This window comes from Prescottella equi, from assembly GCF_020171745.1.
Classification (GTDB): Bacteria; Actinomycetota; Actinomycetes; order Mycobacteriales; family Mycobacteriaceae; genus Prescottella; species Prescottella equi_A.
In genome coordinates this window covers 1-57,671 of the sequence record NZ_JAIVAH010000033.1, presented here as the reverse complement: position 1 = coordinate 57,671, position 57,671 = coordinate 1, and the positions used below count along the sequence as shown (strand labels likewise).

The following is a 57,671-nucleotide window of genomic DNA, read 5'->3' as shown; positions in this document are numbered from 1 at the left end:
TCGAACGATTCACCCCGATCGTCGAATCGGCGCAGCCCGCGCAGGTCGACGTCGAGCAGGTCACCCGCTCCGGGCTGTGGTCACCCGGCCCGATCCGGGAGACGCCACCCGCCTGACCAGCCTGTGAAGTAACTGAGAGCCGGTGACCTCGTTCGGATAACGAAAGCATCTCGCCTACGATCGATCACCGTGCCCGACGTTGTGACAGTTCCCGCGCCCGGACCCGAAGCCGGCGACGTACCGCCGGCTTCCCGACCCCGAAAAGCGGACCTCCGCAACGCTCGGCTGATCGCAATGGTCACCGGCCTGATCGGCCTGCTGCTGGCGCTCGCGACACCGTTCCTGCCGGTCACCCAGACCGCGGCGAGCGTGTCGTGGCCCGAGAACGGCGTCGCCGCCAACGTGGAGGCGCCGCTGATGTCGCAGGTGCCGACGTCGCTGTCCGCGACGATCCCCTGCCGGGCCGTCGCCGAGATGCCCGACGCCGGCGGCATCCTGCTCGCCACCGCGCCGCCCCAGGGCGAGGACGCGCCCGTCAACGCGATGTTCGTGCGCGTGTCCAGCGAGTCCGTCGACGTCCTCAACCGGAACGTCGTCATCGCCACCGCGTCGCGCGACGACGTCGAATCCGGCTGCACCGAGATCTCGATCGCATCCGACGTGAACGGCACCACCGCCGAGTTCGTCGGCCTCACCGACGACGACGGCAAGCCCCTCGTCGGCGAGATGATGTTCGACTACCGGCCGCAGGTCGTCGGTATCTTCACCGACCTCGCCGGCAAGACCGTCCCCGGTCTGCAGTTCTCGATGGACATCGACTCCCGGTTCTCGTCGAGCCCGACGCCGGTCAAGCTGATCGCGATGATCGGCGCGATCCTCGCCACCCTGATCTCGCTGGTCGCGCTGCACCGCCTCGACGGCGCGGACGGCCGCCGGGCCCGCCGCTTCCTGCCGGCCCGCTGGTGGAAGGTCACCGCGGTCGACGGCGTCGTCGTCGGCACCCTCGTCGGCTGGCACTTCTTCGGCGCCAACACCGCCGACGACGGCTACCTGCTCACGATGGCCCGCGCGTCCGAGCACTCGGGCTACATGGCCAACTACTTCCGCTGGTTCGGCGTCCCCGAGGCGCCGTTCGGCTGGTACTACGACGTCCTCGCCCTCATGGCGAAGATCTCCACCGCGAGCCCGTGGATGCGCCTGCCCGCGCTACTCGCCGCGATCCTGTGCTGGATGGTCATCAGCCGCGAGGTGCTGCCGCGCCTGGGCCGCGCGGTGCGCCACAACCGGGTCGCCCTGTGGACCGGTGGACTGGTCTTCCTCGCGTTCTGGCTGCCCTACAACAACGGCCTGCGCCCCGAACCGATCGTCGCCGTCGGCGCGCTGCTGACGTGGTGCTCGATCGAACGCGCCATCGCGACCCGACGTCTGCTGCCCGCCGCGATCGCCGCCCTCATCGGCGCGTTCACGCTCGCCGCCGCCCCGACCGGTCTGATGTGTATCGCCGCCCTGCTGGCCGGCCTGCGCCCCATCACCCGGCTCATCGTCCGGCGCCGCCGCGAGGTCGGCACCTTCTCGCAGCTGCTGCCGCTCGCCGCGGCGGGCACGCTGGTGCTGGTCGCCGTGTTCGCCGACCAGACGTGGGCGGCCGTCATGGAGGCCACCCGCGTCCGCACCATCATCGGCCCGAACCTCGAGTGGTTCCAGGACTACCAGCGCTACTACTTCCTGTTCGTCCAGACCACCGACGGCTCGCTGGCCCGCCGCTTCGCCTTCCTGACGATGCTGCTGTGCCTGTTCACGGTGCTGTTCGTGTTCCTGCGCCGCAAGCGGATCCCCGGCGTCGCGGCCGGACCGTCGTGGCGTCTGATGGGCATCGTCTTCGGAACGATGTTCTTCATGATGTTCAACCCCACGAAGTGGACCCACCACTTCGGGGCCTATGCGGGCATCGCCGGCTCCCTGGCCGCGCTGACCGCCGTCGTCGTGTCCGCGAGCGCGCTGCGCTCCCGCCGCAACCGCACGATGTTCCTCGCCGGACTGCTGTTCGTGCTGGCGCTGTCGTTCTCCGGCATCAACGGCTACTGGTACGTCTCCAGCTACGGCGTGCCGTGGTTCGACAAGACCGTCCAGATGAGCGGCCGCGAATCCAGCACCCTGTTCCTGGCGCTGTTCGGCCTGTCCGTCGCGCTCGTCGCCTGGCAGTACCTGCGTGAGGGCTATGCGCCGCCACCGGAGAAGCCCGGCACCGCCAAGGGCCGACGGATCCGCAAGTTCGCGGCCGCACCGCTCACCGTCATCGCCGGCGCCATGGTGCTGTTCGAGGTCCTGTCGATGCTCAAGGGCGCCGTGTCGCAGTACCCGGCGTACTCGCTGGGCCGCTCCAACGTCGAGGCACTCGCCGGCAGGTCGTGCGGTCTCGCCGACGACGTGCTCGTCGAATCGAACCCCAACGCGGGCGCCCTCACCCCGATCGCCGACCCCGCCAACCCGCTCGCCGACCCGAACGACCCCCTCGGCGGCAGCAAGCCCGTCGGCTTCACCCCCAACGGTGTGCCCGACGACCTGACCGCCGACTTCGTCGAGGTCAAGGCCGGCATGGGCAACACCGACAGCCAGAGCATCGGGCCCAGCTTCGAGACCGGCTCCGGCTCCGGCACCACCGGCGGCGTCGGCGCGCTCGGCATCAACGGCAGCACCGTCAAACTGCCGTTCGGGCTCGACCCGGCCCGCACCCCCGTCCTCGGCAGCTACCAGGACGGCATCCAGCAGTCGGCCTCGGTCGTCTCCAGCTGGTACCAGCTGCCCGAACGCAGCGACGACGCGCCGCTCATCGTGCTGTCGGCCGCCGGCCGCATCTTCTCCGTCGACCAGATCAGCGGACAGACCAACTACGGCCAGGCCCTCGTCGTCGAATACGGCAAGCGGCAGGCCGACGGCACCGTCGACATCCAGGGCACCTACGTGCCCCGCGACATCGGCCCCGCCCCGTCGTGGCGGAACCTGCGCGTCCCGCTCGACGAACTGCCCGCCGACACCGACGTCGTGCGGATCAGCGCCAGCGACCCGAACCTCACCGGCGACCAGTGGCTCGCCTTCACGCCGCCGCGCGTGCCGAAGCTCGAGTCGCTCGGTACCGTCGTCGGCACCCAGCAGCCCGTCCTGCTGGACTGGGCCGTCGGACTGCAGTTCCCGTGCCAGCGCCCGTTCGACCACCTCAACGGCGTCGCCGAGATGCCCGAGTACCGGATCCTGCCGGACCGGCCCCTCGCGGTCAGCTCCACCGACACCTGGCAGTCCCTCGAGAACGGCGGCCCGCTCGGCTGGACCGAGATGCTCGCCAGCGCCACCGCCATCCCGACCTACCTGAACCACGACTGGGGCCGGGACTGGGGCTCGCTCGAACGGTACGACCGGCACTACCCCAATGCCCAGCCCGTCACCGTCGAGACCCAGCAGGTCACCCGCTCCGGCCTCTGGTCGCCGGGCACCATGAGGGTGTACGAGCCGTAAACCCGTTTGGCCTGTTTGGCCGAATGTCACATGCGTTCAGTTGGACTGAACGCATGTGACATTCGGCCGTTCGGGGGGTTGTGGATAACCGTCGCGGCTATCCACAGATCCGGGTGAGCCCGTCGAAACCCGCTCCAGGGCGGCGAGCATGACGGGATGAGACGCGGAGCATGGGCAGACGATCCGGCCGGGCTGTTCGAGCTGGGCACCAACGGGATCGTGCGCACCCAGGCGCTGCTCGACGCCGGCGTCGCGCGCGGGACGATCTCCGGGCGGTGCCGGCAGGGTGGACCGTGGCAGCGGGTGCTGCCCGGAGTCGTTGCGCTGCAAAACGCTCCGCTCAGCACGCTGCAGCGCAATACGGCTGCCCTCGTCTACGGCGGCCCATCGGCAGTCCTGTCCGGTCATGCAGCGCTGGGAATCCACGGCTACGACCACTCTGCGAGTAAAGGCGACGTGCTCCTTCTCGTCCCGTCGACCAAACACCGCAGGGATTTCTCGTTCGTCACCGTCGAGCGGACATGGCGCATGCCCACACCCATCCCGAAGGGCTCACTGCGAATCGCACCGATCTCCCGGAGTCTGCTCGACGCGGCCCGGCGTACGTCGCGACCCGACTCGTGCCGCGCACTGCTGGTCGGGGCAGTTCAACGCGGCGACGTCGAGGTCGCCGACCTCGCCGAGGAACTCGACAACGGCAGCTGTCGCGGCAGCGCCCTACCGCGCCGTGTCGTGCGTGAACTGTCGGACGACGCACACTCCGTCGCCGAGGTCGAGGCGCAGAAGCTGTATGCGACAACGGCATTACCGCGGATGCGCCACAACAAGGACATCGTCGCCGCGGACGGGGAATGGATCGCTCGCCCGGACGGGTGGATCGACGACGTCGCGGTCGCCTGGGAAATCGACTCCTTGAAGCACCACTTCACCGCCCAGGCGCACGAGGCGACACTCCTACGCCGCGCGAGGATGCAGCGCCACGGAATCATCGTGGTAGCCACCCTGCCGAAGCAGATCCGACGCGACCCTCGGACAGTGATCGCCGACCTCGTCAGTGCGTACGAGCAGGGCCTCGAACGTGAACGGCCGAATGTCACATGCGTTCAGTTGGACTGAACGCATGTGACATTCGGCCACACGAGAGGATCAGAACGGGAGCAGATGATGCTTGCGCGGGTTCTTGAACACCTTCTTGCCGCGGAGCAGCTGCAGCGCCTTGCGGATCTCGAGGCGGGTGGCCGAGGGCTCGATGACGGCGTCGACGTAGCCGCGCTCGGCCGCGATGTACGGCGTGGCGACGAACTCGTTGTAGAAGTTGATCAGCTGCGCGCGGACCGCGGGGGCGTTGTCACCGGCGGCCTCGAGCTGCTTGCGGCCGATGATGTTGACGGCACCCTCGGCACCCATCACCGCGATGCGGGCCGTGGGCCACGCCAGGTTCACGTCGGCGCCGAGCTGCTTGGAGCCCATCACCGCGTAGCCGCCGCCGTACGACTTGCGCACCACGACAGTCACCTTCGGCACGCTCGCCTCGACATACGAGAACAGGAAGCGGCCGCCACGCTTGATGACGCCGATCTTCTCCTGCTCGACACCGACCAGGAAGCCGGGGGTGTCGACGACGAACACAAGCGGAATGTCGTACGCGTTGCAGACCCGCACGAAGTGCGCGGCCTTGTCCGACGCCGCCGCGTCCAGCGCGCCCGACAGATGCATCGGCTGGTTCGCGACCACGCCGACCGGACGGCCGTCGACGCGGGCGTATCCGGTGATGATGTTCTGCGCCGACTCCGCCCGGACCTCGAGGAACTCACCGTCGTCGAAGATCTTGATCAGGATGTCGTGCATGTCGTAGCCGGCGTTGTCGGCGTCGGGCATGAACGAGTCGAGCGACAGGTCGTCCTCGGTGGTCTCCGGCTCGAGACCCGGATTGATGATCGGAGGCTGCTCGGTGCAGCTCGACGGCATGTAGCTCAGGTACTGGCGCGCGTACTCGAACGCGGCCTTCTCGTCGGCCGCGACGTGGTGCACGTTGCCGTACTGCGCCTGGTTTCGGGCGCCGCCCAGCTCGTCGAGGCTGACGTCCTCGCCGGTCACGGACTTGATGACGTCCGGTCCGGTGACGAACATGTACGACTCTTCGGTCGCGATCACGATGTCGGTGTTGATCGGCGCGTAGACGGCACCGCCGGCGCACTTGCCCAGAATGATCGAGATCTGCGGGCACATGCCCGACAGCGGCTCCTGGCGGCGGCCCATCTCGGCGTACCACGCGAGCGACGTCACGGCGTCCTGGATGCGGGCGCCGGCGGACTCGTTGATGCCGACGACCGGGCAACCGATCTTGATGGCGAAGTCCCCGATGGCCGCGACCTTGCGGCCGAAGATCTCACCGGCTGCACCGCCGAAGACGGTCTGGTCGTGCGCGAAAACCGCGACCGGACGGCCGTCGACCAGGCCGTGGCCGGTGACGACGCCGTCGCCGTACGGGTTGGACTCGTCGCCGGGCTGGCGGGCCAGCTGGCCCATCTCGACGAACGTGCCCGGGTCGAGCAGCATGTCGATCCGCTCACGCGGCGTCGGCAGGCCCTTCTCCGCGCGCCGCGCGATCGCCTTCGGGTTACCCGGGGCCTTCGACCGCTCGAGCTTTTCGTGCAGTTCCGCAAGCTTTTCCGCGGTGGTGGTGCTCACTCAGTTGCTCCGCTTCTCGATCTCGGTCAGCTTGTTCGACAGGTCCGCGCCGACCTTGGAGATGTAGGGCTCGTCGACGATCTGGATGTGGTCGCCACCGATGTAGACGACCTCCAGGTTCTTCGCCACCTCACCCCAGCCGCCGTCGGGCTGACGGGTCGCGAACGCGGGCTCGAGCTCGATCGCCCCGTCGTGGTAGCTGTCCGCCATGTACAGCACGACATCGCCGTCGTACTGCTGCGGGTCCGCCGTCTGGATGGCGCGGTTGTCGAGCCACGACGTGCGCTGGTGCTCGATGATGCCGCCGGGGATCTTCGCGCCGCTGAGCTTGAGCAGGTCCATCAGGATCCCGATCTGCTCCTCGTCGCTGCCCGCCGCCGCGAGCCGATCGAACGGCAACGGGGCGTCGACGCCGTACGTCTCCTTCGCGAAGGCGGCGTACCGCTGCCAGCGGGCCCGGATCTCCTCGGGGGTGTCCTCGACGTGCTCGCCCGCCATGACGGTGTCGATCAGGCCGACGATGCGGACGTCGGCACCCTGCTCGCGCAGCTGGCGGGCCACCGCGTAGGCGAGCACGCCGCCGAGCGACCAGCCGGCCAGCACGTACGGGCCGTCGCCCTGGATCTCGCGCAGCAGCGGCACGTATGCCGCGGCGCGCTCGTCGATCGGGCCCTCGACCCGCTCGAGACCGAACATCGGCGTGTGCGCGGGCAGACGCTTGAGCAGCGGCTCGTACGCCACCGTCGAGCCACCCGCCGGATGGAACACGAACACCGGCACCGCATCCGAGCCCTCGGCCCGCGGCCGCAGCGTGCGGACCAGGCCGTCGATCTTCAGGCCGTCCTCGAGATGCTGACGCACCGTCTCGGCGAGCTGCTCGATCGTCTCGGCGTCGAGCACGTCGTCGACGGTGATCTCGCCGCCGGACCGCTCGGTCAGCCGCGTCGCCAGCTTCTCGGCGGACTCGTCGTCCAGGATCGGCAGCGTGCCGAAGATGCCCGGCGCCGACTTGCCCGTCACGACCGCCCACGACGCGAACGTCAGACGCTCCGCCGCGTCACGCGGGGGGACGCCGACCTCGTCGGACTCGGCCGGAGCCTTCTCCTCGGACTCGACGACCGGAGCCGCAACCTCCGAAACGGCATCGCCGGCATCCTTCTCCGACTGCTGCTGCGCGGCCATGGCCGCGACCTCCTCGCGGTTCTCCACCGCGTAGCGCAGGTACTTCGCGACGTCGTGCAGGCTCGCGTCCTTCACCGCCGCCAGCTGCAGCTGCGGGATGTCGAACTCGTACTCGACGCGGTTCTTGATCCGCACCGCCATCAGCGAGTCCAGACCCAGCTCGATCAGCGGGATCTCGCCCGGCAGATCCTCCGGCGCGTAGCCCATCGACTCCGCGACGACGATCGTCAGGCGGTCCTCGAGCGACTGCGAGCTCTCCGGATCCCAACGGTCACCGAAGGTCTCGGCGGACTCGGTCGAAACCTCGTCGGACGCCGCGGGCTTGGCGGCGACGGCCGCGACGACCGGCTCCGGCAGCGCCTCACCGGACGACACGACGGCGTCGTACACCAGCGAGAACGCGTTGCCGGTCTTGGCGTGCACCTGCACCGACGCACCACCGAGATGCGGGACGAGCGTCGTGGTCAGGGTCCCGGCCGACGGCACCTCACCGTGCGCGACAGCGCCGGTCAGCGCGACGTCCGCGAACAGCTGCGACGCGGCCGCGGTGACGAGTGCGCCGAGGTCGGTGACGGCGGACGCCTGCACCTCCCACGCGTGACGGCCGTCGGGCAGCGCGACGTGCGCACCCGGAACCCGGGTGTTGCCCGCCGACGACACGCGTGCGTCGATCCAGTGCCGCTTGCGCAGGAACGCGGTGCGCGGCAGGTCGGCGAAGTCGCCGGACGGCAGCAACGACGGCAGGTCGACGGCGTGCCCGTGGACGTACAGCTGCGCGAGGGCGGTCAGCACGCCGAGCGGCTCGTCCTCCTTGCGCTTGAGCGTCTGGATCAGCTGGGTGTCGGCGATGCCCGCGGCCCACGCGGTCGCGGCCACCGACATCAGCGTCACCGGGTTCGGCGCCAGCTCCACGAACGTGGTGTGTCCGGCGTCGACCGCGGCCTTGACGGCATTGGTGAAGTACACGCTGTGGCGTAGGCCCTTGGTCCAGTACTCGACCGGATGGATCGGGGCGTGGCCCGCCGGGTAGAACGCGTCCTGATCGACGGACGAGTACTGCCCGACCTTCAGCTTGTGCGGCTCGATGCCGGCCAGTTCGGCCGCCAGCTCACCGAGCAGCGGATCGACCTGCGACGTGTGACTCGCGCCCTTGGTCTGCAGGACGCGGGCCAGCTTCTCCTCGGACTCGGCGCGCGCGACGATCGCGTTCACCTCGGGCTCGGGGCCACCGATCACGGTGTGGGTGGGGGCCGCGTAGACGCACACCTCGAGGTTCGGGAAGTCCGGCAGGACCTTCTCGATCTCCTCGGAGCTGTACTCGACGAGCGCCATCAGACGGATGGCGTCGCCCTCGAGCAGACCCTCGGCCTCGCCCATCAGGCGCGAGCGCGAGCAGATGACGCGGACGGCATCCTCGAGCGACAGGCCGCCCGACACGTACGCGGCGGCGGCCTCACCCATCGAGTGCCCGACCAGCGCCGACGGCTCGGCGCCGTGGTGGCGCAACATCTTCGCGAGCGCGACCTGGATCGTGAAGATACCGACCTGCGAGGTCTCGACGTCGTAGTCGAGCGAGTCGTCGAGGAACTTCTCCTTCATGGAGTAGCCGGCCTCGTCCTCGATCAGCGCGTCGACCTCGTCGACGGCCGCGCGGAACACCGAGTTCTCGATGTACAGCTGCTTGGCCATCTTGCGGTGCTGCGAGCCGTAGCCCGAGAACACCCAGACCGGGCCCTTCGCGGCGGGCGCGTCGGCGGTCAGCACGCCCGGGGCGGGCTTGCCGGCGGCGACGGCGCGCAGACCGGTGACGGCCTCGGCACGGTTCTTCGCGATCACGACGGCGCGGGAGCGGCCGTGGTTGCGCTTGGCGAGGGTGCGCGCGACGTCGGCGAGCGGCGTCCGGCTGCCCTCCTCGGTCTCGAGCCAGTTGGCCAGATCCTCGGCGGCGCGGCGACGGCGCGACGGCATCGACGCCGACACCGCGAGCAGGACCGCGGTCTCCGCGACCTCGACGGCGTCCGACGCCTCGTCGAGCCCGACCGACGCCGCGGCCTCGGCGAGCATCCGCTCGGCCTCGGCCTCGATGGTGGTGTTCTCGTGGTCCAGATCGGCCACGGCGTCTTCGGACACCGTCTGCGCCGGAGCCTTGACGTACTCCCGGACCACGACGTGCGCGTTGGTGCCACCGAAACCGAAGCCGGACACACCCGCGACGGCCTGACCCGTGTAGCGCGGCCACGCCGTCGCCTCCGGGACGACCTGCAGGTGCGCCTTGTCGAACTGGATGTACGGGTTGGGGCCCGCGTAGTTGAGCGACGCCGGGATGACGTCCTCCTGCAGCGCGAGCACGACCTTGATCAGGCCCGCGGCGCCCGCGGCGGCCTCGAGGTGGCCGAAGTTGGTCTTGGCGGAACCGAGCAGCGCCGGCTTGTCGTCGTCCCGGCCGCGGCCGACGACGCGTCCGAGCGCGTCCGCCTCGATCGGGTCGCCGAGGATCGTGCCGGTGCCGTGCGCCTCGATGTAGTCGACGCCGGACGGCGCGATGCCCGCGTCGCGGTAGGCGTGGCGCAGGCAGTCGGCCTGCGCGTCCGGGTTGGGCGCGAGCAGTCCGTTGGAGCGGCCATCCTGGTTGACGGCGGAACCGGCGACGACCGCGAGGATCGTGTCGCCGTCCCGCTCGGCGTCCTCGAGACGCTTGAGGACGACGATGCCGCCACCCTCGGCGCGGACGATGCCGCTCGCATCGGACGAGAAGGCCTTGATCTTGCCGTCCTCGGTGAGGACACCGCCCTCGTCGAACCCGAGGGTCGCGGGCGGCGCGAGCAGCATGTTCACACCGCCGGCCAGCGCGATCTCGGACTCACCCGAACGCAGGCTGCGCACCGCCTGGTGCACCGCCACGAGCGACGACGAGCACGCCGTGTCGAGCGCGATGGACGGGCCGCGGAAGTCGTAGAAGTACGAGACGCGGTTCGCGACGATCGCGGTCGACGTGCCGGTCAGCGCATACGGATGCGCCGACGCCGGGTCGCTCACCGCGAGCAGCTGGTAGTCGTTGGCCGACGAGCCGAGGAACACACCGACCTCGCGGCCCTTGAGCGCGCTCGCCGGAATGTGCGCGTGCTCGAGCGCCTCCCACGTCAGCTCCAGCGCCAGTCGCTGCTGCGGGTCCACGTTCTGGACCTCGAGCGGCGACATCGCGAAGAACTCGGCGTCGAAACCCTGCACGTCGTCGAGGTAGCCACCCTTGGTGGCGGCCTTCTCGACGGCGGCCGCGACGTACGGATCGGCGGTGAACTCCGCCCAGCGGCCCTCGGGCAGGTCGGTGACCGCGTCGCGGCCCTCGATCAGCAGCTTCCACATTTCCTGCGGGGTGTGCCCGGCGCCCGGGAACCGCGACGCCAGACCGACGATCGCGATGTCGTGCGACTGCCCGGCCGGGACGCCGCCGCGGTAGTACGCGGCGTCGTCGCCGTCTCCGGGCAGCTCCGGCTCACCCTCGATGATGCGGGTGGCCAACGAGGCGATGGTCGGATGCTGGTACACGACCGTGGCGGAGAGCGTGACCCCCACGAGGTCCTCGATCTCCCCCGACAACGCGACTGCGTCACGGGAGGAGAGACCGAACTCCTCCAACGGTCGGTCGTCGGATATCGCCGCCGCCGGTTGCCCGGTAGCCTCTGCGATCCAGTTGCGCATCCACTCGCGCAGCTGCGCGACCGTCATCTCGTGTTCAGCCATCAACTCACCAAGCTATCCGTCAGAAAAGGATCTAGTCGGAAACGGCGTCCGGGAACGCGGTCTGGATGTGGCCGCCACGCAGCGTCCCCTCGACGTACGCCGCCTTGCACGCGCGGCGGGCCAGCTTGCCGCTGGACGTACGAGGAATCGAGCCGGCCGGAACCAGAAGCACATCGCGCGCGGTGACACCGTGACGCGACGAGATGGCGGCGCGGACGGCGTCCGCGATCGGCTGCGGGTCGGCCTTACCGGCGCCCGGCGCGCGCTCCGCGACGACGACCAGCTGCTCGGAGGCGTCGTCCTGGTCGAAGACCAGTCCGGAGTGCGAGTTCTCGAACACCTGCGTCGGCAGCTGGTTCGCCGGGACCGCGAACGCGGCGACGAAACCGGGACGCAGCGCGGAGCTGGCCTCCTGCGCCGAGTACTCGAGATCCTGCGGGTAGTGGTTGCGACCGTCGACGATCACCAGGTCCTTGACGCGGCCGGTGATGTAGAGCTCGCCGTCGACGAACACGCCGTAGTCGCCGGTGCGCAGCCAGTTGGCGTCGTCCGGCGCGCCCTCGGCGTGCGAGCTCGCGGGCAGACGCTCGAGCAGCTTGTTGTGGAAGGTCTCGGCAGTCTCCTGCTCGCGACCCCAGTAGCCCTGGCCGATGTTGTCACCGTGCAGCCAGATCTCGCCGACGTAGCCGTCGGGACGCTCGGCGGCGGCCTCCGGATCGACGATCGTGGCCCACTGGCTACGCGAGATGGCGCCACACGCGACCTGCGCGACCGCGCCCGGCGCGTCCTGGTCGACCTGGACCATGCGACCGGCGTTGAGCTGGTCGCGGTCGACATACATGACCTTGGCCTCGTCCGACGGGTGCGTGGTCGAGACGAACAGCGTGGCCTCCGCCATGCCGTATGACGGCTTGATCGCGGTCTTGGGCAGGCCGTACGGCGCGAACGCGTCGTTGAACTTGCGCATCGACGCCACCGTGACCGGCTCGCTGCCGTTGATCAGGCCGATCACGTTGCTCAGGTCGAGGTGCTCGCCCTCCTTCGGCAGACCGCGGACCGCGGCGTGCTCGAAGGCGAAGTTGGGGGCCGCGGCGTACGTTCCGGCGCCGTCGGAGATCGCCGCGAGTTCCTTGATCCAGCGGTACGGACGCTGCACGAACGCGCGCGGGCTCATGATGGTGATGTACTGGCCGCCCAGCGCGGGCAGGATCACCGTCAGCAGACCCATGTCGTGGTAGAGCGGCAGCCAGGTGACACCGCGCGAGTTCTCGCTGAGCCCCAGCGAGTCGACCATCTGGAGCACGTTGGTGGCGACACCACGGTGCGTGATCTCGACACCGGCCGGCGTCCGGGTGGAGCCGGACGTGTACTGCAGATACGCGATGTCGTCGAGTTCGATCGCGGGACGGACCCACGTGTCGCCCACGCTGTCCGGGATCGCGTCGACCGCGATGATCCGGGGACGCTTCGCGGCGGGCAGCGAACGGAAGAACTGACGGACTCCGGCCGCCGACGACGTCGCCGTCAGGATCGCGGCGGGCTCGCAGTCGCCGAGAACCGCGTGCAGGCGGTCGGTGTGACCGGGCTCGTCCGGATCGAACAGCGGGACCGCGATCCGACCCGCGTGGATTGCCGCGAAGAAGGACGTCACGTAGTCGAGGCCCTGCGGCGCGAGGATCGCGACACGGTCGCCGTACTCGGTGACCTGCTGCAGGCGGGCTGCGACGGCACGAAGGCGTAGACCGAACTGGCCCCAGGTCAACTCCTGCGCCTCGCCGTCACGCTCGCGCGAGTAGTCGACATAGCGGTACACCAGGTCACCCGCGTTGTTGCGCGTGTGCTCATCGACGTAGTCGATCAGCGTGTGCCCCGGCGTGAGCCGGATGTGGCCGTGTTCGTCGAGGTAGTCGTCGAACATCGCGTTCATTCCTTCTCCTGTCGAAGCGATCACACAACCATCAACCGACATAGTTGCGCCCCAGACTTCCTTCGCCGCGCGGATTCATCGTTAGTTCTCTGTTTCGTCGGTCGTGGCCTGCTTCTTGTCGTCGCTCGTGGCTACCTTTTTCCTTTGTAGCCACTCGCAACTTCCGGGACGTAGACGACACGCCTACGAGTCGGTCCATCGACTCGAAACCAGCAACATGTTACAGATGCGCATCGTCTACTCGCCCCGGAGCAATGGGATCACCGGCGCGAATGCTTCCATCTGAGTCGGAAAGACGCCCACATATGACATCGACGTCTTCTCCCGCACGTTACGGATCTGATCTGCGATCTCGTCGTACGTGCCGATCGCCAGGTACGGCGAGTTCAGGAGTTCCTCGACCGACAACGCGGTGTCGACCTCGATGTTCGGCGGGAACCCCTGGCCGAGCGCGGCCAGAGCCATCTCGGCGGCCTGCTCTCGATCGTCGGTGACCATGATCGTGGTGATGGTCCAGTTCAGTTCGATGTCGTCGAACCGGTCGCCGGCCGCGTCCCGGATCCGCTCGACCCGCTCGATGGTCTTTTCCATCGTGATGCCCGACAGCAGCAGACGGCCGTCCTTGCTGGTCGGCGTGGCCACCGAGATGATGTCGGCGTACTTGGCCGCCAGGGCCAGCATCTTGGGGCCACCGCCGCCGACCGCGATCGGCGGGCGCGGGCCCTGCCGCGGACGGGGGCTGCCCTTGAGTCCGCTGATCCGGTAGTGCTCACCCTCAAAGTTGCACTCCTGGCCACGCAGCAGCGTGTCCAGAATCTGCAGGGACTCCTCGAGTTTCGCAATTCGGACACCGGGGCGCTCGTACTCGATGCCACCCTTGTCGAACTCTTCCTTCATCCATCCGGCGCCGATGCCGAGCTCCAGACGGCCACCCGAGAGGACGTCGATCGTGGCGGCGTCCTTGGCGAGCACCGCGGGGTGCCGGAAACCGTTCGCGAGAACGGCCGTGCCCAACCGGATCTTGTCGGTCGCGACGGCAAGTGCGCCCAGTGCCGCGATCGGCCCCACCTGATTGCCCAGGTGGTCGGGGATCATGAAGCTGTCGTAGCCGAGCTCCTCGGCCTTCTGCGCGAGCTTGAGGAATCGACGAGCACCGCCCTCTTCGGCATTACCCTCGCCACCGGCCGCGAACCGGAACTTACGCGGCGCGCGGACGTCCGAGACGTCGGTGGAACCCATCAAAGCCTTCTTCCTCGTTCACGCATGCAGCCCCCGGCCCGTTCAGGCACAACCAATCAAGCATAGGGATCCACCCCCGTTACCCGTGATCGGGTCGCGAGCACGGACATTACCGCTCGTGAGGCTACTGAGGAGTCGGTTCGGACTACGACTTTCGGCGGATCACTCGTGCGCGGGCTCGGGCGCCGCGTCGATCTGGTCGACCGCCCAGTTCGTGATCCACTGTGTGGCGGTGGTTCCGTTGCCGTCGACGACGAACGAGTTGTACATCGCGTGGACCGGATTGTTGTAGTACTCGGTCAGTCGTGACGCACTGCTGAGCCAGTTGCCGACCTTGAGCGCCTCTGCGGGCGCGTCGCAGATTCCGTCGCTGGGGGCACAGATCTGGACGGTGCGATCCGCCAACGCACCGAAGCCGCCGGGACGCACACCCGTCATCGTGATGCCCGGCAGCTTCAGGCCCGCGAGCGACAGCTCCGCACCGACACCGGCGACCGGCGGACCGATCGTCGGTGCGGCCGCGGGATCGCGCCTGCCGTCGGCGATCACGCCGACGCCCAGCACGAGGTCGGGCGACACCGGGCCGTCGCCGGCACCGATCCGCGCCGCGACATCGCCCGCGATCACTGCGCCCTGCGAGAAGCCGGTGAGTAGATACGTCGTGAGCGGGCACTCCGCGTGCCGACGCTCGATCAGGTCGATCGTCGCCGCCGTCCCGGCTGCGCGCGAATTGTTGTACGACTCCTGGCCGTCCGGCGGGAGCGCGACCGGATTGGAGAACTGCGCGACGTACGGGACGGTGTAGACGTCGGCCCGCTGCGGCGAGAAACGCTCCTGCAGCGGCCGAGTCACGTTGAGCATGAGCGACGCGGGGTTGGCCGTCGGGTTGTGCGGGTCGTCCGCGGCGTTCGACTCCCAGGTTCCGGGTACCGAGATCACCTGGACGTCCGGACAATCCGCCGGCTGCGCACTCGGCGGTGTCGGCCCTGGAGGCGTCGGCGGCGCCGGCTCGGGCACTCGCCCGGCCAGCAGGTACCAGATCGCGACGATGACGAGCACCAGGATCGTCGCGAGCACTGCGACGAGTCCGAAGCGCCTACGCCCCCGGTTCTTCCCGGACTTCCGCGTTCCGCGGCCGCTCACACTCACGCGCGACTACCGGCAGTACTCGGCCTGGGCGACCTGAATGTAGATGCCCGCGTTCTTACCGGCCTGCTCGGGCGAGATCTCCTGGCCCGACGCGATCGCCTCGCTGCCGACGGCCGCGGTGACGAACGTGGAGATCTCCTCGTTGGAGCTGCCCTGCTCCTTCGCGGCACAGATGTAGTCGGCGGTCGAGACGGCGATCTGGCCGTTGCCGGCGGGCGTGATGCCTTCCTTCTTCAGACCGTCCAGGAACGCCTGACCGCGGGGGTCGATCGGCACCTCGGTGGGGCCGGGGAACCCGCTCGGCACGGACTGCTGCTGCTCGACGGCGTCGGTGGTGGCCTGGCTGCCGCCACCGGAAGGCGCAGGCGCCGCGGCGTCACCCGTCGTCTTGCTCGACGTCGTCTTGGTGGTGGACGCAGCGGCGGACGTGGTCGACGGCTCCCCCGTGGCCGACGAGTCGTCGTCGCCGCAGGCGACCAGCAGTCCGCCGGCGGCGACTACGAGCGCGCTCGTCGCAATGGTGCGGGCGAGCGCGGAGCGGGTACGGGAGAAGTGCGACATGTCAGTCCTCGAGTTTGCTGTGTCGAAACGATGTCTTGAAACAGGCTACATACGACGCGGGGCGGCGCCCGGATCCGTGGATCCGGTCACCGCCCCGCGCGTGGTCGGACCATCGTCAGGCGATGGTCGCCTTTCCGTCCTTGATGGTGATGACGCCGTGCTGGAACTTCTGCTGCACGCCGCCCGGAACGTCGAACTGGTCGCCGATCGGGTAGCCCAGTCGACCGTTCTCGTAGTTCTCCTTCGCCCAGGCGTCGAAGATCGGGCCGTTCCGGACCGCCCAGGCGCCGCTCGCGGGGCTCCAGTAGATGTTGCCGTTCTCGAAGCGGTTGAAGGCGCCGAAGTCCCTGAGACCGATCTCACTGGTCAGCGGGAGGCCGAGCAGGCCACCCTCCCAGCCGAGCTCGCCGTACTTCTTGATGATCAGGCCGCGGACCGCGTGCGTGCCGGTCGGCTGGCTCCAGTACATCGAACCGTTCTCGAAGTCCTGGACCAGGCCGTCCTTACCCTGCAGCTTGGTCTGGTCGGCCCGCGGGTAGCCGAGCGGGCCACCCTCGTAGCCCTGCTTGACCCACTCGTCCTTGACCGGACCGCTCACCGCGTGGGCGCCGGTCTGCGGCGTCCAGTAGATAGAGCCCTTCTGGAAGTGGTTGAAGCGGCCACGGCCGTCGGGGGTGCCGTACTCCTGGGTGGTCGGGAACCCGAGCACGCCGGCCGGTCCGTTCGCGCCCTGGTAGGTGCCACCGATGCGTCCCGCGACGGGCTGTGCACCCGAGCTCTGCGAGAAGAAGATGCGTCCGAAGCGGAAGTCCTGCGCGACACCGCCGGGCACCGAGTACTCGCCGGTGAGGCAGTCGCCGATCCAGTTGTTGCCGTTCGCGACCGGTGCAATCGCACCACCCACGCCGCAGCCCGGCTTGTCGGCCTCGACACCGAGCGCGGTGGCGAGCTGGGGCCACAGCTGGTGCATCTCGAACTCCCAGTACGGCCACGAATGCGTGCCCGACGGACGGTAGTTGACCGTCGCGGGGATGTTCAGCTTGCGCAGCTTGGTGGTGAACGTCTGCGACGTCAGACGCGACAGGATCTCGAGACCCATACCCGCGTAGTTGGTGCTGATGCCCGGGATCCCGGACGGCTGATCGTACGGACCGGTGGTGCCGCTACCGCTCGAGACGTAGAGGCTCATGCCCTTGAGCTTGTCGGCCAGCAGGTACGGATCGTGTGCGGCCCATGCGTCGTTGGTGGGATTACCCCACATGGCGTCGGCGTCGAATCCGCCGGCGTCGCTGATCGCGTACGAGATGGCCTGCGGCATACCGAGCGTGGTGGTGGTGAGGATGCCCGACAGCGAACCCGCGAACTTGAAGAAGCCCGGGTTGCGGGCCGACAGCATCATCGCGGAAGTGCCGCCCATCGACAGGCCGACGACGCCGCGCGTCTGCGTGGTGCGCCACTGGCCTTCGAGGATCGGCGGGAGCTCCTTGGTGAGGAACGTCTCCCACTGGTAGTTGTGACCGTTGTTCTGGTCGAGCCAGTCGGCGTAGAAGCTGGAGTTGCCACCGATCGGCATGACGACGTTGACGTTCTTGTCCGCGTAGAAGGCCTCGGCGTCGGTCTCGAGCGTCCAGCCGTTCTCGTCGTCCCGCGCGCGCATGCCGTCGAGCATGAAGACTGCCGGGAACTTGGCGTCGGGCTTGGCGTTCCAGTCGCGCGCGAGCAGCAGCTGCACCTGGATCGGCACACCCATCGACGGCGAGTTGACCCACACCGCGACGCGGCGATCGGTGAGCCACTCGACCTTGGCGACACCTCCCGGAGCACCCGCCTGCACGGAGGGCGTGCCACCGGGAGTGCCGAGGGACTGTGCACCGGCGGTACCGACCGAGGTGATGCCCGCCGCGATCGGCATGACAAGCGCGGCTGCGGCGACGCTGAGCGCCCTCCTCCGCCACCTACCTTCGGTGCCGGCGCGGTACGACGACCGCTCGAGACCTGATCGCATGGGGACAACTCTCCTTCGTCGTGGCGGGCGCCCCCCTCGGGGCCGAGTTCGTCGCTTCCTTACTACACGGCGGAAGGGACGATCCGGGGTTGCCTCGCTGGGGCGGTAAGTGAATTTATCGAGCCGGGGCCGGGCGCGCATCCGCACCCGAACGCGGGACGCCTTCCCCCGCACAGGGTGTGCGGGGGAAGGCGTCTCACGTCACGTCATGGGGTGTCACCACGCGTTCAGCGTGTTCAGGATCTGGCCGCGGGCCTTCCACAGCTCGTCGGACCAGTAGCCCCACGCATGGGTGCCGTTGGCCGGGAAGCTGTAGGTCGCGGGGATCTTCAGCGTGGCGAGCTTGAGCTGGAAGGCGCGGGTGTTGGCCAGCGACAGGGCTTCCAGACCCATTGCGTTCGCAGCGTTGTAGTAGTCGATCGCCTTCTTGGGGTTGTCGTACTTACCCGGAAGGCCGCTCGCGGCCGAGATGTACATCGACAGGCCCTCGAGCTTGGGCGCGAAGACGAACGGGTCGTTGCGCAGCCAGTTCGGGCTCCACGGCGGACCCCACATGGAATCGACGTTGAAGCGACCGGCGTCGAGCATCGCGATGCGGATCGCCTCACGCATGCCGGGCGCCGAGATGTGCAGGTAGCCGGAGAGCGATCCGGCGAACTTGAACTGATCGCGGTGGTACGCAGCGAGAGTCAGGGCCGCCGAGCCGCCCATCGACAGTCCGAGGACTCCGTTGTTGGTACGCGAGACGCCACGGGTCTCGAGGTAGGCGGGAAGTTCCTTGGTCAGGAACGTCTCCCACTTGTAGGTGATCTTCTGACCGTTGAAGTTACTGGGCGCGTACCAGTCCGTGTAGAAGCTCGACTGGCCGCCGACCGGCATCACGAGAGTGAGGTTGTCGAGACGGTACTGGTCGAGCGCGTTGGTCTCGAAGGTCCACGCGTTGGCGTCCTCGCGTGCCCGCAGTCCGTCGAGCAGGTAGAGGGCGGCGTCGCCGCCCCGTGCGGCCCACTGGATCTGGACCTTGATCGGCCCCATGCTCGAGTCGACGAAGACTTCCTCGTAGCCACCGGCCGGGGCACGGTGCACGACGGGCGCGGCCGACGCGACGGCGGTGCCGGCAATTCCGGCGACCACCGGCAGGACCAGCGCTGCGGCGGACACGCCGAGCAAGCGCTGCTTGAGGCGCCGAGTAAGCCTCTGTCGATCAAAACGCATGGATACTGCTCTCTCTTCGTCTTCGTCCGCGGCACCGCTCCAGGAGGGTGCCGACCCGATTCCGTCGGGGAAGCAGGGCCGCATCACCCCGGAGGGAGATAACGATCCTGTTTCAGGTCACACTGCGCTCGGAGGACTTTATGTCACGCGGTGCACATAGACAAATGCCCTCGAAACGACAACGGAGGCATCCGATGCCGACGTCTCGTCACTGGATGATCATCGACACCGCCGACGTCTGCGTTACACAAAAGAGACATATTCGCAGGTCCGACAGGCAGTCGACGCCGGTCAGGACTGCGGAACCTCGAGGCCGCACCGCTGGATCTCGTAGACCGGAACCCGGTCGATCCGATAGTCGGCGAACTCGAACGACCGGCGTAGGTTTTGCTTGAATCGCGCCCAGGTCAGCTCCGACCGGTACGACGCGAGCAGGTCCTGCGTCTCCGGGCAGGTCAGCGCCACACGAGCATCCGCCACCCAGCGCTCGTCCATGAACGGCGGAATCCACGGATGCAGGCCGACCATGCCGGCGTCGGCGACGATCCAGTCGGGTGCCAGGTCCTTGTCGTGACCGATGCGCCCGTCCTCGATCCGATCGGTGTGCGCGGCAATCGGGTTCGCCAGCCCGATGTTGTCGAGGACTCGCACGTCCAGCGAGGTGTTCATCGCGGCCATGCCCAGCATCGGGAAGAAGACGGTGTGCGGGGCGCCGCCCTCCGGCGGGATGCCCGGCGGCGGAACCACGTACATGAAGTCGTGGTTGCCGGCGGAGATGACGACGCCGCCGTCCGGGCTGGCGGCGATCGACTCGGCGATGGCCCGCACCCTCGGGAAGTCGAGGTAGTCCTCGGCCCGGATGGGATGCTCGTGACCGGTTTCGAGGGAGTAGAACGCCCGCTCGTCGACGATTCCGTTCCGGCCGACGACGGTGCCGTTCGGCATGCCGTCCGAGTTCGCCGCCCACAGCGCCCATCCGACGACGCCCACCCATGTAGCCAGGGAGACGACACTTGCGATCGTCGCGCGGCGGTCCCCCCGGTCGCGGCGGCTCGGGAACCGCACCGGCACGACGGCGACGGGCAGCAGCAGGCAGAACAGCGCGGGCAGCAGCGTGCGGCCGTGCATGAAGTCGCCACCGACGCGAATCGAGTACGCCGCCGACACGATCCCGCTGCCGAGCATGAAGGCCACTGCGGCGGAGGGGCTGCGGAGCCAGGCCCGGAACCGGCGCACGCGCGAGGAGTCGGCGCCGGCGGGCGGCCCGGCCGGCGCGGGACGGCGCAGCAGCCAGAGGACCAGCCCGGCGACGCAGAGGAGGAGGATCGGGACCCACAGCTTGTAGGGGTCGACCAGATTCTGCAGGTAGTCGAAGCCCTTGCCCCACTTGGAGCCGCCGGCTTCCTTCGTCACCGCAGTGTTCGGGTAGGGCAGCCCGTAGTAGCCCATGCGGAAGATCTGATACGCCACCGGCACCGCGCCGGCGACCGCGATCACGGCAACCCGGAGCCGCCAGTCGATCCCGGTGGCCAGCAGCACCATCAGGAGCGCGGCGGCACCGAGCAGCGCCATCTCCGGTCGGACCAGCGGAGCGAGCCCGGCGACGAAGGCCAGGACGAGGATCGACGGCGTCGACGGCACGGACGCCTGCGCCCACCGCGTCAGCAGCAGCGACAGCAGCGCGATCCAGAAGATGACCAGGCAGGTTTCGAGCCCGGAGGTCGCGAAGTCCCGTGCCGGGACCAGCGCGATGTAGACCAGCGCACCGGCCGGCAGCAGCACGGTGGTGCCGGAGATCCTGTCCGCGTAGAGACGTTTCGCCGTCACCATCGCCAGCACGATCGCGGCGGTGGAGAGCACGAGCGCGATACCGAGCACCACGTACTCGAGCCGAGCCTGGGTGACCCATCCGACCGCGTAGACGACGTACGTCCACAGCGTGCTGGTGTTGGCCTCCACCCGCTCGCCCGCGTTGAACACGGGGCCGTTGCCGGCCAGCAGATTGCGGACCGTGCGGAGCACGATCAGCCCGTCGTCGGCGATCCACCGGCGCTGCCACGCCCCCCACGCGAAGAGGAGAGCCGTCAGCGCGACGCCGCCGACGAAGACCGCACGCGAGATCCGCTCCCCCAGGGGGCGCGACTCGGTGTCGGTCTCGTCGGCGGCAGAAGTCGGCTCAGACGAGGTAGACAGCGACACCTACTACTCCGATCCAGGCAATCGCGAGGAACTGGAGCACCCGGTCACCCAGTGCAATCTCTTCCGGTTCGCCCGCCTCGCCACCGTCGACGTCCACCGCGTACCGGAGGATCGCGATCGTGAAGGGCACCATCGAGATGGCGAACCAGTTGGTGTCGTTGGCGCGATCCTGCTCGAACGCCCACAGGCCGTAGCAGATCACGACCGCGGTCGCGGACAGCGTCCACACGAACCGCAGGTAGGTGCCGGTGTAGTACTCGAGCGACTTGCGGATCTTCGCACCGGTGCGCTCCGCGAGCTGCAGCTCGGCGTACCGCTTGCCGGCCGCCATGAACAGCGAGCCGAACGCCATGATCAGCAGGAACCACTGCGACAGCGGGATCTCCGCGGCGACACCGCCGGCGATCGCGCGCAGCAGGAAGCCGGACGAGACGATGCAGATGTCGAGCACGGCCTGGTGCTTCAGCCCGAAGCAGTACGCCAGCTGGATCGCGATGTACACGGCCATGACGACGGCCAGCTGCCAGTTCGCGACGAACGACAGCAGGATCGAGCCGGCGAGCAGCACGGCCGCCATCGCGTAGGCCATGTTGACCGGCAGCACACCGGCCGCGATGGGCCGGAAGCGCTTGGTCGGGTGGGCGCGGTCGGCCTCGACGTCCATCGCGTCGTTGACGAGATAGATGCCGGACGCGGCCATGCAGAACACGACGAACGCGAGTGCGACCGGAAGCAGCACGTCGGCTTCGGTAACGGACCCGGCCGCGAGCGGTGCGGCGAGGACGAGCACGTTCTTGACCCACTGACGCGGGCGGACGGCTTTGACGATGCCGCCGGCCAGGGTCTTCGGGGGCCCGGTGACGACGGCAGGCTCCTCGCTCATTTCACTCCAAACTTCTGCTCGGCCCGCAGCACGGCGGCGGCGGACACGGCGCCGAGTGCCGACCCCGCAAGCACGTCGGTCGGATAGTGCACTCCGAGGACGAGGCGTGAGAGCAGCATCGGCGGGACCAGTACCGCAGGCAAGGGTAGCCCGGTGAGCCGGCCGAGCAGCACCGCCGCCGCCGTCGTGGAGGTCGCGTGTGACGACGGGAAGCTGAGCTTGCTCGGCGTCGACACGTTGACCTGGACGGACGGGTCGTTCGGGCGCGGACGTCGCACGACACGCTTGATGACGATCGACGCGGCGTGGGCGCCGACGGCACCCACCGCGACACCGGCCCAGCGGCGGCGACGCGGCTTGTCCAGCGCGGCACCGATACCGGCGACGGCGACCCAGCCGAGGGCGTGCTCACCGAAGTGCGACATGCCCCGGGCCGCCTTGACGACCGCGGGCTGGGCGCCGATGGTGCCCTGGACGGTCTGCAGGATCCGGACCTCAGATGCCGAAGACACGTTCCCACCTTTCCTTGCTGGTCAGGTCCGGCGCTGCGGCACGGTACTCACGGGCGAGCTCCGGGAACCGCTCCGCGAGTTCCCGGCGCAGGCGCAGCGCCTCCTTGAACAAGCGCGCGGCAACCTTGGGATCCCGCTTGCGGTAGACGACGCCACGACCGTCGGCGGTGGTGACGGTGACACCGTCGACCTGCGACAGCAGGTACCAGCGGGCGTCGAGCGTCGGGACGTTGAGCTGGGGCTGCTCGAGGTGGCGCGGGTCGACCGCCTTGGCGCCGTGGACCAGCCCCTTGCCGAGACGGACGATCTTCGCGAGCGCACCCTTGGGTTCGCCGACGGCACCCACTCCGGCACCGGAGGGCAGCGGCAGGCTCGTCGAGGACGGGAGGACGACGGCGTCCGGGTACTGCTTGCGCAGCGCGTGGACGTTGCCCAGCGCGGTGGGCAGCAGGTCGGCGACGTGCTCGGGCCCGGCGAGGAAGTCCTGGATCGCGAGGTTCTGGATCGCGACCGTCGAGTACTCGAGGCACACCAGGTGCTTGACGGTGGCCTTGACCGTGTGCCGGACCAGGCCGGTGATGTTGTCCGGCATGTGCAGCGCGGCGACGACGAGGCGGTTCCGGAGGTGGAAGTACGCCTGCCAGTCGATGGCGTCGTCCTTGTCGCTCCACGCCATGTGCCAGATCGCGATGCCGGGCACGGTGGCCGTGGGGTAGCCGGCGCGATGGGCACGCAGCGCGTACTCCCAGTCGTCCCACTTGATGAAGAGCGGCATCGGGAGCCCGATCTCCTCCGCGCACACGCGGGGGATCATGCACATCCACCAGCCGTTGCCGTCGACGTCGATGCGCCGGTGCAGGTTCTTCGAGTTCTCGCGGTCGCTGAGCGGGTACTGCGAGAAGTCGTGGTCGTACTCGGCGTTCGGCGCTCCGGCCCACATCGTGACGGAGCGGTCGATGACCTCGCCCATCGTGTGCAGGTGGCTGCGCTCCTGCAGGTTGAGCATCTGACCACCGACGAGCATCGGGTTCTTCGCGAACCGCGACATCGCGAGTGCGCGCAGGATCGAGTCCGGCTCGATCTCGATGTCGTCGTCCATGAACAGGATGTACGGGCTGTCGGTCGTCTTCAGCGCCTCGTACATGATGCGGCTGTAGCCACCGGAACCGCCGAGGTTGCCCTGGTCGTGGATGGCGAGGCGGTCCCCGAGGATCGCGGCGGCCTCGGCGAAGCCGGGTTCGTCGCGCACCTTGCGGGTGCCCTGGTCCGGCATGATGACGGCGTCGATCACGTCGAGCACGAGCGGATCGGACGCGAGCGCGGCGAGCGCCTTGACGGCGTCGGTGGGGCGGTTGAACGTGGGGATACCGACGGCGACGCGACCCTCGCCGGGCGCGTCGCCCGGCGCGTACCAACCGGCGCTACGCAGTTCCACCTCGGTGTCGGTGGTGATGTCGAACCAGATCCAGCCACCGTCCTCGAACGGCCCCAGATCCACCGTGAACTCGAGGGTGCCCTCGCGGAACTCCTTGCCCTCCACGTGGATCCGCGATCCGTCCGCCTTGGAGCGGTAGACGTCGACGCGGCAGTGCCCGGTCAGCTCCAGTCGCAGGAGGACGGACTCGAGGACCGTCCACCGGCGCCAGTAGCTGGCCGGGAAGGCGTTGAAGTAGCTGCAGAACGACACCTCGGACTCGGCGCCGATCGACAGCGACGTACGCGACGTCGCGTGCGCCCGCCGGGCGTTGGTCGTCGACTCCTCGGCGTACAGACTGCGGACGTCGAGGGGCTCACCGGGCCGAGGCAGCAGGACCCGCTGGAGCAGCGCACTCACGCGAGCTCTCCGGCCAGGGGTGCGCCGGACTCGAGGTGCGGGCGCAGCGTGTTGTCGAACATCGACAGCGCGCTCGCGATCGCCATGTGCATGTCGAGGTACTGGTAGGTGCCCAGGCGACCGCCGAACAGCACCTTCGACTCCGCGGCCTCGGCCTTGGCACGCACCCGGTAGGCCTCGAGCTTGGCCCGGTCCTCGGGGGTGTTGATCGGGTAGTACGGCTCGTCGCCGTTCTCCGCGAACCGGGAGAACTCGCGCATGATGACCGTCTTGTCGCCGGGGTAGTCCCGCTCCGGGTGGAAGTGACGGAACTCGTGGATGCGCGTGAACGGCACGTCGGCGTCGTTGTAGTTCATGACCGGGGTGCCCTGGAAATCTCCGGTGGGCAGGACCTCGGTCTCGAAGTCGAGGGTGCGCCAGCCCAGCTCGCCGTCGGCGTAGTCGAAGTAGCGGTCCAGCGGGCCGGTGTACACGACGGGCGCGTCGGGGCTCGCGGCACGGAGGTCATCGCGGACGTCGAACCAGTCCGTGTTCACCCGGACCTCGATCTTGTCGTCCTTCGCCATGTTCTCGAGCCACGCGGTGTAGCCCTCGACGGGCAGGCCCTCGTAGGTGTCGTTGAAGTAGCGGTTGTCGAACGTGTACCGCACCGGCAGGCGGGTGATGTTCCCGGCGGGCAGGTTCTTGGGGTCGGTCTGCCACTGCTTGGCGGTGTAGTCGCGGACGAACGCCTCGTACAGGGGGCGACCGATCAGCGAGATCGCCTTCTCCTCGAGGTTGGACGCGTCCTTGGTGTCGATCTCGGCAGACTGCTCGGCGATGAGCGCCCGCGCCTCGTTCGGCGAGAAGTACCGGCCGAAGAACTGCGAGACCAGGCCCAGACCCATCGGGAACTGGTAGGCCTGGCCCTTGTGCATCGCGAAGACGCGGTGCTGGTAGCTGGTGAAGTCGGTGAACTGGTTCACGTAGTCCCACACCCGCTTGTTCGACGTGTGGAACAGGTGGGCGCCGTACTTGTGGATCTCGATGCCGGTCTCGGGCTCCGCCTCGGAGTAGGCGTTGCCGCCGAGGTGGTGCCGGCGCTCGACGACGAGCACTCGCTTACCGAGCTGAGTCGCGGCCCTTTCGGCGATCGTCAGTCCGAAGAATCCGGATCCGACGATGATGAGGTCGTACTGACCTGCGGACGGCTGGGGCGCGTTTTGGGCAGTCACGGAAAACAGGGTAGGCGACAGCGACCGGGACGCGCCTTTCCGGTGGCGTGAACCACCGGAAAGGCGCACCCGGAACCGCTACAGGTTCAGCGCGAAGGCCAGCATCGCGTCCCGGACGAACTCGGCGGTGCCCGGCCCGTGCCGGTCGTAGTTCCGGGCGAACCGCGGATCGGACACGTACATCTCCCCCAGGCCCGCGAAGGCGTCGGCCGTGGGTCGACGGCCCTGCCAGCCTGCCGCGACCCACGCGTAGTGCCGTCGGGTGATCTCCTGCACCTCGGGCGAGTCGGGGGCGAGTCCGGCGGCGTGCGCGCGCCCGAAGGCTGCGGCGATGTCCAGTTGGTCCTGCTGGAAGCCGGTCCTGTCGGCATCGGACAGCGACCGCCACCAGCCGTCACCGCGGTCGTAGGCCTCCCGCCCCCACCGCTCGACCACTTCCTCCTCGTACTGCGTGTGGTCGAATCCGTCGAACATCTCCTCGGCCATCAGTGGCTCACCTCTCCTCGTCTTGTCCAGCGTGGTGCGTACCGACGCGATGCGACGCCGCAGCCGCTCCTGCTCCTGCTCGAGCAGGTCGAGGTGCGTCGCGAGCGCCGACCCCGGGTCCGTGTCGCCGGCCAGCACCTCGGCGATCGCCGTCAGCCCCAGCCCCAGCTCGCGGAGCAGCAGGATCCGCTGCAGCCGCACGAGCGCCGCCTGGTCGTAGTGGCGATAGCCGCCGGTCCCGATCCGACTGGGGGCGAGCAGGCCGATGCTGTCGTAGTGCCGCAGCGTCCGACTCGTGGTCCCGGTGATCCGCGCGAGCTGCTGGATCGACCACTCTCCGGTCCGGTTCACGTCGCCTCCTCGATGCGTCGGTACACCCAGCCTGCAGGTTGACGCTGCGTCAAGGTCAAGGGGAATTCACGCGAAACGAGAAAAGGGCAGGACCACCGCACGGTGCGGTGGTCCTGCCCGATCCCGAGTTGTGTCGGATCTACCCGGCGACGACGTCCGTTTCCGCCGCCACCGGCTGCAGCACGACGTTCGAGTCGACGACCTGCGTGCCGAGCGTCGGTGTCCACAAGATGGTGCCGCCGGTGTAGGTCCGGAACTTGCCGGACTCGTCGGCCAGCATCAGCTCGGGGCCGGTCGGCTCACCGAGCGCTCCGGCCGGTCCGCCCAGTTCCCGATACTTGGCGTCGATCGGCGACTCCTCCGCCACTGCGGCGGTTTCCTCCGCGGGAGCGGCGATCGGCTCGGCGATCGCGTCACCCGCGGCAGCAGCGAACGGGAGGGGTGCGGCCGAGCCCGGCGGCAGGGGCGGCAGCGGAGGAAGCGGCGGCAACTGCGGCAGGAGCGACTCCACCGACCCCGGGGTGATCTCGGGCAGCGGCGGCAACTCCGGCAGCGGCAGCGACTCGAGCGAGCCCGGCGGGAGCGGCAGACCCGGGATGGGTCCGGGGGTACCGGGGCCGGGGGCGCCCACGGTGAACCAGTCCGACTTGAGGCCGAGCTTCCAGCGGGCCTCGTCGCCCGACCCCTCCACCGTGCGCGACGTCCCGACGACCTTGACGCGGGTCACGCGGCCGCCGTCGGCGCCGAGGTTGTTACGGCCGATGACGTCGAAGGAGATAAGTTCGCCGACGCCGTACGCGTTCGCGATGGCTCCGGCGGTGACGGTCTGCTGCCAGTTGCGGTTCGGAGACACCGCGTCGCCCTCGTCGATCACGGCCGGGAAGACGCCACCGGCGGTGAAACCGCCCGACGACGACGAGAACTCGGCCGCCATGATCTGGTTGCCACGCTTGATGACGGTGCCCGACGTGGAGCCGACGGCGTCGTTGGTCCGCCAGTCCTCGTTCGACGATCCGCGGTACACCTGGCAGGACTGGGTGTCGCAGGTCTGCGCGTAGCCGTAGCGGCGCTCGGCCGCGGAGTACGAACGGGCCGCGATCGCCTGCGCCCGCAGCGCCTCCCGGCCGCCGGAATCGGCCCACGACGGGATCGACTCGGCGGGAACGACACTGCGGAGATAGTCCTCCATCAGCACGCGGTTCACGGTCCGCCAGGCACCGTTGCCGTCGCGGGTGGCGTTCATCGCGCCGCGATACGGGACGTTGCCGTCGCACAGGCGCAGGTGTTCCTTGGCCGGACGGTTCGCGCCGAGGTTCACCGGGTCGACCCAGGGATGGCTGGTGGAGCCGCGCCAGATCTCGCGGCCGGTGCACCCGTCGGTGACGGTGACATCGGCGCCACCGGCCGTCGGGACGAGATGCGCGGCCGAGTTCGGTCCGAAGTAGAGGCCGGCGACGTTGAGACCGGTCTCCGAGTAGACGTCGAGCCGCTTGTCGTCGCGGCCGATGAGACGCACCGCGACCCACGGATCGGCGACCTGACCGAGCTGGGTGTTGCCGTAGTAGTGCCCGACGATGCGCTCCGCGGTCCACCCGAAGTTCTTCGCGTAGCCGTAGGCGCCGTACTGACTCATGCCGCGGCCGTGCCCGTAGCCGTGCCCGTACAGATTGATAGGAGTGCCGGCCGCGACGACGTTGGCGATCTCCGAGTCCGGGCCGCGATCGACGACGGCCAGCCCGATCGCGGCGCCCGCGGCGAGGGCCGGCACCAGGCCGAGGGCGGCGAGCCTGGCCAGGGAGCGCGACGGGCGTCCGCCGATGCGTCGACGACGCAGGACACGATCTGCGGAAATGCGAAGGCGGGGGGTCGCCATAGGCTCGCTCCTCATCACTGGGGTCTGGGGGCCGTGCGGGCCTGTGCAGAGTCCGGAGCGGGCAATGGAACGGGAGCGAAGCGGCCCCGACCAGCACAGTCACCCAAAGGCTCAAGCTAAGGTTGAGCGTTAAGGATGTTGCGACTAGTGTGGCAACTGTGACTGCTGTTGGCAACATCCGCCACTGAAGTAACTTCAGTCACACCGGTAACATCTGCATCACAAGTTGCAGACATCCTCGGATGGGCTGTGGACTTCCTCCCAAGGGAGCCCTCAGGATTCAGTCCGATACCGAACCGCCCGGAATCGGCCGGCCGAGAGGTCGCTCGCAGCGCACGAAGACACCCCGCGCATTACCACGAGGAGATTCGCCTTGCCGCACCGTCGACCGAAGAACTCGATAGTCCTGGCCGCAGTCGCAGCAGTCGCCGTTGCCACCCCCTTCGCCGTTCAGGCACTGAACAGCGAGCCTTCGGACGTCCTGTCGGCAAGCGATTCGGCACCGTCGATCGAGACGCAGATCGCGGAGGTCGTGCTCGCGTCGGTTCCGGACATCGTCATCCCCCTGAAGGAACTGACGGGCCTGGACCTGCCCGACATCCGCCTCGGTGACCTTCCGCTCCCGCACGAGATCCCTCTCCCGGGCGGAGGAACGCTGACGCTTCCGTCGCTCACGCCGCTGGCGCCGTCGGTGACGCCGTCGACGGCCCCGAGCGACATCTCCGATCCCGTTCCGGCGCCGTCCGCCCCGGGCGAAGTCTCCCCGGAGACCCTCGGCGCGACGGTCAAGGAGGTCACGCAGGACACCCCGTTCTCGATGGTCGGCGTCACGGCCGCGAACCTCGAGTCGTCGGTGACCCAGCTGCGCGCGAAGCTCGCGGACGGCTCGTGGGGCGAGTGGATCACGCCGGATCTCGTCGACGGCAGCATCAGCGGTAAGCAGGGCACCGAGCCGGTCTTCGTCGGCGACACGAACGCCGTGCAGATCCTGGTGACGCCCAAGGAAGGAACGGCCGGCGCTGCAGGCACGGACTCCGCACCGGCCCCCACGGACCCCACGGACCCGGCCCACCGCGCTCCGGAGGCTCCTGAGACTCCGGGGGCTCCGGCCACCGAAACGCCTGCTCCCCAGTCGGATTCCGAAGCCACCCAGCCGCTCGGCTACACCCCCGCGGCCGTGTCGAAGCCGCTGCGGGACGCAGCCCTGACCGCCAACGACATCGCGGCGGTACTCATCAATCCCGGTAGCGGACCGCAGGACGCGAACCTCGACGACATCGCCACGCCGACATCGGTGAACGGCATCAACATCATCTCCCGTAAGGCGTGGGGCGCGAACGAGGGCATCCGCTGCCAGGGCGCGGTCTACGACGACTCCACCGGTGGCGCGACGGTGCACCACACGGCCGAGACCAACAACTACACGCGCGAGCAGTCGGCGGGCATCGTGCGCGGCATCTACGCCTACCACGCGCAGTCGCTCGGCTGGTGCGACATCGGCTACAACGTGCTGGTCGACCGCTTCGGCCAGATCTTCGAGGGTCGCTTCGGCGGACTCGACCGCCCCGTCCAGGGCGCGCACGCCGGTGGCTTCAACGAGAACACCGTCGGTATCGCCATGATGGGCAACTTCGTGAACGAGCCGGCGCCGGCGGCCACGATCGAGTCGGTGGGCAAGTACCTGGGCTGGCGCCTCAAGCTCGCGAACCTGAACCCCAAGGGTCAGGTCACCATGTACTCCGAGGGCACGCAGTACTCGAAGTACGCGCTGGGCCAGCGGGTCGTCCTGCCGACGATCTTCGCCCACCGCGACGTCGGTTACACCGAGTGCCCGGGTAGTGCCGCTTACGCCCAGATGGACCAGATTCGGAACATCGCCGCGGCGAACTACGGCGGCAGCACCGGTGGTGGCGGCGGCAACACGCCGCCGACCAACCCCAGCAACGGCGGCGGCAACAACGGTGGCGCCAACCCGGCCGGGTCGCTCGACCTGAATGCGCAGATCCCGGCGGTGGTGAACGGCATCCTGTCGATCGCCGACTCCAACCCGATCGCCCGCCAGTGGCTCGCGATGGGCGGCAACCGCAGCATGGTGGGTGACGCGATCACCGGCCTGCTGACCACGGCGACCGGCCAGGTGTACGCGTTCTTCCAGAACGGCGGCATCTTCACCTCGCCCCTCGGTGGAGTGGTCACGACGATCGGCAAGATCTTCGAGCAGTGGACCGCGGCCGGCGGCGTGATGGGTGACATCGGCCTCCCGATCAGCGACGAGTACGCGGTGGACGGCGGCAAGCGCTCCGACTTCGAGCGCGGTTCGATGATCTTCGACGAGGCCACCGGCCAGGTCACCACGATCATGAACGACGCGGCCGCTCCGGCTGCGGCCCCCGCTCCGGCTCCGGCGGACGCGGTGTCCGAGGCTCCGGTCGCGATCAACTGACCGTTCGACGAAAAGGCCTGCCCTCCACGGTTTCGTGGAGGGCAGGCCTTTTCTGTGTCTTGTCGGAGCCGAAGCTCAGTTCTTCCAAAGCCTCTCGAGCACGAGCGCGACGCCGTCGGCCGAGTTGGTGGCGGTGACCTCGTCGGCCGCCGCCTTCGCCTCGGGGTGGGCGTTCTCGACCGCGACGCCGTGACCAGCCATCGTCAGCATCGGGATGTCGTTGGGCATGTCGCCGAACGCGACGATCCGGTCGTGGGCCACGTCGAGATGCTGTGCCATCAGTTTCAGCCCCGACGCCTTGGTCACCCCCGGCGCCGACACCTCGATGAGGCCGTTGTTCGTCGAGTAGGTGAGGTCGGCCCGCTCCCCCACCAGCGGGCGAAGCTTGGCGGCCATGTCGGCGCTGCTCGCCCCGGGCAGGCGGATGAGCATCTTGACGGCGGGCGCGGACAGCAGGTCCTCGGGCGCCATCTCGGTGTGCTCGGGGTTGAGCCAGGCGTGTTCGTAGCCGGGAGCGCTGACGAACTGGGCGGTCGCGGTGTCGTGTGCGGTGGCACCGATGCGCTCGGCCGCGAGTCCGGCTCCCGGAAGCTCGTAGTCGACGAGGTCGGCCAGCCACGCGAGGGTCTCCACCGACAGGGTCGACGCTCTGATCACCCGGTCCGCGTCGGCGTCGTAGAGCACCGCGCCGTTCGCGCACACCGCGAGCGGCGCGAACCCCAGTCCGTCGACGACCGGGGCGAGCCAACGCGGCGGCCGTCCGGTGGCGAGGACGAAGGGCGTTCCGGACTCGACGACGGTCTGCACGGCCGCCCGGGTCCGGGCGGTCACGCGTTCGGCGTCGTCGATCAGGGTGCCGTCGACATCGCTGGCGACGAGGCTGGGCAGTTCGGTGGACACCGGGCCATTCTGCCCCTTTGGGACGACAAACGGCCTCTCCATAGCCACCGGTGAGCGCTATTTCACCGGTGGGCCGCCCGATCTAGGCTCCGCCGGTCTCCCTGGCGCGCCGGGCCGCGGCCTTGGCCTCGGCCTCCTCGGCGTCCATTCGGTTCGCTTCCTCGAGCGTCGGGGCGCCGCCGCCGAGCCGGGCGGGCACCCAGTATTCGCCGGCCGGGTGCTCGTAGTTCGCCTGCACGCCGCGGAGCAGTTCCTCCATGCGGGTGTGCAGCAGCGCCGTCATCTCCGACGCCGGCTCGAACGGCGGGATCGGCTCACCGACGGCGATCGAGATGGGGGTGTTGGTCCGGCCCAGACGCTTCGGGAACCCCTTGGTCCACACCCGCTGCGAGCCCCAGATCACCATCGGCACGATGGGGGTGCCGGACTCGAGCGCCATCCGCGCCGCCCCCGACTTGAACTCCTTGAGTTCGAAGCTGCGGCTGATCGTCGCCTCCGGGAAGACGCCGACGAGTTCGCCGTCGCGCAACGCCTGCACGGCCACGCGGTACGAGTCGGCGCCGGCCGCCCGGTCGACGGGAATGTGCTTCATGGCCCGCATCATCGGGCCGGAGATCTTGTTGACGAAGACCTCGTTCTTCGCCATGAAGCGGATGTACCGCTTGACGGCGCGGGCCGGCAGCCCCGCATACGTGAAGTCCATGTAGCCGGTGTGGTTGATCGCGATCACCGCCCCCTTGGACGCGGGGACGTGCTCCGCGCCGGTGACGGTGAATTTCAGCCCCTGGCCTGCGAACACTGCGCGGGCGACGCCGATGATCGTTCGGTAGAAGGGTTCCACAGTGTGCAGCGTAGTCGGCGCGGAGTGGCCGGGGACACTTCGCGTCCCCGGCCACTACGACGTCAGGAGATCAGGACCCGAACATCGGGGTGCCGCCACCGAGCGACCCGGCGCTGCCGGTGCCGTCCGCGTTCGTGACCTGCACGGGCTGCGGTACCGAGGACGACCCGGTAACGCCCGGACCGCCGGAGTACACGGCCACGATCTGGTGCGCGCCCGGTGTAGTGAACGTGTGGGTCACCGACGCCTGGCCTCCGACCAGAACGAGGGGCGTCCCGACCACGGTGTTGCCGTCGTAGAACTGCACCGTGCCGGGCAGGGTCGCCGCCCCGGCCACCTGGACCGAGAGTTGCACGGGCTGGCCCGTCGTCGCAGTCCCGGGGACAGTGAGCGTAGTCGTCGTGGGGACATCGCTCGGGGCCGGCTCGGTCACGGCCACGGCGCGCACCGGCGAGGTGGAACCGACGAAGCCGTTGCCCGCAGTGAACACCGCCACGATGTTGTGCGTGCCCGCCGTCGTGAAGGTGTGCTGCAGATTCGCGGCGCCCCCGGAGACCTGGATCGGGGTGCCGATGTCGGCACCGTTGTCACGGAACTGCACCGAGCCGGTCGCGTTGGCGGGCGTCACATTCGCCGTGAGCAACACCGACGTGCCGGTCTTGGCATCGGTCGGCACGGTCAGCGACGTCGACGTCTGGGCGTCGGGCGCGGTCACCGAGACGGTCTGGGCCGGCGCGTTCGACGTGGCGTACGTCGAGGTGGAACCGGTGAAGGTCGCGGAGATGCTTCGCGAGCCCGTCGCCTGGAAGGTGTGTTGCATCGAAGCGACTCCACCCGAAACCTGAACCGGCGAGCCGATGTTCGTGCCGTTCTCCTGGAACTGCACCGTGCCGGGCGCGTTCGCAGGCGTCACGTTCGCAGACAGAGTCACCGGCGCCCCGGTGATCGCGCTCGACGGCGCCGACACGGTGGTGGTCGTGGCCAGCGGATCGACCGAAACAGCCAGTCCCGCCATGGGATTGAACGACTGATATGTCGCGAACGAGTAGATGTCGAAACTCATCCCGGCGCTGCGCTGGCCCGGCTGGGCATTGTCGGGCACCTTGTACGTGAATGTCAGGGTCGGGTGCATGTCGCCGTTCCCGAGGCCGGGAATCAGTCCCAGCGCAAGGAAGGCGTCTGTCCACTTCACGGTCACCGCACCGGTAGTCGGATTCTGTACGGCCGCACCGTCGAACACCGACGGATTGTTCAGGTTCGCTCCGGCGCCCCGCCAGACGTTGCCGGCCACGCTCTGCAACTGGTACCCAGCCGGGGGATGGTCGGTCAGGTTGTTCAGGTAGCGGTCGACCCCGCCGTTCGTCTTGAACGTGATGGTGGACGTCACCGTCTCGCCGGGATGCGCGACCGCTGGGCTCACCGTCTTGGTCGCAACGATGTTGCTGGTGGTGATCGTCTGCGAGACCGGTGCGGCCGTTGCACTTCCGACGCCCCACAGAATCTGCCCGGCAGCGACCACGCTCGCGGCCATGGCCCCCGCAACGACTGTGGACACCAGTCGTCGGGTGATGGATCGGGTCACAAGCACTCCTCTCGTCGCAGGAGAGTGCAGCCCCGGGGGTTGACGCATGCCGGAACCGCGCTCAGGAGAACACGTTTGCCGAACTCGGCCGACGCTCTCCCGACTGCGAACGCCCGCCGCGCCTCACCCCAACTGCCCCGACGAGTGATGTGCGCTCACACTGTATCGACGCGAGTCCGGACGAGGAGGGAAAACAGTTCGATCCGGCACAACACGCACGAGACCCCCGACCTGATGGGTCGGGGGTCTCGTTGACTAGCAGCTCGGGCCGTCGTCGATCAGGATCCGGATCCCGAACGGCCCACTCCACTCAGGGAACCGAAGAGGTTGCCGAGCGAGCCCAGACTGCCGGTGCCGCCACCGTCTCCGCCGCCGTCGTCGGCCGGGGCCACCTGGACCGTCTGCGCCGGCGAGATCGACGCCTTCGCGCCCTGGCCGCCGGAGTAGCGCGCGGTGATCACGTGCGCGCCGGTCGTGGTGAAGGTGTGCTGGGCCGTCGCGACGCCGTCGACGAGGTCGACGTTGCCGCTGATCGGGGTGTCACCGTCGAAGAACTGCACGGTGCCGGGCAGGTTGGTGCCACCGGAAACGTTCGCCGACAGCGTCACCTGCTGCCCGACGGTCGCCGCCCCGGGGACGGTGGCTGCGGTCGTCGTCACGACGTCCTCCGGGGTCGGGGTCGACACCTGGACGGTCTGTGTCGTTGCCGTCGCATTCGTGAAGCCCGGCGCACCGGTGAACGCTGCACCGACGGTGTGCGGTCCCGCGGCGGTGAAGGGGTGCGGCAGTGTCGCCACACCGTTCGAGACCGTGACGGGGCCACTGACGTTGGTGCCGTCGACAGTGAACTGCACCGTGCCGGACGCATTCGCGGGCGCCACCGTCGCGGTGAAGGTGACCTCGGATCCGGTCTGCGCGTCCGACGGCGCCGACAGCGTCAGCGACGTCTGCACCACAGGAGCGTTGACCGTCACCGTCTGCGCCGACGACGTCGATGCCTTGAAGCCGGTGCTACCGGCGAACACCGCGGTGATGCTGTGGCTGCCGGCCGCCGAGAATGTCGTCTGCGTCGTCGCCGTGCCGTTCGTGACGGTCACCGGGCCACCGATGTTGGTGGCGCCGTCCTTGAACTGCACCGTGCCCGCAGCGTTGGCCGGATTCAGGTTCGCCGTGAGCGTGACCTGCTGGCCGGTCTCCGCGGTCGACGGAGCGGTGAGCGTGGTCGTGGTCGCCACGTCGACGACCGCGGGCTCGGTCACCATGACCGACTTGGCCGTCGCCGTCGAGCCCAAGAAGCCCGGGCCGCCGGTGAACACGGCGTTGATGCTGTGGTTACCGGAGGTCGCGAACGAATGCTGGACGGAAGCAATTCCGTTCGTCACGGTGGCCGGGCCGCCGATCGGCGTCTGGCCGTCCAGGAACTGGACGGTGCCGGACGCGTTTGCCGGGGTGAGTGTCGCGCTGAGCGTCGTGGTCGTTCCCTTCACCACCTGCGCCGGCACTCCCAGCGTGGTGGTGGTCTGGGCGTCCGGGACCACAGGGTTGGTCACGTTGACGGTCTGCGCCGTCGCCGAGGAGTTCGAGAAGCCCGCGTTGCCCGTGAACACCGCCGTGACGCTGTGGCTGCCGGCCGCGGTGAACGAGTGCGGCAGGGTGGCGACACCATTGGTCACCTGAGCCGCGGAGCCGATGTTGTTGCCATTGTCCTTGAACTGGACGGTGCCGGACGCGTTCGTCGGGTCGAGGTTCGCGGTGAGGGTGACCTGCTGATTCGTTTCCGCGGTCGGCGGAACGGTCAGCGTCGTGGCGGTCGCCTGATCGGGGACGCTGACAGTCACCGTCTGGGTCGCGGCGCTCGAGGTCGTGAACCCGGGGGCACCGGAGAACACGGCCGTGATGCCGTGCTGTCCTGCGGACGAGAAGGTGTGCGGCAGTTGCGCGGCGCCGTTCGAGACCGGCACCGGCGCACCGAGATCCGTCCCGTTGTCCTTGAACTGCACGGTGCCGCCACCGGGATTCGGTGCGACGGAGGCCGACAGGGTCACTTCGGTACCGGTCTGCGCGGTCTGCGGGACGGTCAGGGTTGTCGTGGTCGCCTGGTCGGGGACGTTGACGTTGACCGTCTGCGCGGGAGCCGACGAGCTCACGAAGCCGGCGCCGCTGAAGTCCGCGGTGATGCTGTGGCTACCGGCGGTGGTGAAGGTGTGCTGCAACGTGGCGGCACCGTTCGACACCGACTGCGGCGAACCGATGTTCACACCGTTGTCCTTGAACTGCACCGTTCCGGAGGCGTTCGTGGGATCGAGGTTCGCGGTGAGCGTGACCTGCTGATCCGTTTCCGCGGTCGGCGGAACGGTCAGTGTCGTCGTGGTCGCCTGATCAGGGACGCTGACCGACACGGTCTTCGGCGCAGCCGACGAGTTCACGAAGCCCGCGCCGATGAACTCTGCTGTGATGCTGCGATTTCCGGCTGCCGTGAACGTGTGCTGCATCGTCGCCGCACCGTTCGACACCGCCACCGGCGAACCGATGTTCGCACCGTTGTCCTTGAACTGCACCGTCCCTGAAGCATTCGACGGAGTCACGTTCGCCGACAACGTCACCGCGGTACCCGTCAAAGCCGTCGACGGCGCCGACACCGTCATCGATGTCGGGACTACCACCGACACCGACTGCGACGCCGAATCCGACGGGTTCGCCTTCGCGGTGGCCAGATACTTCGCCTGCAGCGAATGCGAACCCTGCGTTGTAGACGTCCACGCGAACGTCGCGATACCGGAAGCATTCAGGGTTCCCGAGCCCAGCTTCGTGACCCCGTCGTAGAAGTCGACCGGATCACCCTGCGTGCCACCGGTCACCGTCGCGCTCAAGGTCACCGACTGGCCCGTCATCACCGGACTCGACACCGCCGCCAGCGTGGTCGTCGTGACGTTCTTCGAGACCGTGATCGCCGGACCCTTGTCGTTGTACTCACCAGAACCGAGCGACCCGCTGTAATGCATCGCCGTCATCAACGCCACATCACGGGCACAATCCGCCCCGACCCGATATGAGAATTCGAACGTACGCGTATTCGGATTCGCTATCCCACGCACCGGCCACTCGATCGAACTTCCCTCTACACGAGCGAAATCAGCCCCCTTGCTCTCGAGACCACGCGACGAGCCGTCCACCTTCGCCGAACCCTCGACATACGTCAGGCACGTCGGATGCAGGTCCTTGACGGCATAGATGTACTCCACGACAGCACCGCTACTCCGCTGGAAAGCAGTCTTCGACGTGATGATGTCCCCCTCTTTGGGATTCACGTCGCTGATCGTCCGAGTGAACTTGCTACTACCGTCAGACCAACTCACTGATTGCGCCGCCGCACCGGCCGAACCCACCCCCACCGTCACCACAAAACCCGCAGCAATCGCGGTGGCAGCTCCCGCCGCCACAATTGTCCGCGTTCTCGATCGGGCCATTTCGCTTTCTCCTTCTCCAGAGCACTCTTCGGCCCATCGGATTTCGAAATCCCGACCGTTCGAGTGATCGCCTCGGGTGACACCTCCCACGCCGGCCCGACCCCGGGCGCGGAAGCTTCGAACTTGTTGAACGACTATGTGATCGCCTGTCGATACGGGTCCCGCCCCTGCGGCCGGGACCCGTATCGGAGGTCAGGAACCGAACCCGCTCAGCGAGCCGAGCGAGCCCGTGCCGCCCCCGTCACCTCCGCCGGAGGCGGCCACCTGGACGGTCTGCGGGGCCGACGTGGACGCCTGAGACCCTGCGCCACCGGAGTAGACCGCCGTGATCTCGTGCGGACCTGCCGTGGCGAAGGTGTGCGGGAGGACCGCCACACCGTTCTCCAACTGGACACCGGTCCCGAGGGGCGTCGACCCGTCGTAGAACTGGACCGTGCCGGTCAGCGACCCGTTGCCGGTGACCCGGGCCGACAGATTGGCCTGCTGCCCGACCGTGGCGGTGCCCGGAACGGTCAGTGCCGTCGACGTCACCACGTCGCCGGGCGCCGGGTCCGACACCTGAACCGACTGTGCCGACGAGGTGGAACTGGCGAACCCTGGACCGGCGGTGAAGACCGCGGTGATCGAATGCGATCCGGAGGCCTGGAATGTGTACAGCAGGGCAGCAGTACCGTTCACCACGTCGACCGGCGATCCGATCGGGTCACTGCCGTCCTTGAACTGCACGGTCCCGGAGGCGTTGGCGGGAGTAACCGTGGCGCTCAGCGCCACCGCCGCCCCCGTCTGGGCGGTCGCCGGGGCCGTCAGCGCCGTGGTGGTCTGGACGTCGGGAACCTGCGGGTCGGTCGCGATCACCTGCTTCGCGGTCGCGGTCGATCCGAGGAATCCCGGGTCACCGGTGAACACGGCGGAGATGGAGTGGTTGCCCGCGGTAGTGAAGGTGTGGCTGAGTTGCGCCTTGCCGGCCGACACGGTGACCAACGAGCCGATGTCGGTGCCGCCATCCTTGAACTGCACCTTTCCGGAGGCATTGGCCGGCGTGAGATTGGCCGTCAACGTCACCGCGGTTCCGGTTTCGACGGTCGAGGGCATCTGCATTGCGAGTGTCGTCGGCACGGCAGGAGCGCTGACTGCCACAGGCTGTGGCGCCGACGTCGCTTCCGCGAAGCCGGAACCGGACGTGAAGGTTCCCGTGATGTTGTGATTGCCGGCCGTCGTGAACGTGTACTGCATCGACGCCGCGCCGTTCGACACCGGCTGCGGCGAACCAATGTTCGTACCGTTGTCCTTGAACTGCACCGTGCCCGACGCGCTCGACGGCGTCACGTTGGCGGTCAGTGTGACTGCGGTGCCCGTCAGCGCCGTGGACGGCGCCGACACCGTCATCGACGTCGGAACCACCACCGACACCGACTGCTGCGTCGACTCCGACGGATTCGCCTTCGCGGTGCCCAGATACTTCACCTGCAACGGGTGCGCGCCCGGCGACGTGGACGTCCACGCGTACGTCGCCACTCCGGACGCATTCAACGTTGCCGAACCCAGCTTCGTGGCGCCGTCGTAGAAGTCGACCGAATCACCCTGCGCGCCACCGGTTACCGTGGCGCTCAACGTTGCCGACTGACCCGCCGTCACCGGACCCGACACCGCCGCCAGCGTTGTGGTCGTGACGTTCTTGTTGACCGTGATCGCCGGACCCTGGTCCGAGTACGTTCCCGAACCCAACGACCCGCTGTAGTGCATCGTCGTCATCAGCGCCACGTCCCGGGCACAGTCCGCACCGACCCGATACGAGAATTCGAACGTGCGCGTATTCGGATTCGCGATCCCACGCACAGGCCACTCGATCGAGCTTCCCTCGACACGAGCGAAATCAGCCCCCTTGCTCTCGAGGCCACGCGGCGAGCCGTCCACCTTCGCCGAACCCTCGACGTACGTCAGGCACGTCGGATGCAGATCCTTGACGGCATAGATGTACTCCACGACAGCGCCGCTACTGCGCTGAAACGCAGTCTTCGACGTGATGACGTCCCCCTCTTTGGGATTCACGTCGCTGATCGTCCGAGTGAACTTGCTACTACCGTCAGACCAATTCACCGACTGCTCTGCAGCACCCGCCGAACCCACACCCACCGTCACCAAAAAACCCACAGCAACCGCACTGGCAGCACCCACCGCCAGCCAGCAAATTCTTCTGTCAGACATAGGTTCCCCTTCGACGGCAGGCAGCGCCGACCGTCCTGCAATCGATATCGGACACCCCGTCCGGCCCGCGAGATCAGTTCCGGACCGGACGAGGTATGAGGCCTCGAGGCTGGTTAGCCGCCGAGCGAGCCGAAGCCGCCACCGAGCGAAGCGAGGCTGCCGGTGCCACCATCAGTCCCGCCGTCACCGCCGCCGTTCGGGGCCGCAATCACGACCGACATCGCGTCGGAGGAGGCGTTGACGGTGCCGGCTCCCGAGTATTCGGCGCGGACGGTGCGCTGACCCTCGACGGCAGGCGTCCACGAGATCGAGGCCCGTCCGTTGCCGTCGACCGTCGCCGTCCCGATGACGGTGTTGCCGTCCTTGAACGTCACTGTGCCACCAGCACCATTGGTCACCTGAGCCGAAATCGTCTGAGCCACACCGGCCTGACCGTTGCCGACCGAGATTTCGGTGGTGGAATCGGTGTTCTGGACCGGCTTCGCAGCAACGTTCACCGTCTTCGTCCCGGTCGACCCGGCTACACCGTCGCGGCCGGAGAACACCGCGGAGATCGAGTGGGAGCCTTCGACCGTCGGAGTCCACTGGTACGTGGCCTTGCCGCTGCCGTTGACGGGTACATCGGCGAGCAGTGTGGCACCGTCCTTGAACTGCACGCTGCCACCTGCGGCGGCCGGTGAAACGGTCACTTCGAGGCCGGATGCCCGCCCCACCTGCGCGCCCGTGACGTCGGCGATCGTGGTGGTCGAAACGGCATCAACCTGCGCCACATCGACGCTCTGCGGATCCGACTGCGAGGCGTTGGCCTTGGACGTCGCAAGGAATTTCGCCATGATTTGCTGCGTGCCCTTTGTCGTGGGCGTCCATGCGAGGGTCGCAGTGCCGTTAGCGTTGAGAGTGCCAGAACCGATCTTGCTGCCACCGCTGAGGAAGTCGACGGTGTCACCTTGAGTGCCACCAGTCACCGTCGCGGCGAGGTTGGTGACCTGCCCAACCTGAGCTCCGGACACTGCGGCCAAAGTCGTCGCCGTGACGTTCTTGCTGACCGTGATCGTCGGCCCCTTGTTGCTGTAGGTGCCGCTACCGAGCGATCCGCTGTAGTGCATCGTCGTCATCAGCGCCACGTCCCGGGCACAGTCCGCACCGACCCGATACGAGAATTCGAACGTGCGCGTATTCGGATTCGCGATCCCACGCACCGGCCACTCGATCGAGCTTCCCTCTACACGAGCGAAATCAGCCCCCTTGCTCTCGAGACCACGCGGCGAGCCGTCCACCTTCGCCGAACCCTCGACGTACGTCAGGCACGTCGGATGCAGGTCCTTGACGGCATAGATGTACTCCACGACAGCGCCGCTACTGCGCTGGAAAGCAGTCTTCGACGTGATGATGTCCCCCTCTTTGGGATTCACGTCGCTGATCGTCCGAGTGAACTTGCTACTACCGTCAGACCAATTCACCGATTGCGACGCCGCACCGGCCACACCGACTCCGGCGGTGGCTGCGAATCCGGCAGCAACCGCGAAGGCACTCAGTCCCCCGACAACGCGACGGATGTTCCTGTCAGACATGCATTTCCTCTCGACGCCGAACCTCGATGGATGCCAACCCGACGACGTCATCAGCCGCGGCGACTAGCGGATTGGGCATGGATGGACCAGTGAGAAGGCTGCTATCGGTGAGACGACCCGTGGACCCGGCCATTGCCGGTGTATACGGTCGATGCGCGCGACGGCGACGTCGATCGGGCCATTTTCCGACTCCCTTCAGAGCACGGTCACCGCGGCACCGGATCTTCTCGTCACCGGCTCCGCATGTTGTTCCGCCCAGGTCTCGGCCCGACTCCGACTACCCGGCTCGTTCCATTCGACACGGATGTACCGAAAGGAGCGCGCCCCACTGTATCGGACGTGCGTCCAGGTTGTTACGGAATGGCCTACAAACGAATCGGGGCCCCTCGCGTCAAACGCGAGGAGCCCCGATCGAGGTACTTCAGGACCCGAAGATCGGGCTGCCGCCGCCCAAACTTCCGAGGCTGCCCAGGCTGCCGGCCGGTCCGGGGGGCGCAGGCGCCTCCGCTACCTGGATGGTCTGAGCCTGGGAGGCAGAACCGTCCACTCCGGCGCCACCGGTGTACGCGACGCTGATCTCGTGCGGACCCGCGACGTCGAAGACGTAGTCGAGTGCGACGGCCCCGTTTCCGACCTGGAGTCGCGGACCGATGGGAGTGCCGCCGTCATAGAACTGAACCGTGCCCGGAAGTGACTGGGCAGTCGACGACACCTGAGCCGACAGTCGCACCGCCTTGCCCACCGTCGCGGTCTGCGGCGCGGTCATGATCGTGTTCGACTCCACGTCGTCGTCACTGGAAGCCGACACGTCCACGATCAGTCCGGGGGAGTTCGAGTTGGTGAAGCCGTTGGTTCCGGAAAAGGCGGCCGTGATCGCTTGCGGACCCGGCGAAGCGAAGGACCAAGGCAGCGACGCGACACCGTTCACGACGGAAACCGGCGCGCCGAGGTTGGTGTTGCCGTTCTTGAACTGCACCGAACCGGTCGCGGTCGCCGGCGACACCTTTGCCGAAAGCTGCACCGTGTCACCCGTCTTGGCGCTCGGCGGAACGATCAACGTGGTGGTGGTCGACGTGGTCGGCTGCTGAACGGACAGGTTCAACTGATCCAGCGGGTGCCAGCGCTGCGTCGTCTGGAAGGAGTAGATGTCGAACTCCATACCGGTGGTCCGCGGTCCCGGCTGAGCGTTCGCGGCGACCTTGTAGGTGAAGGTCAGCGTCGCGTTCTTGTTCAGCAGCCCCAGTCGGCACCATGCGGCGACACAGTTTCCCGATCCCTTCCAGTCCAGCCGAACCGCACCGGAAACGGGATCCTGGGACGCGTCGCCGTCGAACGGACCCGACTTGTTGCGGCCGCCCGACACGCCGTCACCTCGCCACACGTCGGCGTTGACACTCTGCAGGACGTAGTTCGCCGGCGGGAGATCGGTGAAGGTCTGCATGTACCGGTCGACTCCGCTGGCCCCGAGAGTCACGGTCGACACCACGGTGTCACCGGGAAAGGGGTTCGCCTTGTCAACGGATTTGGTGGCGCTAATGTTCGAAGCAGTAACCGTCTGCGACACCGGCGCCGCGGATGCGACACCACTTCCGAGTGCAACCTGGCCGACTCCGAGCGCGGCGACAGCCATTGCACCCACGAGTACCTTCGAGACAGCTCGCCGCATGACCGATCGGGCCATTTCGACTCCTTCCAGAGCGTTTGCGTACCTGCCGATACCCGGCCCGACTCCGGTTGTTCGACAGCGCTCGATGTCCCGCGATTGCGGCGCACCGAGCCTTTCGGACTTTATAGAACAAACGTCCAAGATCGGACAGTTTTCGTTACAGACGGGCTGGGGGCGGACGCTCACACGTCCGCCCCCATTCCCTCAGGAGCCGAAGGGCAGCCCGGCGAGACTGCCGGTTCCCGTGGTGCCTCCCGGCGTCGAATCGATGGCGGTGACGTCGACGGTCCGCGCCTCGGAGGTCGACCCCCTCAACCCCTCCGCACCCGAGTAGACCGCGGTGATCGCGTGCGCACCGGATGTGGTGAAGGAGTGTTCCAGCGTCGCGACGCCGTCGACCAGTTCCACCGCCTCACTGATCGGGGTGGCGCCGTCGAAGAACTGGATCGTCCCGCGAACCGGGCCCGACGACACCGCGGATGCCCACAGCGTCACCGTGGCGCCACTGGCCGCCGAGGCCGGCACGGTCAGCGCCGTCGCGGTCTCGGCATCGGTCGACGCCGGGGTCGTCACGTTCACGATGCGCGTGGCCGCCGTCGAACCGTCCAGCGCGGGGACGCCCGAGAACACCGCCGAGACGGAGTGCGCGCCCGCCACGGTGAACGTGTGCGGCAGACGTGCGACGCCCGCATTCACCGCAACCGGGTCTCCGATCTCCTGGCCGCCGTCACGGAACTGGACGGTGCCGCCGTCGACGGGAGCACCGGCCGAATTGCGAACGGTCACCCACAGATCGGTGATTGCACCGGTCTTGGCCTCGCCGGGCACGCTGAGCAAGGTGACGGTGCTCCGCAGGGTGACCACCGGATCCGTCACGGACACGGACCTGGCGACCGAACCCGACGGCTCGAATCCTGCTGCGCCCGAGTACGCCGCGGTGATGGAGTGGCTACCGACGGATGCGAACGTGTGCTCGAGCGTTGCCGTGCCGTCAGCGATATCGATCGGTCCGCCGATCAGCGTGACACCGTCCTTGAACTGCACCGTGCCACCGTTCGGTGCCGGGCTGATCGACGCCGACAGCGCCACCGGCGCACCGGTCTGCGCCGACGCCGGCGCGCTTACCGTGGTGGTCGTGGCCAGATCGGGAACCGTCACCGTGACCGCCTGCGGTCCGGCCGTGGAGGTTACGAAGCCGGCTCCGGTGAACACCGCGGAGATCGGGTGCGTGCCCGCCGTCGTGAACGTGTGCGGCAACGTGGCGACGCCGCCCGAAACGGTTACCGGTGCACCGAGGTTCGTGTTTCCGTCCGTGAACTGCACCGTGCCCGACGCGTTACTCGGGGCCACTTCCGCGGACAATGTCACCGACGTTCCGGTGAGAGCACTCGGGGGGACCGTCAGCGAGGTGGTGGTCGGAACGTCCGGCACCGACACGTTCACCGTCCGTGCGGCCGAGGTGGATCCCTCGTATGCCGTGGCACCCGAGTACACCGCGGTGATGCTGTGCGCACCCGGGCCCGTGAAGGTGTACGGCATCGATGCCGCGCCCGATGCCACGGAAACCGGGACGCCGATGTTCGTACCGTTGTCCTTGAACTGCAAGGTACCGGTTGCCGTCGCGGGATCGACTGCAGCGGACAGGGTGACAGATGTGCCCGTCAGGGCAGTCGGCGGTGCCGTCACGGTCGTCGACGTCGTCGCCTGGCGCACGGTCACCGACGGGCCCATCGAGGACTGGTCCGTCGACGACTGGAATCCGTTCCCCATCACGGTGCCCTTCGCGGTCATGCCGCTGCCCGCCGCACCGATCGCGCAGCTATCGGACACCCGATAGCTGGCCTTCAGCGTCAGCGAATTACTCGAATTCACCAGCCAGCCTCCGGAAGTCACCTTGGTCGTGGTCGCGCCGACCTCCGGGTCCGCCGACGACTCGGTCTGCCCGGAGCCGACCTTGAAGACGGTCACCTTGGCGGAACCGGCAACATACGTGAGACATGCCGGATGCACGTCGACGAGAGTGTTGATGTAGCCGTCGACGCCGGTCTTCGACACCACTGTCGTGTAGGTGACGGTCTCACCCACGCGCGGCGAATCGACATCGGTGGTGCGGGTGAAGGTGTACTTCCCTTCGGTCACCGCGACCGCATCCGCCACCCCCGACCCCAAGGTCGCTGTGAGAGCCACCGACAGCGCGGCCACCCCCGCCGCGGCGGTCAGTCGCCGCCTGGTCCTGCTCGTCATGCTGATCGTCCGTTCTTCTCGCGCCGTCTCGGCGTTTCGCTGTCGCATTGTCGTCTCCGCCGTCACGAGCCGAACGAGAGGCTGCCGGTGCCGCCACCCGTGGTTCCGCCCGGAGTGGCGATCGAAAGCGTGCCCGGGACCGAAGCCGACGCGATGAATCCCTCTGCCCCGCTGTACTTCGCGGTGATCGTGTGCGAGCCGGTTCCGCTGAACGCGTGGATGAGGCTCGCACGCCCGTCGACGAGATCGACGGCCTCACCGAGCGGCTTGTCGCCATCGAAGAACTGCACGGTGCCGCGCGGGGTCTGCGGGGCGACGACCCGCGCCGACAGGGTCACGGGCGTGCCCGGTGTGCCGGTGCGGGGCAGCACCAACTCGGTGGCCGTCGCGAGATCCGCGACCGACGCGAGGGTCACGTTGATGCCCTGGCCGTCCGCCGTCGAGGCCGTGTAGGCGCCGAATCCGGTGAAGACAGCCGTGATCGAGTGGGCGCCTGTCGCACCGAAGGTGTGCGTCAGCTTGGCGAAGCCGTCGACGACGGGGATCGCGTTTCCGATCGACGTGGCGCCGTCACGGAACTGCACGGTGCCGCCGGCCGGCGCGGGGGCTCCGTCGACCAGGTCGAACACGCTGGCCCACAGGTCCACCGACTGACCGGCCTTCGCCTCACCGGGCGCGTTGAGCAGGGTGACGGTGCCGATGTTCGACGCCGTTACGGCCACGGTCTTCGAGGTCGCCGCCGAGCCGAGCGAGCCCACGCCGCCACTGTAGACCGCGGTGATCACGTGCGATCCACCCCGGGCGAAGGCATGGGACAGGCTGGCGACCCCGCCCGAAACGAGCACCGGCGAACCGAGGTTCGTCGCGCCGTCCCGGAACTGCACGGTGCCGTCGACAGGTGTCGGGGATACGGTGGCCGAGAATGTGACCGCCGTCCCGACCTCCGCGGTGGCGGGGGCGGTCAGCGTGGTGGTGGTCGCGACGGCGTCGGGCATGGGCTCCGACACCGTCACCGTCCGCGCGGTCGACGTCGACGGGGCGAAGCCGGTGCCGCCCGAGTAGACCGCGGTGACGCTGTGGGCGCCGGTCGCTGCGAAGGCGTGCGACAGTGTCGCGACACCGCCGGCGACGGGAACCGGTGCCCCGAGGTTCGCGGCGCCGTCCTTGAACTGCACCGTACCTGTGGCACCGGCCGGGCTCACGGCCGCAACAAGATCCACCGCAAGCCCGGTGGTGGCGGTCGGCGGCACCGTGACCGTCGTCGTCGTGGCCACTACCGGCGGCGTCACCGTCACCGTCCGAGCCTCCGACGTCGACGACGCGAACCCGGAAGAACCCGAGTAGACCGCCGTGATGCTGTGGGCGCCGAGCGATCCGAATGCGTACGTCAGGCTCGCCGACCCGTTGGTCACGGGCACGGCCGCGCCGATGTTCGTGCCGTCGTCCTTGAACTGCACGGTGCCGGACGCCCCTGCGGGCGCCACCGTCGCGGTGAGCTGCACGGCCGTGCCGGTCGCGGCGGTGTCCGGGACGGTGAGCGTCGTGGTGGTCGCGGCGTCCGGCACGGCGATCCGAATGGTCGCCAGCGGGCCGGCGCCGGCGTTGAGTCCGGCCGAAGTGGAATCTCGTGGACTGCACTTGGTGGGCGCCCACTGGTCACCCAGGAACGACGCGCGCGCGAGCTGGGTACTGAAGTTCCTGTCGTTGTTGAAGCTGCCGGCGTCGCCGCTGGTGCGAATCTTGGGCTGGACGACGCCGGATTGGCCGGCCACCATCGTCACGTCGATGGCGGGCATCCGGAACCACGAGTCGCCGGACCCATTCGTACTGCCGTCGAGGTTCTTCTTCCACTTGGGTGCCCGGATGCCGCCCTCGCTGTTGGTGCTGGTGGACGCACCGTTGCCGATGACCTCGTTGTTTCCGGAGATCCGCAGGATCGGACCGTTCGGATCGGCAAGGCCGTTGTCGCCCACGCGGATCACGCTCGGTGCCACGCCGTCGATGTTGATGCCGGAGTTCGGCACGATCGTCGCGCTGACGAAGGTAGCGTTCGCGGGGATCTCGAAGTCGTTCTTGAGCCGGGACAGGCTCGTCGTGGTCGCACCCGAATCGGAGTTCGGGTAGGCCTGACCGTTCGTCTGCAGCCGGAAGGTGAACTGCTCACCCGGCGCAACGGTCGCGGGCGCATCGACGGCGACGGAACTTTGGGTGATCTTGTCGACAGTCTTGATGGCGTTGGCCCGGCACGTGGTCTTGAAGTCGACCGTTGACGGTGCGGCGTTCACCGGTTGGGCGAGCAGGAACGATCCGGATAACAGCACGGAACCGGTGAACGCCGCTGCGCAGCGTCTCCGTAACGAGGAACTCATCGCACTCCCTGAAACAAACGATTGAGGGATGCCGCGGAATCGAAGCTCCCAAGCCGAGCACGATAGACGTCAAAACTGGTACGTGTGTCAGTTTTGCAGGACAAGTGTCCAATTAATTCTCGGATCTCTCGAAGACGCCCCCGCCCGGAACGACAAAAGGGTGTGCCCCTGCCTTTCGGCAGGAGCACACCCTTTGTGCGGTCAGACTGCGGTCAGACCATCAGGAACCGAACCTCAACCCGCTCAGGCTGCCGAGCGATCCGAAGTCCAGCGACCCACCCGTGTCACCGCCGCCGGACTGCGCCACCTCGAGGGTCTGGGTCTCCGACGTCGACCCCGCCACCCCCGTACCACCCGAGTACACCGCATGAATCAGACGCGGCCCACTCTGGGTGAAGGTGTGCGTGATCTCGGCGAAGCCGTCGACCACCGGCACCGGAGCACCGATCGCCACGCCACCGTCGAAGAACTGCACCGTGCCCGGCAACGACGCCGCACCGATCACCTGCGCCTTCAACACGTATGGCGTGCCCGCCGTCGGCGCCTGCGTCGACGCGATCACCACCGACGACACCACATCCGACGGATTCGGAGCGGACACCGTCACCGGACGGTCGACCGACGTCGACCCCACGAACCCGGCGTCCGCGGTGTACACCGCGGAAACCTGGCGCGTGCCCACCGAAGTGAACGTGTGGCCGATCGAGGCGGCGCCGTTCACCAGCGTCACCGGCGACCCGATCGGGCTTCCGTTCTCACGGAACTGCACCGAACCGGTCGGCACCGCCGTGCCCGTCTGCGCCTGCACCGTCACCGACAGTGTCGTCTCCACACCCGTCGTCGCCGAACCCGGAGCACCGACCAGAGTTGACGTCGCGACATCGACCGGGGCCGGGTCCGTGACCGTCACGGTTTGCGCACCCGCAGTCGAGTTCGTGAACCCGGCAGCACCGGTGAACTCAGCCGTCACCGCGAACGTGCCAGCCGTGTTGAACGTGTGCGACAGGCTCGCCGCACCAGCGGACACGGTCTGCGGAGCACCGACGGCCACGCCACCGATCTTGAACTGCACCGTGCCCTGCGCATTCGCCGGCGACACCGTCGCCGAGAAGTCCACCGAATCACCGGTCGTGGCCGTGGCCGGCGCAGTCACCGACAGCGACGTCTGCTGATCTGGGTCGGACACCACGATCGATCCCGGGACGGTCGCCGACGCATCCGCGAAGCCCGGACCACCCGTGAACGAAGCACCGATGCTGTGCGAACCCGCTGCAAACGTGTGCGGCAGCGTCGCAACACCATTCACCACCAGAGCCGGAGCACCGATCGGAGTGCCGTTGTCGGTGAACTGCACCGTGCCCTGAGCATTCGGCGGCGTCAGATTCGCCACCAGGTTCACCGACGAACCGGTCGCCGCCGAACCCGGAACCTCGACCGTCAGTGACGTCTGCTGGTCCGGAACCGACACGGTCACGTTCTGCGCCGACGCAACCGAATCCGTGAACCCGGCAGCACCCGAGAACTCCGCCGTCACCGCGAACGAACCGGCGGCGTTGAAGATGTGCGGCAGCGAGGCCGCACCACCGGACACAGTCTGCGGAGCACCGACGGCCACGCCACCGATCATGAACTGCACCGAGCCCTGCGCATTCGCCGGCGACACCGTCGCCGAGAAGTCCACCGACTCACCGGTGGTGGCCGTAGCGGGAGCAGTCACCGACAGCGACGTCGTGACGTCCGGAGCCGACACCGTCACCGACTGAGGAGCCGACGTCGAACCCTCGAAACCGGTCGCACCCGAGAACACGGCCGTCACAGCGAACGAACCCGCAGCGTCGAACGTCCACGGCAGGCTCGCCGCACCGCCCGAGACCGCCTGCGGCGCACCCACCGGGTTGCCGTCGACCTTGAACTGCACCGTGCCACCGGTCGGAGCCGGGGCAACGGTCGCTTCCAGCGTGACCACCGTGCCCGTCTGGGCCGTACCCGGCACCGTCACCGCGGTCGTCGTCTGCTGATCCGGGTCACTGACCACGATGGATGCTGGCGACGTCGCAGAAGCATCTGCGAAGCCCGGACCGCCGGTGAACGATGCACCGATGCTGTGCGAACCCGAACCACTGAACGTGTACGGCAGCGTCGCAACACCATTCACCACCGGAACCGGAGCACCGATCGGAGTGCCGCCGTCCGTGAACTGCACGGCGCCCTGCGCACCGGACGGCGAGACCGCCGCCGTCAGGTTCACCGAGGCGCCCGTGACCGCCGTCGCCGGAACATCCAGCGTCAAGGACGTCACCACATCCGGAACGGTCACCGTCACCGACTGTGGAGCCGACGTCGAACCCTCGAAACCGGTCACACCCGAGTACACGGCCGTCACCTCGAACGAACCCGCGGCATTGAACGTCCACGGCAGGCTCGCCGCACCAACCGAAACCGTCTGCGGCGCACCGACATCGACGCCGCCGACCTTGAACTGCACAGTGCCACCGGTCGGAACCGGAGCGACCGTCGCCTCCAGCGTCACCGCCGTGCCCGTCTGGGCTGTAGCCGGCACCGACACCGTGGTCGTCGTCTGCTGATCCGGATCACTGACCTCGATCGACCCCGGCGACGTCGCAGAAGCATCCGCGAAGCCGGGAGCACCCGTGAACGATGCACCGATGCTGTGCGAACCCGAACCACTGAACGTGTACGGCAGCGTCGCAACACCATTCACCACCGGAACCGGAGCACCGATCGGAGTGCCGCCGTCCGTGAACTGCACGGCGCCCTGTGCACCGGACGGCGAGACCGCCGCCGTCAGGTTCACCGAGGTACCGGTGACCGCGGTAGCCGGAACATCCAGCGTCAACGACGTGACCGCATCCGGAACGGACACCGTCACGGCCTGAGCAGCAGCCGTTGCGTTCGTGAACCCGGCAGCACCGGCGAACTCGGCCGTCACCGCGAACGAACCAGCCGCGTTGAACGTGTACGGCAGGCTTGCCGCGCCACCGGACACCGTCTGCGGCGCACCCACCGGGCTGCCGTTGACCTTGAACTGCACCGTGCCCTGCGCGCCCGACGGCGACACCGTCGCCGTCAGATCCACCGACGAACCGGTCGTAGCCGAAGCCGGCGCCGTCACCGACAGCGACGTCTCGACATCCGGTTCCGTGACGGTCACGGACTGCGCCGCGGAGACCGACGACGCGAAGCCGGTCGACCCGCTGAACTCTGCAGTGATCGACGGCGAACCGGCCGACGCGAAGGAGTGCGGCAGCGTCGCAACACCGTTCACCAGGGCAACCGGTGCACCGATGTTCGTGCTTCCGTCCTTGAACTGGACCGTGCCGGACGTGGGCGTCGGCGCAACAGTTGCGGACAGCGTGACGGACTGATTGGTCTGCGCAGTCTGCGGCACCGTCAGCGTCGTCGAGGTAGCAACGTCGGGAACGCTCACGTTCACGGTCTGTGCGGGCGCGGTCGATCCCGCGAATCCCGCGTTACCGGTGAACACCGCGGTGATGGCGTGCGCGCCGCCGGTCGTGAACGTGTGCGGCAGGCTCGCCGCGCCGCTGGCAACAGCGACCGGAGTACCGATGTCCGTTCCGTTGTCCTTGAACTGCACCGTACCCGCGGCATTCGTCGGAGTCACCGACGCCGACAGCGTCACCGGTGTGCCCGTCGTCGCGGATGTCGGCGCCTGCAGCGTTGTCGATGTGGGGGCGTTCACCGTCACCGTCTGTGCCGGCGCCGACGAGTTCACGAACCCTGACCCTGCGATGAAGTCGGCGGTGATGCTGTGCACGCCCGTGGTCGTGAACGTGTGCGGCAGTATCGCCTGGCCGCCCGCGACCGTCACCGGATTACCAATGTTCGTCCCATTGTCCTTGAACTGCACCGTACCCGCGGCATTCGGCGGGGTCACCGATGCCGACAGTGTCACCGGCGTGCCCGTCACTGCGGTCCCCGGGGCCGTCACCGAGACGCCGGTGGACACGGGGGCAGTCACCTGCACGTTCTGCGCTGCCGACTGCGACACGTTTGCGAGCGTCGTTCGCGGGAATTTCGCAGTCAGGCTCCGTGCGCCCACCGTCGTCGGCGTCCACACGAACGTGCCGACTCCCACGGCGTTCAGCGTGCCCTCACCGAGCTTCGTCGATCCGTCGTAGAACTCGACTGGATTGCCCTGTGCGCCGTTGGTGACCGTCGCGGTCAGCGTGACCGCCTGCCCGGTCAGCATCGGTGTGGCAACCGACGCCAGCGATGTCGTGGTGGTCTTCAGGACGGAAATGGTCGGACCCTTGTCCTGGTACGTGCCGCTGCCGAGACTTCCCGAGTAATGCATGGTCGTCATCAGCGGAGTATTCCGATCGCAATTCGCACCTACGAGATACGAGAACGAGAACGTTCGCGATTTGGGTTCGACGTACGGTCGGACATCCCAGCTACCTGCGACTCGTACGAAGTCGGCGGCCATACTCTCGACCCCGATGGTCGAACCCCCGACCTTCGCGGAGCCGTCTACATACGTCAGGCACGTCGGATGAATGTCCTTGACTGCCTGGACATACTCGACGGAAATGCCTCGCTCGAACTTGGTCGAGACCGTGACGACCTCGCCCTCGGCCGGCGTCGTATTGCTGACGCTACGTGTGAACGAGCTGTTGCCATCCGACCAGGACACCGGCGAATTGACGACAGCACCCACCGCCTCGGCGCCCGTCATTGCCATGAATCCCGCGGCCATCGCGAAAACACTTATTCCGCCGACTACTCGGCGCAATCCCCTGCCAACCATGCACTTCCCCTTCGACGACGGACGACGGCCGTCAACTCAACGGATCAGGTTTCGACCTGGGACACTGCGCCGATGAGTACCGAACTGGGGCGCGCTGCAGGGCCCACGCCACCCCTACAGCCAATCCGCAGCCCGACTCCGCGTCTGAAATGCGAGTCGAACTCTATCGGACAAACGTCCAAGTCGCGGGCGATTGGCCGGAAACGTCTGTGGCCCGCCCTACACTACGCTGGGGGGTCGTAGGCTTTCACTCGTTAAACAAAGAACCGAAGCAGAATCCGCTCAGGCTGTCGAGCAGAGTTCGTAGCCGCCCTGTTCTACTCCTACGCAACAGAACTCGTGAACCGCAGAGGTGTTCAGCCGACCCACCTCATCGATGAACGACATCGGGTGAGGCCCCGCCTCCGTGTGGAGGCGGGACCTCACCCAACCGTCAGGTGCTACTTACGAGCCGAAGTTCAGGTTGCCGAGCAGGCCCCCCAAGATTCCGCTCAGGCTGCCCAGGCCCCCGCCCGTGCTGCCGCCGGTGACCTGGATCGTCTGCGAACCCGAGGTCGAGTCCGCGACGCCCTGACCACCGCTGAACACCGCGTGGATGCTGTGGGCACCCGCCGTGGTGAAGGTGTGGTTCAGAACCGCGACGCCGTTGACAACCTGCACCGCGTCCCCGATCGGGGTGGTCCCGTCGAAGAACTGGACGGTACCACTGACCGGCGCATTACCGGCACCGGTCACCTGAACCGACAGCTGCACCGCTGCACCCTTGGCCGCGTTGGCCGGCACCGTCAGGACGGTGGCCGTCTCGACGTCCACCGGCGTCGGGACCGTGACCGAGACCTGCTTGGCCGCGGCATCGGATCCGGCGAACCCGGTGGCACCACTGAATGTCGCGGTGATGCTATGGGTACCGGCGGTGGTGAAGGTGTGCGACAGCGTGGCGACACCGTCGACCACCGGAGCGGTTCCGAGCGACGTTGCGCCGTCGAAGAACTCGACGGTGCCGCCGCTCGGCACGACCTCCGAGGTCGTGGAGTTGAACACGGTGGCGTACAGGTTCTCGGCCTCACCGGTCTTGGCGTTACCCGGCACGTTCAGCATCGTCGTGGTGACGACATCGACCGGGATCGGATCGGAGACCGTCACCGACTGCGCACCCGCAGCCGAGTTCAAGAAGCCTGCACCACCGGTGAACACCGCGGTCACCGACTTCGTGCCGGCCGAAGCGAACGGGTAGGACAGCGTCGCGGTACCACCGGACACCGTCACCGGAGCACCGACCGGGCTACCGTCCACCGAGAACTGTACCGTGCCAGCAGCATTTGACGGAGCCACCGTCGCGGTCAGATCCACGTCGGCACCGGTCTCGGCCGTAGCCGGAACCTGCAGCTCCAGAGCCGTCTCCACATCCGACGGAGCCGGATCGGACACCGTCACGGTCTGCGCACCCGCAGTCGAGGCCGCGAACCCGCTGGTACCCGAGAACTCCGCCGTCACCGCGAACGAACCAGCCGCATTGAACGTGTACGGCATTGTCGCGTTACCCGAGGCATTGACGTTCACCGGAGTGCCGACGTTGGCACCGGCAACCTTGAACTGCACCGTGCCACCGGACGGAACCGGAGCCACCTCAGCCGACAGCATCACCGACGCACCCGTCTCAGCAGTCGCTGGCACCGACACCGTCGTCGCCGTCTGTGTATCCGGCACAACCGGATCCGACACCGTCACCGACTGCGCGGACGCGGTCGACGTCGCGAACCCGGCGGTACCCGAGTACACGGCCGAAACATCGTATGCGCCAGCTGCATTGAACGTGTACGGCATCGTCGCGTGGCCCGATCCGTCGACGTTCACCGGAGTGCCGACGTTGGCACCGGCAACCTTGAACTGCACCGTGCCGCCAGTCGGGACCGGAGCCACCGCTGCGGACAGCGTCACCGAAGCACCGGTCTCAGCCGTGTCAGGGACCGTCACCGTCGTCGTGGTCTCGGTGTCCGGAACCGCCGGGTCGGTGACCGTCACGGTCTGAGCCGAAGCCGCCGAACCCGCAAACCCCGCACCGCCGCTGAAGCTGGCGGTGATGCTGTGCGAACCTGCCGTCGTGAAGGCATGCGACAGGGTTGCGACACCGTTCGACACCGTCACGGCATCGCCGATATCCGTGCCGTTGTCCTGGAACTGCACCGCGCCAGTCGCGCCGGCAGGCAGCACATTCGCCGTCAGATCGACGGCCGTTCCCGTCTCAGCGTTCTGCGGAACAGTCAGCGACGTCGTGGTGGCGACATCCGAATCCGTCACGGTGACGTTTTGCGTCTGCGTCGCGGTCGAGCCGGCGAATCCGGCGTCACCCGAGAACACGGCGCCGATCGCCTGGACACCGGCGGCGGAGAACGTGTGCTGCAGCGTCGCAACACCGTTCGACACCGTCGCGGGCGAACCGATGTCGGAGCCGTTAGCGGTGAACTGGACCGTGCCGGACGCGTTGATGGGTGCGACGTTGGCCGTGAGCGTGATCGAGGCGCCCGTCGCGGCATTGGCCGGAGCCGACACCGTCGTGGTGGTCTCCACATCCGGGACCACCGGGTCGGTGACCGTCACGGTCTGGGCACCTGCGACCGAACCCGTGAAGCCGGGTGCGCCCGTGAACTCGGCAGTGATGCTGTGCGAACCGGCCGCCGCGAACGGGTGGGACAGCGTCGCCGCGCCGGCCGCCACCGTCACGAGGGATCCGATGTTGGTGCCGTTGTCCTTGAACTGGACCGTGCCCTGCGCGTTCGACGGGGTCACGTTGGCAGTCAGATCGACAACCGCGCCGGTCTCCGCGTTCTGCGGAACCGTCAGCCCCAGCGTGGTCTCGACGTCGACCGGAGTCGGGTCGGTCACGGCCACGACCGAAGCCGCCGACGTCGATCCGGTGAAGTTACCGGTCGCGGTGAACACCGCGGTGATCGAATGCGAACCGGCCGTGGTGAAAGTGTGGTCCAGGCTGGCAGTGCCACCGGCCACCGTCACCGGCGAACCGATGTCGGTGCCGTTGTCCTTGAACTGCACCGAGCCCGTCGCGTTGTTGGGCGCGACATCGGCGGCCAGCGTGACCGGGGCACCGGTCTCCGCGGTGCCCGGAGCCGTCAGGGTCGTCGTGGTCGACACTTGCGCGGCAACGACGTTGATCGTTGCGAGCGGGCCGGCACCGGCGTTCAGTGCACTGCTCTTGCCGTCACGCGGTGTACACCTGGTCGGCGCGTTTCCGGCGCTCGACTTCGCCTGGAACGTGTAGTAGTTCTGATCGTTTCCGTAGGTGGCGGCCGACCCGGATGTGCGCACCTTCGGCTGGATCACACCAGGCGAGTTCGCGGTGATCGTGACGTCGATCGCGGGCAGGCGGAACCATGTGTCACCGCCGGTGGGGTTTCCACTGAGATCGGTCTTCGTCTTGCGCACGCGCATGCCTGCATCGCTCGTCCCGGTCGATGGACTGTTTGCGATCAGCTGATTGCTTCCGGACAGCCGCAAGATGCTGCCGTTGGCGTCGGCCGAACCCGAGTCGTTGACTCGCAACACACTCAGGTCACCGCCGCTGGCGTTGTCGATGTTGGCGGTCGCCGTGCCGGGTACCACGGCAGCACTGACGAAGGTGGCGTTGTCCGGTATCGCGTAGTCGACCTTCATTCGGACGATGTCGCCCGTCGTCGCGATTGACTCCTTGTCAGGGATCGACCCCGCACTTGGCTGTATCCGGTAGGTAAACGTGGCGCCCGCAGCCACAGATGCAGGCGCATCGATCGTCATTCCCGTATCGGCGGTCTTGTCCACCGTGATGATGGCGCTCGCCTTGCAGGTGTTCTTGAAGCTGACCGTGGCGGTCACCGCATTGGCCGGGGCACCGACCAACATCACGCCTGCCACGAGCGCTGCGCCTGTTACAGGGGCGGCACAGCGCCTGAGTATCGAATTCTGCATACATACTTCCTTTTCAGAAGCTGCGGTTGGGGGAGGGAATCCGCATAGGTCGATACACCATAACGACGCCGTTACATCGGCGTATCACTTTTGCGAATCAAACGTCCAAATGTTGCTGATAGTTAGCCGACTCCGGAGCTTGACTACTGTCCAGTAATGAAAGTCGGCTCGCACCGCCCGCCGCCGCCGCCCGAAGTCGGGTGCGTTGCGGGCTTCAACTGCACTAACAGTTATGGACACTAGTCCAGTACCATGTCTGATTTTGGGTTTACAGACTGGCGGAGATCTTTCACCCCCGAATTAACCCCTCGCTCTTACGGGTAGCTGAATATCGGCACTTCACACACCGGAACCCCGAGTCGTCGCGAGATCAGGCCCAGGCGAAACGCCCTCATTGCACATCTCCGACCGAACAAATAATTGAATGCAACCCGAGTCCGGTTCAATTTCTGAATTGAATTCTAGTATTCGTCGAGTGCCCGGGGAGGCCGACCCGAGTACCGTCCGGGGCGTGTCCACCGAACGTCAGCGCACCTATACCTGGAACGACCCGACCCCGATCGCGGAGGCCAACCGAAACCTCAGCGGTCTCGAGTTCGTCCGCGGACTCGTCGACGGCACGGTTCCCCACCACCCCACCGCATCGACGCTGGGGTTTCGCGTCACCGACTCCCGTGAGGGGTTCGTCGAGATCACCGCGGAGCCGCAGGAGTGGCAGTACAACGCCGTCGGCAGCGTCCACGGTGGCGTCATCGCCACGATGATCGATACCGCGATGGGATTCTCCGTGTCGAGCACGCTGCCCGCCGGCGTCGGCTATACCACCCTCGACATCACCGTCCGCTACATCCGCGGCATCAAGGGCGACGGTGGATCCATTCGCGTGCACGGTTTTTCGGAGCACACCGGCCGCACCACCGCGACCGCCCGTGCCGAGGTCCGCGACGGCCAGGACCGCCTGCTGGCGACGGCGTCGACCACCTGCCTGATCCTGCGCTGACCCCGGAAACGCGTCGGCCGAATGTCACACACGTTCGTTCAGACTGAACGCGTGTGACATTC

Annotated in this window: 31 protein-coding genes (1 of these 31 running past the window's edge); 5 read left to right on the top strand and 26 right to left on the bottom strand. The window is 67.8% G+C overall.

The window, feature by feature from the left end; all coding sequences use genetic code 11:
* The 3 genes from LCL87_RS24695 to LCL87_RS24685 all read left to right on the top strand — a co-directional run.
* Nucleotides 1-116: the 3' portion of an arabinosyltransferase domain-containing protein gene (locus LCL87_RS24695; protein ID WP_225024095.1), read on the top strand. The gene continues 3,208 nt to the left of window position 1, outside the view; 116 of the gene's 3,324 nt are visible here — the last part of the coding sequence; its start codon lies off the left edge, out of view; its stop codon occupies nt 114-116.
* Between the two features lie 178 nt (nt 117-294).
* Nucleotides 295-3,510: an arabinosyltransferase domain-containing protein gene (locus tag LCL87_RS24690; protein ID WP_225024094.1), complete on the top strand. Its 3,216-nt coding sequence runs from the start codon at nt 295-297 to the stop codon at nt 3,508-3,510.
* 156 nt (nt 3,511-3,666) lie between these two features.
* Nucleotides 3,667-4,626 carry a hypothetical protein gene (locus tag LCL87_RS24685; RefSeq protein WP_225024093.1) on the top strand — a complete coding sequence of 320 codons (960 nt, stop codon included), beginning with the start codon at nt 3,667-3,669 and terminating at the stop codon, nt 4,624-4,626.
* A gap of 30 nt (nt 4,627-4,656) precedes the next feature.
* On the opposite strand, the gene LCL87_RS24680 is transcribed toward LCL87_RS24685, so the two are convergent.
* The 15 genes from LCL87_RS24680 to LCL87_RS24610 form a co-directional block, all read right to left on the bottom strand.
* Nucleotides 4,657-6,201 (bottom strand): acyl-CoA carboxylase subunit beta, encoded by a 1,545-nt coding sequence (locus LCL87_RS24680; protein WP_225024092.1) that lies wholly within the window; start codon nt 6,199-6,201, stop codon nt 4,657-4,659.
* Nucleotides 6,202-11,124: a polyketide synthase Pks13 gene (gene pks13 / locus LCL87_RS24675; RefSeq protein WP_225024091.1), complete on the bottom strand. Its 4,923-nt coding sequence runs from the start codon at nt 11,122-11,124 to the stop codon at nt 6,202-6,204.
* A 31-nt stretch (nt 11,125-11,155) separates the two neighbouring features.
* On the bottom strand, nt 11,156-13,051 hold the full coding sequence (gene fadD32, locus LCL87_RS24670) for a long-chain-fatty-acid--AMP ligase FadD32 (protein WP_225024090.1): 1,896 nt from the start codon (nt 13,049-13,051) through the stop codon (nt 11,156-11,158).
* Between the two features lie 237 nt (nt 13,052-13,288).
* The gene (locus tag LCL87_RS24665; RefSeq protein ID WP_225024089.1) at nt 13,289-14,290 is read right to left on the bottom strand and encodes an LLM class F420-dependent oxidoreductase; all 1,002 of its coding nucleotides are present in this window, start codon (nt 14,288-14,290) and stop codon (nt 13,289-13,291) included.
* A gap of 162 nt (nt 14,291-14,452) precedes the next feature.
* Nucleotides 14,453-15,439, bottom strand: coding sequence for a cutinase family protein (locus tag LCL87_RS24660; RefSeq protein WP_510850857.1), 987 nt, complete (start codon nt 15,437-15,439; stop codon nt 14,453-14,455).
* Nucleotides 15,440-15,445: 6 nt separating this feature from the next.
* Nucleotides 15,446-16,000 (bottom strand): DUF732 domain-containing protein, encoded by a 555-nt coding sequence (locus LCL87_RS24655; RefSeq protein WP_225024087.1) that lies wholly within the window; start codon nt 15,998-16,000, stop codon nt 15,446-15,448.
* 115 nt (nt 16,001-16,115) lie between these two features.
* Nucleotides 16,116-18,005 (bottom strand): alpha/beta hydrolase-fold protein, encoded by a 1,890-nt coding sequence (locus LCL87_RS24650; RefSeq protein WP_225024086.1) that lies wholly within the window; start codon nt 18,003-18,005, stop codon nt 16,116-16,118.
* Between the two features lie 216 nt (nt 18,006-18,221).
* Nucleotides 18,222-19,220, bottom strand: a complete 999-nt coding sequence (locus tag LCL87_RS24645; RefSeq protein WP_225024085.1) for an alpha/beta hydrolase — start codon at nt 19,218-19,220, stop codon at nt 18,222-18,224.
* A gap of 291 nt (nt 19,221-19,511) precedes the next feature.
* On the bottom strand, nt 19,512-21,419 hold the full coding sequence (locus LCL87_RS24640) for an arabinofuranosyltransferase AftB family protein (protein WP_510850856.1): 1,908 nt from the start codon (nt 21,417-21,419) through the stop codon (nt 19,512-19,514).
* On the bottom strand, nt 21,397-22,302 hold the full coding sequence (locus LCL87_RS24635; RefSeq protein WP_225024084.1) for a decaprenyl-phosphate phosphoribosyltransferase: 906 nt from the start codon (nt 22,300-22,302) through the stop codon (nt 21,397-21,399). Before LCL87_RS24635 ends, LCL87_RS24640 begins: the two co-directional genes overlap by 23 nt.
* On the bottom strand, nt 22,299-22,814 hold the full coding sequence (locus LCL87_RS24630; protein WP_225024083.1) for a phosphatase PAP2 family protein: 516 nt from the start codon (nt 22,812-22,814) through the stop codon (nt 22,299-22,301). The genes LCL87_RS24635 and LCL87_RS24630 overlap by 4 nt, the downstream gene beginning before the upstream one ends.
* Entirely contained in the window at nt 22,798-24,648 is a 1,851-nt protein-coding gene (locus LCL87_RS24625) for a glycosyltransferase (protein ID WP_225024082.1), read from the bottom strand. Before LCL87_RS24625 ends, LCL87_RS24630 begins: the two co-directional genes overlap by 17 nt.
* Nucleotides 24,645-25,862 (bottom strand): UDP-galactopyranose mutase, encoded by a 1,218-nt coding sequence (glf, locus tag LCL87_RS24620; RefSeq protein ID WP_225024081.1) that lies wholly within the window; start codon nt 25,860-25,862, stop codon nt 24,645-24,647. The genes LCL87_RS24625 and glf overlap by 4 nt, the downstream gene beginning before the upstream one ends.
* A 78-nt stretch (nt 25,863-25,940) precedes the next feature.
* Entirely contained in the window at nt 25,941-26,699 is a 759-nt protein-coding gene (locus LCL87_RS24615; protein ID WP_225024080.1) for a MerR family transcriptional regulator, read from the bottom strand.
* A gap of 139 nt (nt 26,700-26,838) precedes the next feature.
* Nucleotides 26,839-28,572 carry a SpoIID/LytB domain-containing protein gene (locus LCL87_RS24610; RefSeq protein WP_225024079.1) on the bottom strand — a complete coding sequence of 578 codons (1,734 nt, stop codon included), beginning with the start codon at nt 28,570-28,572 and terminating at the stop codon, nt 26,839-26,841.
* 373 nt (nt 28,573-28,945) lie between these two features.
* On the opposite strand from LCL87_RS24610, the gene LCL87_RS24605 reads away from it, so the two are divergent.
* Nucleotides 28,946-31,015: an N-acetylmuramoyl-L-alanine amidase gene (locus LCL87_RS24605; RefSeq protein ID WP_225024078.1), complete on the top strand. Its 2,070-nt coding sequence runs from the start codon at nt 28,946-28,948 to the stop codon at nt 31,013-31,015.
* A gap of 75 nt (nt 31,016-31,090) precedes the next feature.
* On the opposite strand, the gene LCL87_RS24600 is transcribed toward LCL87_RS24605, so the two are convergent.
* The 11 genes from LCL87_RS24600 to LCL87_RS24550 all read right to left on the bottom strand — a co-directional run bounded on the left by LCL87_RS24600 (nt 31,091) and on the right by LCL87_RS24550 (nt 56,555).
* A complete protein-coding gene (locus LCL87_RS24600; protein ID WP_225024077.1) occupies nt 31,091-31,915 on the bottom strand; it encodes an HAD family hydrolase in 825 nt (274 codons plus the stop codon).
* An 82-nt stretch (nt 31,916-31,997) separates the two neighbouring features.
* Entirely contained in the window at nt 31,998-32,756 is a 759-nt protein-coding gene (locus tag LCL87_RS24595) for a lysophospholipid acyltransferase family protein (protein WP_225024076.1), read from the bottom strand.
* Nucleotides 32,757-32,826: 70 nt separating this feature from the next.
* Nucleotides 32,827-34,338, bottom strand: coding sequence for an Ig-like domain-containing protein (locus LCL87_RS24590; protein ID WP_225024075.1), 1,512 nt, complete (start codon nt 34,336-34,338; stop codon nt 32,827-32,829).
* Between the two features lie 278 nt (nt 34,339-34,616).
* Nucleotides 34,617-37,349 carry an Ig-like domain-containing protein gene (locus LCL87_RS24585; protein ID WP_225024074.1) on the bottom strand — a complete coding sequence of 911 codons (2,733 nt, stop codon included), beginning with the start codon at nt 37,347-37,349 and terminating at the stop codon, nt 34,617-34,619.
* Between the two features lie 648 nt (nt 37,350-37,997).
* Entirely contained in the window at nt 37,998-39,854 is a 1,857-nt protein-coding gene (locus tag LCL87_RS24580; RefSeq protein WP_225024073.1) for an Ig-like domain-containing protein, read from the bottom strand.
* Nucleotides 39,855-40,123: 269 nt separating this feature from the next.
* Nucleotides 40,124-41,422 carry an Ig-like domain-containing protein gene (locus tag LCL87_RS24575; RefSeq protein WP_225024072.1) on the bottom strand — a complete coding sequence of 433 codons (1,299 nt, stop codon included), beginning with the start codon at nt 41,420-41,422 and terminating at the stop codon, nt 40,124-40,126.
* A 580-nt stretch (nt 41,423-42,002) separates the two neighbouring features.
* On the bottom strand, nt 42,003-43,055 hold the full coding sequence (locus LCL87_RS24570; RefSeq protein ID WP_225024071.1) for an Ig-like domain-containing protein: 1,053 nt from the start codon (nt 43,053-43,055) through the stop codon (nt 42,003-42,005).
* Between the two features lie 396 nt (nt 43,056-43,451).
* Nucleotides 43,452-45,491 (bottom strand): Ig-like domain-containing protein, encoded by a 2,040-nt coding sequence (locus LCL87_RS24565; RefSeq protein WP_225024070.1) that lies wholly within the window; start codon nt 45,489-45,491, stop codon nt 43,452-43,454.
* 62 nt (nt 45,492-45,553) lie between these two features.
* Nucleotides 45,554-47,860 (bottom strand): Ig-like domain-containing protein, encoded by a 2,307-nt coding sequence (locus LCL87_RS24560; protein ID WP_225024069.1) that lies wholly within the window; start codon nt 47,858-47,860, stop codon nt 45,554-45,556.
* A 220-nt stretch (nt 47,861-48,080) separates the two neighbouring features.
* Complete coding sequence (locus LCL87_RS24555) at nt 48,081-52,205, bottom strand: Ig-like domain-containing protein (protein ID WP_225024068.1); 4,125 nt, start codon at nt 52,203-52,205, stop codon at nt 48,081-48,083.
* An 888-nt stretch (nt 52,206-53,093) separates the two neighbouring features.
* The gene (locus LCL87_RS24550) at nt 53,094-56,555 is read right to left on the bottom strand and encodes an Ig-like domain-containing protein (RefSeq protein ID WP_225024067.1); all 3,462 of its coding nucleotides are present in this window, start codon (nt 56,553-56,555) and stop codon (nt 53,094-53,096) included.
* Between the two features lie 565 nt (nt 56,556-57,120).
* Here LCL87_RS24550 and LCL87_RS24545 point away from each other — a divergent pair.
* Complete coding sequence (locus LCL87_RS24545; protein ID WP_225024066.1) at nt 57,121-57,609, top strand: PaaI family thioesterase; 489 nt, start codon at nt 57,121-57,123, stop codon at nt 57,607-57,609.
* Nucleotides 57,610-57,671 lie beyond the last annotated feature (62 nt).

Bases quoted from the DNA above. Each gene is read 5' to 3' on its own strand.
- LCL87_RS24635 (WP_225024084.1), bottom strand. From the start codon at position 22,302: ATGAGCGAGGAGCCTGCCGTCGTCACCGGGCCCCCGAAGACCCTGGCC.
- LCL87_RS24555 (WP_225024068.1), bottom strand. From the start codon at position 52,205: ATGACGACCATGCATTACTCGGGAAGTCTCGGCAGCGGCACGTACCAG.
- fadD32 (WP_225024090.1), bottom strand. From the start codon at position 13,051: ATGAACGCGATGTTCGACGACTACCTCGACGAACACGGCCACATCCGG.
- pks13 (WP_225024091.1), bottom strand. From the start codon at position 11,124: ATGGCTGAACACGAGATGACGGTCGCGCAGCTGCGCGAGTGGATGCGC.
- LCL87_RS24665 (WP_225024089.1), bottom strand. From the start codon at position 14,290: ATGGGTTCCACCGACGTCTCGGACGTCCGCGCGCCGCGTAAGTTCCGG.
- LCL87_RS24655 (WP_225024087.1), bottom strand. From the start codon at position 16,000: ATGTCGCACTTCTCCCGTACCCGCTCCGCGCTCGCCCGCACCATTGCG.
- LCL87_RS24650 (WP_225024086.1), bottom strand. From the start codon at position 18,005: ATGCGATCAGGTCTCGAGCGGTCGTCGTACCGCGCCGGCACCGAAGGT.
- LCL87_RS24645 (WP_225024085.1), bottom strand. From the start codon at position 19,220: ATGCGTTTTGATCGACAGAGGCTTACTCGGCGCCTCAAGCAGCGCTTG.
- LCL87_RS24685 (WP_225024093.1), top strand. From the start codon at position 3,667: ATGAGACGCGGAGCATGGGCAGACGATCCGGCCGGGCTGTTCGAGCTG.
- LCL87_RS24585 (WP_225024074.1), bottom strand. From the start codon at position 37,349: ATGACGGCGATGCATTACAGCGGGTCGCTCGGTTCTGGTGAGTACAAC.
- LCL87_RS24560 (WP_225024069.1), bottom strand. From the start codon at position 47,860: ATGAGTTCCTCGTTACGGAGACGCTGCGCAGCGGCGTTCACCGGTTCC.
- LCL87_RS24610 (WP_225024079.1), bottom strand. From the start codon at position 28,572: ATGGCGACCCCCCGCCTTCGCATTTCCGCAGATCGTGTCCTGCGTCGT.
- LCL87_RS24690 (WP_225024094.1), top strand. From the start codon at position 295: ATGGTCACCGGCCTGATCGGCCTGCTGCTGGCGCTCGCGACACCGTTC.
- LCL87_RS24565 (WP_225024070.1), bottom strand. From the start codon at position 45,491: ATGACGAGCAGGACCAGGCGGCGACTGACCGCCGCGGCGGGGGTGGCC.